Annotated in this window: 64 protein-coding genes (1 of these 64 only partly in view); 42 read left to right on the top strand and 22 right to left on the bottom strand. The window is 32.3% G+C overall.

The genetic code is table 11. The features are described 5' to 3' along the window. The 12 genes from C7448_RS07180 to C7448_RS07125 all read left to right on the top strand — a co-directional run. Positions 1-72 carry the final stretch of an N-acetylmuramoyl-L-alanine amidase family protein gene (locus C7448_RS07180; protein WP_115900696.1) on the top strand. It extends 1,101 nt beyond the left edge of the window, so only the last 72 of its 1,173 coding nucleotides appear in the window; its start codon lies off the left edge, out of view; its stop codon occupies positions 70-72. Between the two features lie 65 nt (positions 73-137). Continuing rightward, positions 138-1,100, top strand: coding sequence for an MlaD family protein (locus tag C7448_RS07175; RefSeq protein ID WP_115900695.1), 963 nt, complete (start codon positions 138-140; stop codon positions 1,098-1,100). An 85-nt stretch (positions 1,101-1,185) separates the two neighbouring features. Next, complete coding sequence (locus C7448_RS07170; protein WP_115900694.1) at positions 1,186-2,505, top strand: 4Fe-4S dicluster domain-containing protein; 1,320 nt, start codon at positions 1,186-1,188, stop codon at positions 2,503-2,505. 71 nt (positions 2,506-2,576) lie between these two features. Next, complete coding sequence (locus C7448_RS07165; RefSeq protein ID WP_115900693.1) at positions 2,577-3,356, top strand: (Fe-S)-binding protein; 780 nt, start codon at positions 2,577-2,579, stop codon at positions 3,354-3,356. A 107-nt stretch (positions 3,357-3,463) separates the two neighbouring features. Beyond that, positions 3,464-3,910 (top strand): hypothetical protein, encoded by a 447-nt coding sequence (locus tag C7448_RS07160; RefSeq protein WP_115900692.1) that lies wholly within the window; start codon positions 3,464-3,466, stop codon positions 3,908-3,910. 150 nt (positions 3,911-4,060) lie between these two features. Continuing rightward, positions 4,061-4,465, top strand: coding sequence for a hypothetical protein (locus C7448_RS07155; RefSeq protein ID WP_115900691.1), 405 nt, complete (start codon positions 4,061-4,063; stop codon positions 4,463-4,465). Between the two features lie 49 nt (positions 4,466-4,514). Next, a complete protein-coding gene (gene menA, locus C7448_RS07150; protein WP_245939446.1) occupies positions 4,515-5,468 on the top strand; it encodes a 1,4-dihydroxy-2-naphthoate octaprenyltransferase in 954 nt (317 codons plus the stop codon). A 25-nt stretch (positions 5,469-5,493) separates the two neighbouring features. Next, positions 5,494-6,171, top strand: coding sequence for a metal-dependent hydrolase (locus C7448_RS07145; RefSeq protein WP_115900690.1), 678 nt, complete (start codon positions 5,494-5,496; stop codon positions 6,169-6,171). 27 nt (positions 6,172-6,198) lie between these two features. Beyond that, positions 6,199-6,717 carry an SRPBCC family protein gene (locus tag C7448_RS07140; RefSeq protein WP_115900689.1) on the top strand — a complete coding sequence of 173 codons (519 nt, stop codon included), beginning with the start codon at positions 6,199-6,201 and terminating at the stop codon, positions 6,715-6,717. Between the two features lie 11 nt (positions 6,718-6,728). Beyond that, on the top strand, positions 6,729-7,766 hold the full coding sequence (locus C7448_RS07135; RefSeq protein ID WP_115900688.1) for an o-succinylbenzoate synthase: 1,038 nt from the start codon (positions 6,729-6,731) through the stop codon (positions 7,764-7,766). 2 nt (positions 7,767-7,768) lie between these two features. Continuing rightward, positions 7,769-8,689: a CPBP family intramembrane glutamic endopeptidase gene (locus tag C7448_RS07130; protein ID WP_115900687.1), complete on the top strand. Its 921-nt coding sequence runs from the start codon at positions 7,769-7,771 to the stop codon at positions 8,687-8,689. 16 nt (positions 8,690-8,705) lie between these two features. Continuing rightward, positions 8,706-9,758, top strand: coding sequence for an AMP-binding protein (locus C7448_RS07125; RefSeq protein WP_115900686.1), 1,053 nt, complete (start codon positions 8,706-8,708; stop codon positions 9,756-9,758). Between the two features lie 4 nt (positions 9,759-9,762). Here C7448_RS07125 and C7448_RS07120 read toward each other — a convergent pair whose 3' ends face one another. The 6 genes from C7448_RS07120 to C7448_RS07095 all read right to left on the bottom strand — a co-directional run bounded on the left by C7448_RS07120 (position 9,763) and on the right by C7448_RS07095 (position 16,921). After that, on the bottom strand, positions 9,763-10,365 hold the full coding sequence (locus C7448_RS07120) for a zinc-ribbon domain-containing protein (RefSeq protein WP_115900685.1): 603 nt from the start codon (positions 10,363-10,365) through the stop codon (positions 9,763-9,765). Positions 10,366-10,452: 87 nt separating this feature from the next. Further along, positions 10,453-10,941 (bottom strand): hypothetical protein, encoded by a 489-nt coding sequence (locus tag C7448_RS07115; RefSeq protein ID WP_170137012.1) that lies wholly within the window; start codon positions 10,939-10,941, stop codon positions 10,453-10,455. An 11-nt stretch (positions 10,942-10,952) separates the two neighbouring features. Then, positions 10,953-11,675, bottom strand: a complete 723-nt coding sequence (locus C7448_RS07110) for a YebC/PmpR family DNA-binding transcriptional regulator (protein WP_115900683.1) — start codon at positions 11,673-11,675, stop codon at positions 10,953-10,955. Between the two features lie 57 nt (positions 11,676-11,732). Next, positions 11,733-13,724 carry a DUF3352 domain-containing protein gene (locus tag C7448_RS07105; RefSeq protein WP_115900682.1) on the bottom strand — a complete coding sequence of 664 codons (1,992 nt, stop codon included), beginning with the start codon at positions 13,722-13,724 and terminating at the stop codon, positions 11,733-11,735. 16 nt (positions 13,725-13,740) lie between these two features. Next, positions 13,741-15,384, bottom strand: a complete 1,644-nt coding sequence (locus tag C7448_RS07100) for an acyl-CoA carboxylase subunit beta (RefSeq protein ID WP_115900681.1) — start codon at positions 15,382-15,384, stop codon at positions 13,741-13,743. Between the two features lie 58 nt (positions 15,385-15,442). After that, positions 15,443-16,921 (bottom strand): helix-turn-helix domain-containing protein, encoded by a 1,479-nt coding sequence (locus C7448_RS07095; RefSeq protein WP_115900680.1) that lies wholly within the window; start codon positions 16,919-16,921, stop codon positions 15,443-15,445. Between the two features lie 156 nt (positions 16,922-17,077). On the opposite strand from C7448_RS07095, the gene aceB reads away from it, so the two are divergent. The 3 genes from aceB to C7448_RS07080 all read left to right on the top strand — a co-directional run bounded on the left by aceB (position 17,078) and on the right by C7448_RS07080 (position 22,123). Continuing rightward, positions 17,078-18,673 carry a malate synthase A gene (aceB, locus tag C7448_RS07090; RefSeq protein WP_115900679.1) on the top strand — a complete coding sequence of 532 codons (1,596 nt, stop codon included), beginning with the start codon at positions 17,078-17,080 and terminating at the stop codon, positions 18,671-18,673. Positions 18,674-18,754: 81 nt separating this feature from the next. Next, entirely contained in the window at positions 18,755-20,386 is a 1,632-nt protein-coding gene (locus C7448_RS07085) for an isocitrate lyase (protein ID WP_115900678.1), read from the top strand. Positions 20,387-20,827: 441 nt separating this feature from the next. Beyond that, positions 20,828-22,123, top strand: a complete 1,296-nt coding sequence (locus C7448_RS07080; RefSeq protein ID WP_115900677.1) for a phosphatidylserine decarboxylase — start codon at positions 20,828-20,830, stop codon at positions 22,121-22,123. A 100-nt stretch (positions 22,124-22,223) separates the two neighbouring features. Here C7448_RS07080 and C7448_RS07075 read toward each other — a convergent pair whose 3' ends face one another. Beyond that, positions 22,224-22,601, bottom strand: a complete 378-nt coding sequence (locus C7448_RS07075) for a cupin domain-containing protein (protein ID WP_115900972.1) — start codon at positions 22,599-22,601, stop codon at positions 22,224-22,226. 11 nt (positions 22,602-22,612) lie between these two features. Next, the gene (locus tag C7448_RS16115) at positions 22,613-23,572 is read right to left on the bottom strand and encodes a bifunctional helix-turn-helix transcriptional regulator/GNAT family N-acetyltransferase (protein ID WP_115900676.1); all 960 of its coding nucleotides are present in this window, start codon (positions 23,570-23,572) and stop codon (positions 22,613-22,615) included. Positions 23,573-23,731: 159 nt separating this feature from the next. Between C7448_RS16115 and C7448_RS07065 the strand changes: the two genes are divergently transcribed. The 13 genes from C7448_RS07065 (at position 23,732) to ettA (ending at position 32,276) form a co-directional block, all read left to right on the top strand. Continuing rightward, positions 23,732-24,091 (top strand): DoxX family protein, encoded by a 360-nt coding sequence (locus tag C7448_RS07065; protein WP_115900675.1) that lies wholly within the window; start codon positions 23,732-23,734, stop codon positions 24,089-24,091. Beyond that, positions 24,081-24,491, top strand: a complete 411-nt coding sequence (locus tag C7448_RS07060) for an OsmC family protein (protein WP_115900674.1) — start codon at positions 24,081-24,083, stop codon at positions 24,489-24,491. Before C7448_RS07065 ends, C7448_RS07060 begins: the two co-directional genes overlap by 11 nt. Continuing rightward, the gene (locus C7448_RS07055) at positions 24,492-25,022 is read left to right on the top strand and encodes an NADPH-dependent FMN reductase (protein ID WP_115900673.1); all 531 of its coding nucleotides are present in this window, start codon (positions 24,492-24,494) and stop codon (positions 25,020-25,022) included. It begins immediately after the preceding gene. 18 nt (positions 25,023-25,040) lie between these two features. After that, positions 25,041-25,472, top strand: a complete 432-nt coding sequence (locus C7448_RS07050; protein WP_115900672.1) for a (4Fe-4S)-binding protein — start codon at positions 25,041-25,043, stop codon at positions 25,470-25,472. A gap of 2 nt (positions 25,473-25,474) precedes the next feature. Beyond that, positions 25,475-25,756 carry a GNAT family N-acetyltransferase gene (locus C7448_RS07045; RefSeq protein WP_115900671.1) on the top strand — a complete coding sequence of 94 codons (282 nt, stop codon included), beginning with the start codon at positions 25,475-25,477 and terminating at the stop codon, positions 25,754-25,756. 96 nt (positions 25,757-25,852) lie between these two features. After that, entirely contained in the window at positions 25,853-26,101 is a 249-nt protein-coding gene (locus tag C7448_RS07040; protein ID WP_115900670.1) for a glutaredoxin family protein, read from the top strand. Between the two features lie 59 nt (positions 26,102-26,160). After that, positions 26,161-26,598, top strand: coding sequence for a MarR family winged helix-turn-helix transcriptional regulator (locus C7448_RS07035; protein WP_115900669.1), 438 nt, complete (start codon positions 26,161-26,163; stop codon positions 26,596-26,598). Between the two features lie 82 nt (positions 26,599-26,680). Continuing rightward, the gene (locus C7448_RS07030) at positions 26,681-26,983 is read left to right on the top strand and encodes a phosphoribosylpyrophosphate synthetase (protein WP_115900668.1); all 303 of its coding nucleotides are present in this window, start codon (positions 26,681-26,683) and stop codon (positions 26,981-26,983) included. 127 nt (positions 26,984-27,110) lie between these two features. Continuing rightward, positions 27,111-27,584 carry a hypothetical protein gene (locus C7448_RS07025; protein ID WP_115900667.1) on the top strand — a complete coding sequence of 158 codons (474 nt, stop codon included), beginning with the start codon at positions 27,111-27,113 and terminating at the stop codon, positions 27,582-27,584. 131 nt (positions 27,585-27,715) lie between these two features. Further along, positions 27,716-29,740 carry an NADPH-dependent 2,4-dienoyl-CoA reductase gene (locus C7448_RS07020; RefSeq protein WP_115900666.1) on the top strand — a complete coding sequence of 675 codons (2,025 nt, stop codon included), beginning with the start codon at positions 27,716-27,718 and terminating at the stop codon, positions 29,738-29,740. Between the two features lie 142 nt (positions 29,741-29,882). Then, the gene (locus C7448_RS07015; RefSeq protein WP_099216284.1) at positions 29,883-30,059 is read left to right on the top strand and encodes a CAL67264 family membrane protein; all 177 of its coding nucleotides are present in this window, start codon (positions 29,883-29,885) and stop codon (positions 30,057-30,059) included. Positions 30,060-30,137: 78 nt separating this feature from the next. Then, on the top strand, positions 30,138-30,536 hold the full coding sequence (locus C7448_RS07010; protein ID WP_115900664.1) for a four helix bundle protein: 399 nt from the start codon (positions 30,138-30,140) through the stop codon (positions 30,534-30,536). Between the two features lie 48 nt (positions 30,537-30,584). Further along, entirely contained in the window at positions 30,585-32,276 is a 1,692-nt protein-coding gene (gene ettA / locus C7448_RS07005) for an energy-dependent translational throttle protein EttA (RefSeq protein ID WP_115900663.1), read from the top strand. Between the two features lie 481 nt (positions 32,277-32,757). Here ettA and C7448_RS07000 read toward each other — a convergent pair whose 3' ends face one another. The 5 genes from C7448_RS07000 to argS all read right to left on the bottom strand — a co-directional run bounded on the left by C7448_RS07000 (position 32,758) and on the right by argS (position 37,672). Further along, complete coding sequence (locus tag C7448_RS07000) at positions 32,758-32,946, bottom strand: hypothetical protein (RefSeq protein WP_147300508.1); 189 nt, start codon at positions 32,944-32,946, stop codon at positions 32,758-32,760. A gap of 117 nt (positions 32,947-33,063) precedes the next feature. Continuing rightward, positions 33,064-33,807, bottom strand: coding sequence for an alpha/beta fold hydrolase (locus C7448_RS06995; RefSeq protein ID WP_211321894.1), 744 nt, complete (start codon positions 33,805-33,807; stop codon positions 33,064-33,066). Positions 33,808-33,961: 154 nt separating this feature from the next. Then, entirely contained in the window at positions 33,962-34,414 is a 453-nt protein-coding gene (locus C7448_RS06990; RefSeq protein WP_115900660.1) for a hypothetical protein, read from the bottom strand. Between the two features lie 63 nt (positions 34,415-34,477). Continuing rightward, complete coding sequence (gene lpdA / locus C7448_RS06985) at positions 34,478-35,866, bottom strand: dihydrolipoyl dehydrogenase (protein ID WP_115900659.1); 1,389 nt, start codon at positions 35,864-35,866, stop codon at positions 34,478-34,480. A 33-nt stretch (positions 35,867-35,899) separates the two neighbouring features. Beyond that, the gene (argS, locus tag C7448_RS06980) at positions 35,900-37,672 is read right to left on the bottom strand and encodes an arginine--tRNA ligase (RefSeq protein ID WP_115900658.1); all 1,773 of its coding nucleotides are present in this window, start codon (positions 37,670-37,672) and stop codon (positions 35,900-35,902) included. A 121-nt stretch (positions 37,673-37,793) separates the two neighbouring features. Here argS and C7448_RS06975 point away from each other — a divergent pair, with 121 nt between their 5' ends. After that, on the top strand, positions 37,794-38,309 hold the full coding sequence (locus C7448_RS06975) for a YkgJ family cysteine cluster protein (RefSeq protein ID WP_115900657.1): 516 nt from the start codon (positions 37,794-37,796) through the stop codon (positions 38,307-38,309). A 44-nt stretch (positions 38,310-38,353) separates the two neighbouring features. Further along, complete coding sequence (locus C7448_RS06970; RefSeq protein WP_115900656.1) at positions 38,354-39,184, top strand: sterol desaturase family protein; 831 nt, start codon at positions 38,354-38,356, stop codon at positions 39,182-39,184. Between the two features lie 49 nt (positions 39,185-39,233). Here C7448_RS06970 and C7448_RS06965 read toward each other — a convergent pair whose 3' ends face one another. Continuing rightward, on the bottom strand, positions 39,234-39,464 hold the full coding sequence (locus C7448_RS06965) for a hypothetical protein (protein WP_115900655.1): 231 nt from the start codon (positions 39,462-39,464) through the stop codon (positions 39,234-39,236). A gap of 267 nt (positions 39,465-39,731) precedes the next feature. Between C7448_RS06965 and C7448_RS06960 the strand changes: the two genes are divergently transcribed. Both C7448_RS06960 and C7448_RS06955 read left to right on the top strand, forming a co-directional pair. Continuing rightward, positions 39,732-40,262 (top strand): hypothetical protein, encoded by a 531-nt coding sequence (locus C7448_RS06960; protein WP_115900654.1) that lies wholly within the window; start codon positions 39,732-39,734, stop codon positions 40,260-40,262. Between the two features lie 65 nt (positions 40,263-40,327). Beyond that, entirely contained in the window at positions 40,328-41,107 is a 780-nt protein-coding gene (locus C7448_RS06955) for a hypothetical protein (protein WP_115900653.1), read from the top strand. A gap of 72 nt (positions 41,108-41,179) precedes the next feature. Here the strand turns inward: C7448_RS06955 and C7448_RS06950 are convergent, their stop codons facing one another. Further along, entirely contained in the window at positions 41,180-41,770 is a 591-nt protein-coding gene (locus tag C7448_RS06950) for an adenylosuccinate lyase (protein ID WP_115900652.1), read from the bottom strand. A 45-nt stretch (positions 41,771-41,815) separates the two neighbouring features. On the opposite strand from C7448_RS06950, the gene C7448_RS06945 reads away from it, so the two are divergent. The 4 genes from C7448_RS06945 to C7448_RS06930 all read left to right on the top strand — a co-directional run bounded on the left by C7448_RS06945 (position 41,816) and on the right by C7448_RS06930 (position 45,510). Next, positions 41,816-42,523 carry a toxin-antitoxin system YwqK family antitoxin gene (locus tag C7448_RS06945; RefSeq protein ID WP_245939445.1) on the top strand — a complete coding sequence of 236 codons (708 nt, stop codon included), beginning with the start codon at positions 41,816-41,818 and terminating at the stop codon, positions 42,521-42,523. A gap of 88 nt (positions 42,524-42,611) precedes the next feature. Next, the gene (gene mnmA / locus C7448_RS06940) at positions 42,612-43,862 is read left to right on the top strand and encodes a tRNA 2-thiouridine(34) synthase MnmA (protein ID WP_262510983.1); all 1,251 of its coding nucleotides are present in this window, start codon (positions 42,612-42,614) and stop codon (positions 43,860-43,862) included. An 88-nt stretch (positions 43,863-43,950) separates the two neighbouring features. Further along, positions 43,951-44,889, top strand: a complete 939-nt coding sequence (locus C7448_RS06935; protein ID WP_115900649.1) for an NAD(P)H-dependent flavin oxidoreductase — start codon at positions 43,951-43,953, stop codon at positions 44,887-44,889. A gap of 378 nt (positions 44,890-45,267) precedes the next feature. After that, positions 45,268-45,510 carry a hypothetical protein gene (locus C7448_RS06930; protein ID WP_115900648.1) on the top strand — a complete coding sequence of 81 codons (243 nt, stop codon included), beginning with the start codon at positions 45,268-45,270 and terminating at the stop codon, positions 45,508-45,510. Positions 45,511-45,645: 135 nt separating this feature from the next. On the opposite strand, the gene C7448_RS06925 is transcribed toward C7448_RS06930, so the two are convergent. Further along, positions 45,646-47,211, bottom strand: a complete 1,566-nt coding sequence (locus C7448_RS06925) for a hypothetical protein (protein ID WP_115900647.1) — start codon at positions 47,209-47,211, stop codon at positions 45,646-45,648. 132 nt (positions 47,212-47,343) lie between these two features. Between C7448_RS06925 and C7448_RS06920 the strand changes: the two genes are divergently transcribed. From C7448_RS06920 to C7448_RS06900, 5 genes are all read left to right on the top strand, one after another. Then, positions 47,344-48,519 (top strand): 2-isopropylmalate synthase, encoded by a 1,176-nt coding sequence (locus C7448_RS06920; RefSeq protein ID WP_115900646.1) that lies wholly within the window; start codon positions 47,344-47,346, stop codon positions 48,517-48,519. Continuing rightward, complete coding sequence (leuC, locus tag C7448_RS06915) at positions 48,519-49,901, top strand: 3-isopropylmalate dehydratase large subunit (protein WP_115900645.1); 1,383 nt, start codon at positions 48,519-48,521, stop codon at positions 49,899-49,901. The genes C7448_RS06920 and leuC overlap by 1 nt, the downstream gene beginning before the upstream one ends. Then, positions 49,901-50,482 carry a 3-isopropylmalate dehydratase small subunit gene (gene leuD / locus C7448_RS06910; protein ID WP_115900644.1) on the top strand — a complete coding sequence of 194 codons (582 nt, stop codon included), beginning with the start codon at positions 49,901-49,903 and terminating at the stop codon, positions 50,480-50,482. The genes leuC and leuD overlap by 1 nt, the downstream gene beginning before the upstream one ends. Positions 50,483-50,493: 11 nt before the next feature. Further along, positions 50,494-51,609 carry a 3-isopropylmalate dehydrogenase gene (gene leuB, locus C7448_RS06905; RefSeq protein ID WP_115900643.1) on the top strand — a complete coding sequence of 372 codons (1,116 nt, stop codon included), beginning with the start codon at positions 50,494-50,496 and terminating at the stop codon, positions 51,607-51,609. A gap of 242 nt (positions 51,610-51,851) precedes the next feature. Further along, positions 51,852-52,724 (top strand): M57 family metalloprotease, encoded by an 873-nt coding sequence (locus tag C7448_RS06900; protein WP_115900642.1) that lies wholly within the window; start codon positions 51,852-51,854, stop codon positions 52,722-52,724. A gap of 64 nt (positions 52,725-52,788) precedes the next feature. Here the strand turns inward: C7448_RS06900 and C7448_RS06895 are convergent, their stop codons facing one another. The 4 genes from C7448_RS06895 to C7448_RS06880 all read right to left on the bottom strand — a co-directional run bounded on the left by C7448_RS06895 (position 52,789) and on the right by C7448_RS06880 (position 54,792). Beyond that, the gene (locus C7448_RS06895) at positions 52,789-53,157 is read right to left on the bottom strand and encodes a nuclear transport factor 2 family protein (protein WP_115900641.1); all 369 of its coding nucleotides are present in this window, start codon (positions 53,155-53,157) and stop codon (positions 52,789-52,791) included. Between the two features lie 11 nt (positions 53,158-53,168). After that, positions 53,169-53,912, bottom strand: coding sequence for an SDR family NAD(P)-dependent oxidoreductase (locus tag C7448_RS06890; RefSeq protein WP_115900640.1), 744 nt, complete (start codon positions 53,910-53,912; stop codon positions 53,169-53,171). Further along, a complete protein-coding gene (locus C7448_RS06885) occupies positions 53,902-54,111 on the bottom strand; it encodes a tautomerase family protein (RefSeq protein ID WP_115900639.1) in 210 nt (69 codons plus the stop codon). Before C7448_RS06885 ends, C7448_RS06890 begins: the two co-directional genes overlap by 11 nt. 117 nt (positions 54,112-54,228) lie before the next feature. After that, positions 54,229-54,792 carry a Crp/Fnr family transcriptional regulator gene (locus C7448_RS06880; protein WP_115900638.1) on the bottom strand — a complete coding sequence of 188 codons (564 nt, stop codon included), beginning with the start codon at positions 54,790-54,792 and terminating at the stop codon, positions 54,229-54,231. Between the two features lie 221 nt (positions 54,793-55,013). Here C7448_RS06880 and C7448_RS06875 point away from each other — a divergent pair, with 221 nt between their 5' ends. Next, the gene (locus tag C7448_RS06875) at positions 55,014-55,715 is read left to right on the top strand and encodes a DNA-binding domain-containing protein (RefSeq protein WP_170137011.1); all 702 of its coding nucleotides are present in this window, start codon (positions 55,014-55,016) and stop codon (positions 55,713-55,715) included. A gap of 219 nt (positions 55,716-55,934) precedes the next feature. On the opposite strand, the gene C7448_RS06870 is transcribed toward C7448_RS06875, so the two are convergent. Continuing rightward, complete coding sequence (locus C7448_RS06870; RefSeq protein ID WP_115900636.1) at positions 55,935-56,942, bottom strand: formimidoylglutamase; 1,008 nt, start codon at positions 56,940-56,942, stop codon at positions 55,935-55,937. Positions 56,943-56,983: 41 nt separating this feature from the next. After that, the gene (locus C7448_RS06865) at positions 56,984-57,286 is read right to left on the bottom strand and encodes a GIY-YIG nuclease family protein (protein WP_115900635.1); all 303 of its coding nucleotides are present in this window, start codon (positions 57,284-57,286) and stop codon (positions 56,984-56,986) included. Positions 57,287-57,501 lie beyond the last annotated feature (215 nt).

The following is a 57,501-nucleotide window of genomic DNA, read 5'->3' as shown; positions in this document are numbered from 1 at the left end:
AAAGATGCTTGGGTGGTAGCTTTTAAAAATGGAAAAAGAATTTCAATTAAAGAAGCATTGAAAAACCGTTAATTTAGAGGTATTCTATATTTATACTCGCAAAATTATTATTATTTTCGCTCGTATAAATATATTTTATGTCTAAAGAACTAAAAACAGGAATTGTTGCTGTAGTTATTATTGCACTGTTTATTTGGGGGTATAACTTCTTAAAAGGACAAGATTTGTTCAGTGCTAATGCAAGACACTTTTTTGTAGAGTACAATAATATTAATGGTCTTAACGAGGCAAGTTCGGTAACTATTAATGGATTAAAGGTTGGTAAGGTAGATGAAATTCGCTTTAATGGAAACCCAGATAAAAAGGGGAACTTAATTGTGAAGATTTCATTAGATACTGACTTTAATTTTTCCAAAAACAGTATTGCTAAAATTTATTCAGCAAGTTTAATGGGGGGGCAAAGTTTAGCAATTGTTCCTAAATATGACGGAGAAATAGCCAAATCAGGAGACTTTTTAAAAGGAGAAGTTGAATCAGATATATTTTCATCAGTAGGTGAAAAATTGAATCCTATTCAGGCAAAACTAGAGAATGTTCTGGTTGGAGCAGACTCTTTATTAATAGGTTTTAATCAAGTATTAGATGAAAAATCTCGTAAAAGTTTAAATAGAAGTATTTTAGGGTTAGAGGGTACTATATATGATGTGCGTAAGACATTAGCCTCAGTAAATACATTGTTGGTAGATAATAAAGAAAACTTAAATACGACCTTTGCAAACACAAAAAAAATTACAGACAATTTTTCAAAAGTATCTGAAGATTTAGCAACAACTAATTTAGGAGAGTCGGTTAAAAAACTTGAAGCAACTTTGGTAAATGTTAATGGTTTACTAGCGAACATGAAATCAGGAAAAGGAACTTTAGGAAAGTTAATGACTGATGAAAAGATGTACACTAATTTAACAAATGCATCAAAAGAATTAGAAGAATTGTTAAGAGAAATGAAATTGAACCCAAAACGATTTGTACATTTTTCGTTATTCGGTAAAAAACCAAAACCATACAACGAGGAAAATAATCAAAGTAACAGCAGTAACTAAACAAAACAACGACTAAAATATTCTATAATCTCTTAAAAACTGAAGAAGTAATAGGTATAAATAGAGTAAAAAATAATTAAAGACAATGGAGAATTACTTGCCAAACCTCTTTTTTGCAATTATTTTAATTGCAGGTATAGGGTATTTTGTAATGAATGTTCGTAAGCTAATACGAAACATCAAATTAGGAAAAGACGTAGATAGAACAGATAGAAAACCTGAGCGATGGAAAAATATGGCAAAAATAGCTTTAGGGCAATATAAAATGGTACGCCGTCCAGTTTCAGGTATTTTACATATTGTTGTGTATGTTGGGTTCATCTTAATCAATATCGAAATGTTAGAAATTGTTATTGATGGATTATTAGGTACCCACCGTGTTTTTCAACCAATTATAGGAGATACTTTATACGGATTCTTAATTGGTAATTTCGAAGTGTTAGCGTTGCTAGTGTTTGTGGCAGTAACAATTTTTTGGTTCCGTAGAAATATTGAAAAAGTAAAACGTTTTTGGAACAAAGAAATGGAAGGCTGGCCTAAAAATGATGGTAATATCATTTTATATTTTGAAATGGTATTAATGACCTTATTCTTAGTAATGAATGCAACAGATGTTCCTTTTCAAGAAGCAGGAGTAGGAAATGTAGTATCACAGTTTATAGCGCCTTGGTTCGACGGATATTCGCCAGAAGCATTACATACTATCGAAAAAACAGCTTGGTGGTTACATATTGTAGGAATTTTGATTTTCTTAAATTATTTATACTATTCTAAGCACTTGCATATCTTGTTAGCTTTTCCAAATACGTTTTTTGCAAGCTTAAAACCAAAAGGACAGTTTAACAACCTTGAAGCAGTAACAAAAGAAGTAAAAATGATGATGGACCCAGATGCTGATCCGTATGCAATGCCTGAAGAAGGAGAGGACGAAGGAGAACCAGAGAAATTTGGAGCATCGGATGTAACCGATTTAAATTGGGTACAGTTGATGAATGCTTATACGTGTACTGAGTGTGGGCGTTGTACATCATCTTGTCCTGCAAACTTAACAGGAAAAGAATTGTCTCCACGTGCTATCATGATGAAAACACGTGATCGTTTAGAAGAAGTAGGAAAAAATATTGATGCCAATGGAGGAGAGTTTAAAGATGATGGTAAGCAGTTGTTAAACGATTATATTACTCCAGAAGAATTATGGGCATGTACAAGTTGTAATGCTTGTGTACAAGAATGTCCTATTGGTATCGATCCATTATCCATTATTATGGATATGCGTCGTTATTTAGTAATGGAAGAATCAGCAGCTCCGCAAGAGTTAAATATGATGATGACCAATATTGAAAATAACGGAGCACCTTGGCAGTATAGTCAAATGGATAGATTAAACTGGAAAGACGAAGAATAATTTTTTAATGACTAATTATGAACTACGAATAAGTAATAAATCGTAAGTTATAATTCAAAAAATCACAATTTATGGTAGTACCAACAATGGCAGAAATGATGGCTCAAGGAAAACAACCAGAAGTGTTGTTTTGGGTAGGAGCTGCAGGGAGTTACGATGATAGAGCAAAAAAAATAACAAGAGCCTTCGTAAAAATATTACAACAAGCAGGAGTTGATTTTGCAGTATTAGGTATAGAAGAAAGCTCAACAGGAGATGCAGCTAAGCGAGCAGGAAATGAATTTTTATTTCAAATGCAAGCTGTTACTAACATTGAAGTTTTAAATGCTTACGAAGTAAAAACGATTGTTACGTGTGATCCGCATTCATTCAATACACTTAAAAATGAATATTCAGAATTAGGAGGGAAGTATAAAGTGTATCACCATACACAATATATAAGCAAGTTAATCAAAGAAGGGCGTTTAATCATCGAAGATGAAAACTTAAATGGAAAACGTTTAACATATCACGATCCATGTTATTTAGGTCGCGCAAATGATGTATATGAAAGTCCACGTGAATTAATTCGTCGTTTAGGGGTTAAGATGACTGAGATGAAACGTCATAAATCAACGGCATTATGTTGTGGTGCTGGAGGAGCACAAATGTTTAAAGAACCAGAAAAAGGAGATAAAGATATCAATGTGTTACGTACAGAAGATGCACTAGAAACGAATCCACAAATTATAGCTACTGGATGCCCTTACTGTAATACAATGATGACTGATGGTGTAAAATTCAAAGAAAAAGAATCGCAAATACAAGTAAAAGATATTGCAGAGTTAATTGCGGAAGCTAATAACCTATAAGTTAAATAAAATATTTAGTGGTAAGAAAGCGTGTTACATTTTGTAATACGCTTTTTTTTGGCATAAAAATTGAAAAAAGATAAAGTCTAACTCAAAAAATAATTATGATGAAAAAACTACTTTATTTAGTTGTGGCAACTTTAGTATTAAACTCTTGTACAAAAAATACAGAACCTTGGGAAAAAGAACCATTAAATCTCGATGTAAGGTTTGTAGTAGCAACTGAAGAACAACACAACTCCATTTTAATAAAAGAAATAAATGATGGTTCTATTGGAGAAATAAGTTTTTATAGTAAAAGTGAAGGAAATGCTAATTTACCTTATGATAAAACTATAAATCAGGAGGTGAGCTATTATACAAAGGCTACTTTTTCTTATCAGGATAGAACAGTTTTAGAATCAATAGCAGAATATGAATCTTTTGTAGCATATGATGTTACCTTAAAAATGTTTGTAGAGGGGGAGTTAAAAGTAGAGACTACTAAAGCAATAGCTAAACCAGATGATACCGCAAGTATTTCATTTGATTTTAAAGAATACTTTGAAGACTAATACTTTCCTTTAATTCTATCTCTAAATTTTTCTTAAAAAGAATAGATTTGTTACCTATAAATATAAAGTTTTCTTAAAAGTGTATTACGAGAGTAGTACACTTTTTTCTTTGTAGTAAGTTTGTGAAAAATAATTCAAAAAAATAAAAGAATGAGATACCTTTTTACCTTTTTATGCTTAGTTTTATTAACGTCATGTGATGATACTGATTTCTCTCTTGACGGAAATGGAGCGGTTTCAACAATAACATTTAATATTACAAGTACGAGTAATGATAATAATGGAAGAATTAAAACTGTTTTTCTAGAATCAGGTTTCTTTAAGTATGATAACACTACAACAACTAATGTTTTTCCTTACAAGAAATCTTATACAGATGAAATCAACTTTGCAGCTAACTTAGCTTTTGAATACGAAGATAAAGCTACAGATAATTTTAGTGTTTATACAATAACAATGGAAATACTCAGAGATAACGTTTTGGTGGATAAAAAAGAATATTTTATAGATAAACCTGGAACAAAAGTAGGTTTTGATGCTGTAGTAAATAAGTAAACTACTCATATACTTTAAGAAAAAAGGAAAGCTGAGCTTTCCTTTTTTTATGTCTAAAAAACTTATCTTTGGAAATCATATTATTTCAATGAAAAACTATATAAAAGCAGCACGTTTACGCACCTTACCGTTGTCCGTCTCAGGCATTATTGTTGGAGCATTTTTAGGATTTAATAGCGTATTGTATGCAGACAGTACGATAAGCTTATTAGAATCTCCGATTTTTTGGTTAGCAATACTCACAACAATCGGTTTTCAGGTATTATCTAATTTTGCGAATGATTATGGAGATGGTATAAAGGGAACTGACGATAATAGAGATGGAGAAGCACGCATGGTGTCGTCTGGAGTTATTACCCCAAGGCAAATGAAAAATGCGATGTTAGTAACAGGAATCATTACATTGGTTATTGCACTGCTATTGATTTATGTTTCTTTTGGAAAAGATGATTTTTTATACTCGGTAATTTTCTTCGGATTAGGAATAGCCTCTATTGTTGCTGCTATAAAATATACCGTAGGGAAATCAGCCTATGGTTATAGCGGGTTTGGAGATGTTTTTGTTTTTGTTTTCTTCGGATTATTAGCAGTAGCAGGAACCTACTTTTTATACACTAAACAACTAAACTTTATTGTTTTCTTGCCAGCAATCACTGTTGGACTATTAAGTACTGCAGTATTAAATTTAAACAATATGCGAGATAGAGAAAACGATGCTAAATCAGGAAAAAACACACTAGTTGTAAAAATGGGAGCAGAGTCTGCAAAACTGTATCATTACTTTCTAATTGTAGTGTCTTTTATATTTGCACTATTGTATACGGTAATCAAGTTTCAATCACCATATCAATTCTTGTTTGTCATAGCCTATATTCCTCTAGTAAAACACCTATTTTTTGTGTATAAAAATAAAGAAGAAGCATTGTTAGATGCTGAACTTAAAAAAGTAGCGCTGAGCACCTTTTTATTTTCAATTTTATTTGGACTAGGTCAAATTTTGTAATTTTACTAACAAAAAAAATCAGTTTATGAAAATCACTTTTTATGGTCATGCATGTTTTGGAATTGAAATTAACGGAACACACGTACTAATTGACCCTTTTATTACAGGAAACCCTTTAGCTTCAAATATAGACGTAGATCAAGTAAAAGCAGATTATATTTTACTTACGCATGCACATCAAGATCATGTATTAGATGTAGAGCGTATTGCAGAAAGAACTGGAGCTATAATTGTTTCAAATTATGAGATTGTAACTTATTATGAAGTAAAAAAACTTAAAGGACACTCAGTAAATCATGGAGGTACTTATACTAATGATACCTTTTCAGCCAAATATGTAAACGCAATTCATACCTCTTCGTTTGCAGATGGAAGCTATGGAGGGCAACCTGGTGGGTTCGTAATTACCGCAGGAGAAAAATCATTATACATATCAGGAGATACAGCGGTAACAATGGATATGCAATTAATACCGATGTCAACCAATTTAACAGCCTCTATATTTCCAATAGGAGATAATTTTACAATGGGAGTTGATGATGCTATCATAGCTAGCGATTTAGTAATTTGTGATAAAGTAATAGGATGTCACTTTAATACCTTTCCACCAATAGAAATAAATACAGAAGAGGCTAAAGAAAAATTTAATCAAGCAAAAAAAGAATTGATGATTTTAGAAATTGGACAAACAATAACTATTTAAGTAAACTTTTTATTCAGTAATATATACATGAAAACAATCAAGATAATTTTAGGAGTCATAACTGTTTTAATTCTTGCGTTTTTTTTAACAGGGTTAGTGGTGCAAGAAGTTGTATATACCACAAAGGTAGAAGTCAATAAACCAATAGACAAAGTTTTTGCTGATTTTCAAAACGTTGAATTGATGCAACAATGGATGCCGGAAGTAAAATCGATAGAAACCTTAGAAGAAAAACCTAATAAAATAGGAAGTACCTATAAAATAGTAGTTGAAAACCAAGGCAAATTAGTCACCATGACTGAAAAAATATTGGAGTATAAAGAAAACGAACAAATTACATTTCATTTTGATGCTGAAAACATGTTAAAAACAGATGATTATGTATTTATTTCAAAAGGAAACGCTACTAAAATATTACAAACATCTACTTGTACTAGTGAGTCGTATATAATGAGTTGTTTATTTCCATACTTTAAAGGAGCACTAAAAAAAATGAGTCAACAATATTTAGAAAACTTTAAAAAAGCTTCCGAAGCTCACAACTAATACATTTACAATTGATAAAAGCTAACTACCACAAATACTTACTGAATTTTAAACAAGCTAGCGGAACTTCTCGTGGAGTTTTAAGAACTAAAGAAACCTGGTTTTTAATTTTAGAAAAAGAAGGGAAAAAAGGTTTTGGAGAGTGTGGTTTATTTCGCGGATTAAGTGTTGATGATAGACCTGACTATGAAGAAAAACTACAATGGGCATGTAACAATATTAATGTAGACTTAGAAAAATTGTTAACTGAACTCATTGAGTTTCCGTCGATACAATTCGGGTTGGAACAAGCATTCTTGTCCTTAGAAAGCAAAACACCATTTGAGTTATTTCCATCAGAATTAACTGAAGGAAAACAGCAGATTTCAATCAATGGATTAATTTGGATGGGAGATAAAGCCTTTATGCAAGAGCAAATAAAAAATAAGTTGCAGCAAGGTTTCACAACAATTAAAATGAAGATTGGAGCGATTGATTTTGATACGGAAATACAATTGTTGCAATCTATCCGAAAAGAATTTTCAGCCAAAGAAATAGAATTACGAGTAGACGCTAACGGAGCATTTTTACCTGAAAACGCTTTAGAAAAACTACAAAGGTTATCTGAGTTAGAATTACACTCTATAGAACAACCTATAAAACAAGGGCAGTGGCAAGAAATGGCTAGTTTATGTAAAAAAACGCCATTACCAATAGCTTTAGATGAAGAATTGATAGGTGTTTTTTCTTCCGAAGAAAAAGAAAAATGCATTGCTACTATCCAACCACAATACATCATTTTAAAACCAAGTTTGGTAGGAGGTTTTCAAGGAAGTAGCGAATGGATTAAGATAGCGTCTAATCACAAAGCAGGTAATTGGATAACCAGTGCTTTAGAAAGTAATATTGGGTTAAATGCAATAGCACAATGGACGTACACATTGAAAAATCCATTACCTCAAGGTTTAGGAACAGGAAGTTTGTTTACCAATAACTTTGAAAGTCCGTTAGAAGTTGCAAACGGAAGTTTAGGGTATAACACGAAGAAAAACTGGCACTTTAATATTTAACAATGAATTTTATACAACAAGCATATAAAGGAGAAAATAGCTGGTGGAGATGGTTGCTAACAATTTTGGTAGTAATGTCACCATTTATACTAAACTTTTCCATTTATTTTTTACTGCCAGAAGTATATAGTGAGTTAATGGAACAAACTGTTAACTTTCAAGGAGATAAAAATATTTTTTTACTTGAAAACCTAATACCATTCGCAGTATTAATGGTATTATTGTTAATATTTGTAAAGTTCTTACACCAACGATCAATTACTTCATTAATAACGAGTAGAAAAAAAGTAGATTTGAACCGTTTTTTTTATGGGTTTATCACCTGGTTTTTGGTTACTGTTTTTTTTCTTTTTATAGGTTACTTATTAGCACCAGAAGATTTTGTGTGGAATTTTAAACCTGTTCCATTTTTTATTTTACTGGTGATTTGTATTATTTTAATTCCAATTCAAACATCTTTAGAAGAATTACTGTTTAGAGGTTATTTAATGCAAGGGTTTGGGGTTTTAAGTAAGACAAGATGGTTGCCTTTAATTATAACTTCTGTTTTGTTTGGTTTAATGCATATTTTAAACCCAGAAGTATCCAAATTAGGCTACGGAATTATGGGCTTTTATATCGGAACAGGTTTCTTATTCGGAATCATTACATTGTTAGATGAAGGGACAGAATTAGCTTTAGGGATACATGCGGCTAATAATTTTGCAGCCGCAGTTTTGGTAGCTTCAAACTGGGCAGTTTTTCAAACAGATGCTTTGTTTATTGATTATTCAGAACCTAATTTAGTGTTTCAAATGATAATTCCAGTATTTTTAATTTACCCACTATATATTATAATATTACAAAAAAAATATGGTTGGAGAAACTGGAAAGAAAAACTATTTGGTAACATAGAAAAACCAGAAATAACTAAAGAATCATAAAACTATTCTGAACAAAGTGAAGAACCTAGCCTTTCATAATAGTTTTCAGTTGAACGGAGTATCTTTTTCTTCGAAAGATGAATTATTAACTTTTTCGAAGACTATAAACGATTCCATATATCAATTTTTATCGGATTGGTTTAGTGCTGATGATTTTGTCGTAGTGCAAACATCAGGCTCTACAGGGAAGCCAAAACCAATTTCGTTAAAAAAAGAGTTTATGATAAACTCAGCTAAAGCTACAGGAACTTTTTTTGACTTAGAAGAAAATACTACAGCTTTATTGTGCTTGTCAACTGATTATATTGCAGGAAAAATGATGTTAGTACGGGCACTTACCTTAGGGTGGAATATTGATGTAGTCGCTCCAACTTCTAAAGTTGAAATCAAGAAAGAATATGATTTTTCTGCGATGGTACCTTTACAATTACGAAGTTCTTTGGGAGAAATACCTAAAATAAAGAAACTCATAGTAGGTGGCGGTGTTGTGGAAAACGATTTAATTGAAGCAATTCAAAATTTATCCACTGAAGTTCTCACGACTTACGGAATGACAGAAACAATAACACATATTGCTGTTAAAAAGCTAAATAATGTCATTTCGAACGATAGAGAGAAATCTCACTATAAAACATTACCAAACGTAAAACTGTCCCAAGATAATCGTAATTGTTTGGTTATTGATGCCTTAAAAGTTTCTTCAGAAAAAATAATTACAAACGATGTTGTTCGTTTAATATCAGAAACTGAATTTGAATGGTTAGGACGTTATGATAATGTAATTAATTCTGGGGGAGTTAAGCTTCATCCAGAAAAAATAGAAGAAAAACTCTCTAAAATAATCATTAACCGTTTCTTTGTAATCGGTATTCCAGATAAAAGGTTAGGGGAGAAGCTAATTTTAGTAATTGAAGGAGAGGAAAAGAATGTCACTTTAAAAGAAGTAAGAAAGCTTAAAGAACTCTCTAAGTATGAAGTTCCAAAAGAAGTTTATTTTGTGGATGAGTTCATAGAAACCGAAACAAAAAAAATCCAACGTAAAAAGACATTGGATTTAGTGAATTTATAGTTTTTTATCTATCAACATCTAAAAACTTCTTGTCATCAAAAGCTTTTTTATAATCAGTTAAACTCATACTGAATCGTTCAGCAGTATAGTTTTTTTCTTTGTCTATTTTATAAAGTTTACTTTTTCTACTTATTTCCATAGAATTAGCCACAAAGAAAATAGAATCGGTAGTGACGTTTGTTACTTTTACGGTAGAATAAGCGTTGTCTGATGATTTATATTCAATTATGTCATTTATTTGAGGAGCATTGATATAGGTAACAACATCTTTACCGTGTTGTTGTACAGAATAGATTCCGAAGAGAATTATTGCTCCCATTAATAAAGAACCTATCCAATGTGTAAATGGAGTTTTTGCATTTCGTTTTACATTGTCGTGAGCTAACTTTAATTGTTCGCTCATGTTTTTACGTTCGTAAGTAGCTTTACAATGATTACATTCAGAGACACCTTTTTTACCTATAGGAAAAATAGGAATCCAATAAATGTAAAAGTATTTACCAAAAATACTAATGGTGTGAGTGTTTTGCTGTTCGCAGTGATTACATTTTACACCACTAATTTTTTCGCTGTGTAAATGTGCTCCTTTAGTTCCGTAGAAAATCATAATAGTGAGAAGTTTGGTTGTGATAAATATATAAAAAAATCCAACGATTTTTATCGTTGGATTTTTATTGGGTATAAAAGATATTATTTATTTAAAATTTTCTAAGATTATGTCCCCTACTTTACTTTGTGTATTATTTGATATTTTAATTATATCTAACTTGCACATATCACTGTCGTTTATATTTTTGGAACCGTTTGCAATTTCTTTAATATTATCTCTTTGAGTTATTATAATTTTTTCAAATTCATCAATCTCAGCTTGATCAAGGTCTCCATTCACATGCAATTTATAATGTTCGGTCATAAGCTTATTTAATAGTAAGGCTATTTCATCGTCTTTTTCTTTTCCACTTAATAGTTTACTATTTTTATTTATAAGATAGGCTTCTTCTTCAAATTGTCTCAACTTGTCGATGAAATTATTGATATTTTCTCGATGCTTATAAGTAAATTCTTTACCTAATTTCATACTCTCTCCATTATAGAATCTTTTCATTGCATAATAGATTCCTATATAAAATAAAGAAGCAGTAACAACTGTTTTGAGTATGTCTATTAGAAGGGGGGTGTCCATCATGGATCAATCTATTCTTCCATTGAATGATAAACATTATTCACGTCATCATCTTCTTCAAGTCTTTCTAAAAGTTTGTTTACTTCTTCCTTTTGCTCATCAGAAATAGCTGTAGTAGTTGTTGGAATGCGTTCAAACTCAGAAGAAAGAATTTCTATATTGTTTTCTTCTAAATATTTTTGAATAGCACCAAATTGTTCAAAAGGAGCATAAAGCATTACCGAACTATCCTCTTCGTCGGCAAATACTTCTTCTACTTCAAAGTCAATCATTTCCATTTCAAATTCTTCTAAGTCCATTCCTAATGAATCTTCTTTAACTTTAAAGTTAACCACATGGTCAAACATAAAAGAAACTGAACCAGAAGTTCCCAAATTTCCGTTACACTTGTTAAAAGCAGCACGTACATTAGCAACAGTACGGTTATTATTGTCAGTAGCAGTTTCTACTAAAACAGCAATTCCATGTGGGGCATATCCTTCAAATAATACTTCTTTATAGTTTTCAGTATTCTTATCAGATGCTTTTTTAATAGCACGCTCAACATTGTCTTTTGGCATGTTGGCAGCCTTCGCATTTTGAATTATTACACGTAAGCGAGAATTGGTTTCGGGGTTGGGACCTCCTTCTTTAACTGCCATTACAATATCTTTACCAATACGGGTAAAGGTTTTAGCCATGGCTGACCAACGTTTCATCTTTCTTGCTTTCCTAAATTCGAATGCTCTTCCCATGTGTATGCTGTTTTAATTTTGCTTGGCAAATGTAACTAATGCTATAAAAAATTGCAATTAAAAATGTTTTTTGAAAATTACATCACCTTTTTGTTCATTGTAAGCTTTCCAAGTGCCTTTTTGCTTATCATTTTTATAATGTCCTTTAACTTTTATATTTCCGTTTTCATAATAGGACTTATAAGAGCCATCTTTTAAACCATCCTCTAAATCAACTTCAAATTTTAATTGTCCGTTTTTATAAAACTCTTTGTATGACTTAGCACTTAAATCTGAAGGGTGTATTGGCGGAAGCTTAAAAAATGTTGTTGAATTTTGAGTACGTGTAGAATCTTTATAAGGAGCTAACTCTAATAGTAGTTTCTCTCTTAATTTTTTGTCTTTTTTAGTGTTTATATCAATGTTTTTAGGATCTTCATAAACAAGAGAAATATTGCTTTCAAACAACTCATCAGAAGCAATTAGTTGCATGCCAATTTGAGAAAAACAAGTGATATATGGTTTATTCTTTTGGAGTTCACGTCGAGTTTTGTTATCAACCAAACTTAAAAGGTCTTTGTAGGAGTTAGGTGTGTTTACGTAAGCAAATACACTAGATTTCTTTTCAAAATGATAATTAAAATCATCGAATTTTTCTGAACTTTCAAGTGTATACCCTATTAAATGATTATTAATAATTTCTTTAATAGTGTTTGGACTGGTACTAAAAACTACAAAATCATCAATAATTGTAAAGTAAGGTTTGTCCATTTTAGAAAACATGTTTCCTGCTAACATTTTAAAGAATCCTTTAAGGTCAAAAAAGTTAATAGGGTAGCCTCTATAATTGATTTGTTTGTACTTTAAAGGAGTATTTTCTTTAATTTTAGAAAGAATGAACTGAAGGTTTTCTTTAGCATCATCAATATCATCAGCTTTAATAATAGCAGCGATATCTTTTTTGTTTTTTGAGAGCTCAGTATTAAAATGAATCAAAGCTATTTCACTTCCAATCCAACTATAAATATGTTTAGACACTTTAATATCTAGTTTATCCTCAATCATTGTTAGTTGATCAGAATACATTTTAAAATCAGCAGGATTTTCTTGTTGAAGTTTCTCTAAATTACGATTAAAAGTTTTGAAGTCATCAAAAGCAAAACTAAGATATAAAGAAGTGTTTTTTGGAGCTATTTTAGCAACGCTACGTTTACCAACTCCAGACTTTTGTAATACTTTTAGGTAGGTTTGTGAGTTACTGTCAACATTTGTAAAGCCTGTAGCTTGAACTATAACGCCTTCTATAATTGAAATGTCTAACCCCGAGTAAAAAAATGTTTCTTTATTTAAGAAATCTAAATTGCTAGAACTGGTAAAACAATTTAAATAGTCTTTTAGGTATTTATGTTGTAAATAAATATTGAAAAAACCATCAGTATCTGTTTTCTTTTTTATTTCTAAAAAGTTAAGATCACGTCCAATAACAGGATTTAAGTATTGGTCTATTGACTTTTCAACTAGAAGATGAGTATAGGAAGCTATAACCTGATTTTTAATAAAGGAAAGATGTAGCGTTTCTCTTGTTTTCTTATTATACAGTTCTATAACTTCATGCTCTTTATATACACGTTTAGTTACTTTATAATCTTCACCTGCTAAATTGCTTATAGCTCTTTTTAGAAAAATAAGTTTGGAAAACTTTTGTAAATCAGCAATGTATAACAAACCATATTTTTTAGGGCTGAATACATGTACAGAAATAACCAGATTACGTTCTCCAATAAAATCGAAAATTTCCTTTTTTGCTTTAAAAGTTTCATCTAAACTATTTATACCTTCAGATAGTTTATTGATTTGTTGATTTGTTTGAAGATGCGTCCAAATTTCACTTGAGCTTATTTCATCCCAAGTGTCAATAGGTCTCTCAGTATCAACTATAAAAACAGCATCATCAGGAACTAAGTAAATAGACTTGATATTATCATTCTCAGATAAGGTGAAAATATAAACTTGATAGATAACAAAGCCAATAACAAGGGCAATAATGCCCCAAAACACTCTTTTTTTCATGCTACTTCCTGTGCTTTTAAACCTGTAAAACTCCCAAATTGAATTTCTTTTCAATAGGTGCGTGGTCAGCAGCTTCAATTCCCATAGAAATCCAAGTTCTAGTATCTAGTGGGTTGATAACTGCATCTGTCCAGATTCTTGCCGCAGCATAATATGGAGATATTTGATTATCGTATCTCGATTTTATTTTATCGAATAATTCCGCTTCTTTTTCAGGAGTAATTTTTTCGCCTTTTTTCTTTAAAGCAGCTGTTTCAATTTGTAACAATACTTTTGCAGCAGAAGCTCCACTCATTACCGCTAATTCAGCACTTGGCCATGCGAAAATAAGACGTGGATCATAGGCTTTACCACACATAGCATAGTTTCCTGCTCCATAAGAGTTACCTATAACTACCGTAAATTTAGGAACTACAGAGTTACTTACGGCATTCACCATTTTAGCTCCGTCTTTAATAATACCGCTGTGTTCAGATTTGCTTCCTACCATAAATCCAGTAACATCTTGTAAGAAAACTAACGGTATTTTCTTTTGGTTACAATTGGCAATAAATCGTGTAGATTTATCGGCTGAATCGTTATAAATCACCCCACCAAACTGCATTTCGCTAGGTTTTGTTTTAACGCCTTTTGATTTTACAATTTTACGCTGGTTGGCGACAATACCAACAGCCCATCCATCAATACGAGCATAACCGGTAATAATTGTTTGACCATAACCAGCCTTATATTCTTCAAATTCAGAATTATCTACTAAACGTTTAATGATTTCCATCATGTCGTATTGCTCATTACGAGCTTTTGGTAGAATTCCGAAGATATCGTCTTCATTTTCTTTTGGAGGAAAAGCCTCTTTTCGGTTAAATCCAGCTTTGTCATAATCTCCAATCTTGTCCATTAAATTTTTAATAGTGTCTAAAGCATCTTTATCATCTTTCGCTTTGTAATCGGTAACACCAGAGACCTCACAGTGCGTAGTTGCTCCACCCAACGTTTCGTTATCAATAGTTTCACCAATAGCTGCTTTTACTAAATAACTACCCGCTAAGAAAATACTTCCTGTTTTATCTACGATAAGCGCTTCATCACTCATAATTGGTAAGTAAGCACCACCAGCAACACAACTTCCCATAACGGCAGCAATTTGAGTAATTCCCATGCTACTCATTACAGCATTATTTCTAAAAATTCTTCCGAAGTGTTCTTTATCAGGAAAAATCTCATCTTGCATTGGTAAGTATACACCAGCAGAGTCTACTAAGTAAATAATTGGCAATTTATTTTCAATAGCTATTTCTTGAGCTCTTAAGTTTTTCTTTCCTGTAATAGGGAACCAAGCACCCGCTTTTACCGTAGCGTCATTAGCAACAACAATACATTGCTTACCACTAACATATCCCATTTTTACAACCACACCACCTGAAGGACATCCTCCGTGCTCTTGATACATATCTTCACCTGCAAAAGCAGCGATTTCAATAGAGTTAGATTTGTTGTCTAATAAATAATCAATACGTTCACGAGCGGTTAATTTTCCTTTCTCATGATGTTTGTCAATACGTTTTTGTCCGCCACCTAATTTAACTTTGGCAAAGCGTCTACGTAAATCTGATACTAAAAGTTTATTGTGGTCTTCGTTTTTGTTGAAGTTAAGATCCATGGTAAGTTATTTGTTTGCGTGTGCTAAAATAAGAAAAAGGACGTATAAAACAAGGTGTTTACCTATACGATTGAATGATGTTTTCAACAGTTTTTTCTATTTCTTTGTTTCTAGATTGTTTTAGTAAAATATACGGTTCAGCTACACGTTCATTACAGTTTTGTACAGCACAAGTTTCACAGGTAATACCAACTGTTTTTTTAGTGAAAGTATCTTCATTAAAAAAATGAAGCTTGCGTTTTAAATGTGGAGAAAGCAACATGCCTATACTCACACTGCGATTAATCTTATCCTTAAAAGGATCAGCAGTAGCTGCAGATAATACTAAATATTCCTTTTGAGAGTTTTCGTACGATGATATTTGAATTCCGTAAGCCGAATTTTTTTCTTCTGAAACTTCTAAATCTTGTATTGTTTTAATGGCAATCCACCTTCTACAATAATGCTCATTGTTGCGATTAGCATGTGGAGATTGTTGTTGTGTAATATGTAGTTCTTTGGATAGTCTATGTATAGGAGAGCCTTCTTTATGTGTAAAACGTAAAAAGAAAAGATTTTTAATGTTAAAGTGTTTTGGTAAGATGTTAGTTAAACGTTGGTAGAATGTCTCATCAGAACAATTATAGCTTCTAATAATTTTATGCAACTGTAAAGGTTGCCAGGTTTTTAAAGAAAAAAGCTGTGTTAGTTTTTGAATTAAATCACCTTTCGGGATAATTAAAGCACCAGCAAAATAAGAAGCAATAAAATTGTTTAATACTTCATCAAAGCTTTCAAACTTTATCCATGGAAAAGTGTATAATCTGTTTTCTATTTGTAGATAATTGTAGGCTATCTCTTTAGCAAAAATGAATGTTTTCTGAGCTTCGTTTATATCATTATATATTAGTAGCGTCTTGTTTTTTGGAATGTAGATGTTTCTCAGTTCAGATAACTTTTGATGTTTTGATAACTCTTCACTGTCTATGGTGTAACCATATTCTTCAATTAAAATCTCCTCTAAGTCTTTTGAAGTAATAGGAGCATTTGGATTTATTTGATATGCTTTGATGAAATCGGTAACCTTTGTTTCAATGTCTTCAAAATAGTTGTTGTGAGCTTCTTGGTATGAACGCAATGCAGCAAGAAAAAAACTTTCTCTTGTTAAATTATAGTTTTGAGATATTTTAATAATAGTACTAATAAACGCATTCACCTTAGCAGGGGCATTAGCAATAATATCAATTAGGTTGTTTTCTTTAATACCAAATAAGTCAAGCGGAATCTCTTTCAAAATTTTAGACTGTAAAATTTCACCGATAGGAGCTAGGTTTTTATCTAACTTTAAGGATACCAGATGATCGTAAGGCACTTCTAACTTCTCAGAAAGAATAACAATTTTATCGGTTTTAGGATATTTTTTTCCTTTCTCAATTTCGTTTAAATACGATTTTGATAAACCTGTTAGTTTGGCTAATCCAAAGAGTGATAGGTCTTTATCTGTGCGTATTTGCTTCAATTTTAATCCGAAAACTAATCTGATATATTCTTCTTCCAAGATGTTTTTATTAAAAGATTCGTAATTCAAAGGTATAAAAATTAGCGAATTAATAAAAATTAGTAAATTTAATATATTTAGCGAACGTTCGCTTTTTTGTTCGAGTTCTTTTTTTTAATATTGAACTGTCAATCAATAAGAAAAAAATAAAATAGTATGAATCAAGATGTTTTAGCAAAAGAAATTCAATGTGTAGGTTTTGATCAAACCAAGTATAAAAGTGTTCTAACTAATGAAGCCAAAGTATTTTTAATACAGCTTCAAGAAAAGTTTAATAGCCAAAGACTTCAATTGTTAGCTGAAAGAGAAATCGAACAAGCGTATTTTGACGCAGGTAATAATCCAACCTTCCCTTTAGAAACTAAAGAAATTAGAGAGGGTGATTGGGTGTGTGCTACGTTGCCAGAAGACTTGTTGGATAGAAGAGTAGAAATCACAGGACCTGTTGAACGTAAAATGATTATCAATGCGTTAAATTCTGGTGCAAAAACGTTTATGGCAGATTTTGAAGATAGCAATTCACCTACCATTCAAAACATTTTAGATGGTCAAGTAAATTTACGAGACGCAGTAACTAAAACAATTTCATTTTACAACGCTGCAAAAGATAAAACTTATGAGTTAAAAGACAAGGTAGCTACTTTGTTAGTAAGACCAAGAGGGTTACACTTAAACGAAAAACATTTGTTGATTGATGGCGTAGAAATGTCTGGTTCTTTGGTTGATTTTGGTCTGTACTTTTTTCATAATATCAAAACCTTACAAGAGAAGGGGAGTGCAACTTATTTTTACTTGCCTAAACTAGAGCATTATAAAGAAGCACGTTGGTGGAATGATGTTTTTGTATTTGCTCAAGAGTACTTAGGGGTGCCACAAAAAACAATTAAAGCGACAGTGTTGATTGAAACAATTACTGCAAGTTTTCAGTTAGATGAAATTATTTATGAGTTAAAAGATCACATGGCGGGATTAAACTGTGGTCGTTGGGATTATATTTTCTCATACATTAAAAAGTTTAGAAACCATACCAATTTTATAGTACCAAATCGCTCACAAGTAACCATGAGCAGTCCGTTTATGAAAGCCTATTCGTTACGAGTTATTCAGTCGTGTCATAAACGAGGTGTACATGCTATGGGAGGAATGGCAGCACAAATTCCAGTAAAGAACAACGATGAGCTAAATAAAGAAGCCTTTGCAAAAGTGAAGAACGATAAAGAGCAAGAAGTAAAAAATGGACATGACGGAACTTGGGTTGCACACCCAGGATTAGTAGAGGTTGCGATGGATGTTTTTAATGAAGCAATGCCAAATGCTAACCAGATAGATAAAAAGTTAGAAGACTTATTTATTTCTGAAGAAAATTTAGTTGAATTACCGGAAGGTACTATTACTGAAAAAGGAATACGAGACAACATAAATGTTGGAATTTTATATGTAGAATCTTGGTTAATGGGGCAAGGAGCTGCTGCTTTGTATAATTTGATGGAAGATGCAGCAACTGCTGAAATCTCTAGAACGCAAGTATGGCAATGGTTGCATAAAAGTGTAATGTTAGAAGACGGTAGAACATTTACTGGAGGAATGTATGAGCAATTTAAAAAAGAAGAGATTACAAAAATAAAAAGTTATGTAGGTGAGGACAGATATAACAAAGGAAAATTTGACTTAGCTATTCAATTATTTGATGAGTTGATTTTAAGCAAAGAATTTGTAGAGTTCTTAACGTTACCAGCGTATAAATATCTATAGAAGAAAAGCCCTCAAAAATGCGGCAACATTCAAGAGGGCGAGTTATCAATAAAAATTAATAACCTTATCAATTACAAAATTATGAAAAATTTAGCACACGCTAATTATAGTTCTGCTTTACAAACTGTGAAAAAGTTAAAAGAAAAGTACGGAACGACATGGAACTCAATTTCTCCAGAAAATGCTGCTAGAATGGTAGCGCAAAACCGTTTTAAAACAGGTTTAGATATTGCTAGGTATACCGCTACTATTATGCGTAAAGATATGGCAGCTTATGATGCAGACTCATCTAATTATACACAGTCTTTAGGATGTTGGCACGGGTTTGTGGCGCAACAAAAAATGATTGCGGTTAAAAAACATCATAAGACAACAAGTAAACGCTATTTGTATCTTTCAGGGTGGATGGTAGCTGCGTTACGTTCAGAGTTTGGACCATTACCAGATCAATCAATGCATGAAAAAACAGCAGTACCATCATTGATTGAAGAAATTTATGACTTTCTACGTCAGGCAGACGCTATTGAATTAAACGATTTATTCCGAAGGTTAGAAAACGGAGAAGATGTACAGAGTGAAATTGATAATTTCGAGACACATATAGTGCCAATTATTGCAGATATTGATGCAGGTTTTGGAAATGAAGAAGCAACGTATTTATTAGCGAAAAAGATGATTCAAGCAGGTGCTTGCGCCATTCAGATAGAAAATCAAGTTTCAGATGCGAAACAATGCGGACATCAAGATGGAAAAGTAACTGTACCACATGAAGATTTTATAGCAAAATTAAATGCAATCCGATATGCTTTCTTAGAGTTGGGTGTTGAAGACGGAGTTATTGTTGCAAGAACCGATTCAGAAGGAGCAGGATTAACTCAAAAATTACCGGTGAGTCAAGAATCAGGAGATTTAGCCTCTCAATATTTAGCATTTGTAGAAGCAGAAGAAATTACGATTGATGAAGCAAGAGAAGATGATGTGTTATTAAAACGCGATGGAAAGCTAGTACGTCCTGTACGTTTAGCAAACGGGTTGTATAAGTTTAGAGAAGGAACGAATATAGACAGGGTTGTGTTAGATTGCATAACAAGCTTACAAAACGGAGCAGATTTATTATGGATTGAAACACCTACACCTCATGTAGGACAAATAGCAAACATGGTAAATAGAGTGAGAGTAGTAGTACCAAATGCAAAATTAGTATACAACAACTCACCATCATTTAATTGGACGTTAAACTTCCGTAACCAAGTATACGACGAAATGGTTGCTGAAGGCGAAAACATGACAGGATACGACAGAAATAATTTAATGAATGCAGTTTATGATGGTACAGAATTGTGTCACAGAGCAGATGATAAAATCCGTACTTTCCAAATAGATGGAGCAAGAGAAGCGGGAATTTTTCATCACCTAATTACGCTACCAACGTATCACACAACAGCATTACATATGAACGACTTAACTCAAGGTTACTTTGGAGAAGAAGGGATGTTAGCATATGTAAAAGGTGTACAACGACAAGAAATTAGAAAAGGTGTATCGTGTGTAAAACACCAACGAATGGCAGGTTCTGATTTAGGAGATGATCACAAAACATTTTTTGGAGGAGAGATGGCATTAAAAGCGGGAGGAGGAAAAAATACGTCTAATCAATTTGAAGTTAAAAATGAAAATAAAGTAGAACTACAAAGAGCGCCTGTAGTTGCTTAATTTTTTAAGTAATGCAGTTGTTTTTAACTGTATAAAAATTTTAAATTTTCTTCTTTTTTAGTTACATAGTTTTATGTTGTTTTGAAGTAGAACTCCACTTGTACAAGTGGAGTTTTTTTAATGGAAATAATTACTTTAAATACCATCTATATTGTTATAAGACATAATTAACCTATTTTTTATTACTAGAATTACTGCTTTTGTGTTTGAAAATCATATGCTTATGGGTTTTTCTCTGAGATTAATGGATAAATTTTTCAAATTTGAATAATCTGATAGTATGATTAATGATGGTTGCTTTATCAGAGTTTTTAGGAATGTCAAATATCTGTAAAGTAATGACAAGATATTTAATTAGCTATAATCAATTTTTATTTGGACAGGTGGTATCCGAAAAACCTCTAATAAAAGAGTAGGAATTATTAAAAAACTTAACTAATTATGGAAACAGGTACAACTATTGAAACCCATAAAGCAGTTGTTGAACAGCTAAAAAGTATTTTAGATGGTAATCCAGCAATGGCAAAAAGTCTTGGAGATTCATTAAAAAAAGCGGTAGAATTATCAAAAAATGGAAGCCCAGATAAAACCATACCGCCTTTAAATAAAGATCTTTACAAAGCAATTGATAAAGAGTTTAAAGGAAAAGGATGGCCAGAAACCGTCGCTGCATATTATGACTACTTAGACATTTATGTACAGATGGTTCCCAATGAAAGTAGAGATCCAGAATATCCTAATGCTTGGACAAGTGATGGAACTAAAAACGGATACAATCAAAAAGTATACGATTTACTTTGTCAATCCTATTGGTTAATTGATCAAACAGATTCAGAAGGAAAAACGATGCAAAGTTATCCTGAGTTTGCTAATTGGTTAGTGAGTTTTGCAAATGCTTGGGGAACTTTCTTAGATACGGAAGCTTCTTTAACAGACGAAACTTTACAATCGTTTAAAGATGATAAAAATGATCAAGGTGAAAGTGTTTATAATTTTCCTTTGTATTCTGATAATGAAAGTAGTTGGAAAACGTTCAATCAATTTTTTTATAGAGAATTTAATCATGCGGATCCTAAAACGGGAATTTCTCCTTTACGTCCTATAGCGGATCCAAATAATAATACGACTATTGTTTCTCCTGCAGATTGTACTTTTAAAGCATATTATCCAATTGATAAAAAAGGGAATGTAGATAAAATTACGTTGAAAGGAACACATACTATTGGTAGCGTAGATGAGTTGTTGGAGTTTAGTAAGTATGGAGAAAGTTTTTATGGAGGTACATTTATTCATTATTTCTTAAGTCCTTTTGATTATCATCGTTTCCATACACCAGTTAGTGGAAAAATTTTAGAAATTCTTCCTGTGGAAGGAAAAGTGTATTTGAATGTTGAAACAGCAGCTGATGGGCAGTTTGATGCTCCTGATGGTGGAGAAAACGGATATGAGTTTTCACAAGCTAGAGGATTAGTAATTATGGATGCGGGTACTGAAGTAGGAAAGGTTGCTATTTTACCAATAGGAATGTGTCAGGTTTCTGGTGTAGATATGTATACAGAACTACAAGGGCAAACAGTAGTAAAAGGCCAAGAGTTTGGTAAATTTAGATTTGGAGGTTCAGATATTATTATGTTATTTGAAAAACCACCTCATGAGCTGTATATGTTCCAAAGAGATCCTTCGCTAGTGCCTATTCACTTTCAATACGGACAAACTTCAGTTTATTGGAATAAGTAATATCTATTAAAGGAGAGGTAGTTGTTTTTTAAGGAACTACCTCTTTTTTTAAATGTTATAATTTTAATAAAGATTAATGTATGTTTTTTATGATGATACGTTAATACTTTTGATTATCAATTGACTTTGTGATAGGAGTTATTATCTCGCCAGTATGTTTGGTAGATTTTGTTTCAATAAGCATAATTAAACAATCTTCAGAAGAGCTAACTCTGTGATTGATACCTTTAGGAACTACGTATAAATCTCCTGTTTTCATTGTAAAATTAGGTTGATTTTCAATTTCCATTAAAAGGTTTCCATTAATAATATAAAAAAGCTCATCCTCATTTTCGTGATTATGCCACGGAATATCTTCTCCTTTAATTTTAGCGAGTTTGACATATTCATTGTTAACTTCAGAAACTATTTTAGGAGAAAAGTAATCTTTTAACTTTTCAGCTTCTTTTTGAATATTAATTGTTTGAGTTGTATCCATATCACACATTATTAAGACTTTGTTTTTAGTTCCATTTTAATATTACAGCGCTCATAAGGACAGCCTTCTTCTACAGGAATTTCTAAAAAACTGAATTTTCTATAAATGTAAATAGCATTTTCAAGTTTAGTATTAGAGTATAGTACTAATTTGTTAAAGAGGTTGTTTTTAGCAAACTCAATGCAATGCTGCATCAGCTGTTGTCCTATTTTATAACCTCTGTGTTTCGGAGAAACAGCCATTTTTGTCAATTCATAAACATTAGGTTCTTCCATGGGCATCAAAGCAACAGTACCTACAACTTCATTATTCAATTTTGCAAAGAAAATATGTCCGCCTTTGTTAATAATATATGTATGAGGATTACTCAAAACTTCCTTATCATAAGGTTCTACGTAGAAAAATGTTTGTAACCATTCAATATTCAAATCATAAAAAGAAGTGCTATACTCTTCTTTAAATGTGGTAATTGCTACTGTGTTTTTTGTTGTATTCATTTTTATGTGTTCTATAATAGCTTTGCTGAAGGACTTTTCATTAAACTTAGTCTCTAACTTATTTATAAGTTCAGTTAGTGAATCAGATTTTATACTTGTATACTCTTTTAAAATATGTTCAATACCATTCCAAATAGGAGTGATACTCTCTATGAGTTGCTTTCCTTTGTTAGAAACAAAAACAATTTTTTTCCGCTTATCCAATTTGTCTTCTTTAAGGATGATAAGTCCTTTTTTATGAAGCTTATTAATAGCTTGAGTTGTGGCAGGCTGCGATGTTTTTAAGTTATTGGTAATCTCAGTATTGGTAACACCATCTTTATTTTTAATAATTTTAAAAGTTGGAAATAAATAAGGATCAAAATCAATATTAAATTCATTATATACCAATTGTGTTTCACGCATCATGTAATCACTAGTTCTTTTTAACCTTGAACCTAAACCAATTTCTCCTAAACCTTTTAATACATCCATAATTAAAATATAAGTGCTTATATAAATGCAAATATATATATATGTTTTTTTGTTTTAGAGCAACTCACGTTATTTTAAATAAATCCCTAGATAATATATACCATGGAAAATAATAAAATATTTTTCATATATTTGTACAGAAATTTAACAACAAGTAAAATGAAAAAAAACAAAATTATTTTTTATGTAGCTACAGGATTATTAACATTATTAATGTTTTTTTCTGCAGGAATGTATTTTTTTAATCATGCTGAGGTAGCTAAAATGTTTACAGCTTTTGGGTATCCAACATATATTATTTATCCGTATGCAATAGCTAAATTATTAGGGGTAATAGCCTTGTGGTTTTTAAGAGGGAAGTTTTTAAATGAATGGGCATATGCAGGTTTTTTCTTTGCTTTTATTCTTGCTTTTTTTGCTCATCTTATGATTGGAGATGGAGAACAAACAGGGGCTGCAATTGCACTAGTACTATTAATAGTTTCGTATATTTATAGTAAAAAATATAATGAGCAATAACCCAACAGCAACTGTTACTTTAACTGATAGAAATTACTTAGCAGAAGCAAAAATGAGGAATCATTTTACAGTTATCGACGAACCTTTAGATAAAGGAGGAGACGATAACGGACCCACCCCAGTAGAATATTTACTCACTGCAATTGGGGGGTGTGTTTCTATCACTTTACGTATGTATGCAGAAAGAAAAGGCTGGGAATTAGGAAAAATAACAGTAAATGTTAGTCAAAAGGAACAGTTAACTTCTGAAGGAATTAAAAAATCATTAGTAGAAGAAATTTCTTTTGAAAAAGAAGTTACTGATGAGCAACGTACTAAATTATTAGAAATAGCAGGCAAATGTCCCGTAGCTAAAATGGTGAAAGGAGCAACAGAAATTGATACAAAAATAACAACATAAATGAAAAAAATAATCGCTTTCGCGGGTAGTAACAGTAAAAAATCAATAAATAAAGAATTAGTAATATATGCATCAGGTTTACAACAAGAGGCTGAAGTTTCGATATTAGATTTAAATAATTATCCATTACCTATGTATGGAGTCGATGAAGAAATGGAGAATGGTATTCCAGAAAATGCAGCAAAGTTTCTAGAAAAAATTAAAGAGGCAGACGGTATAGTTATATCGTTAGCAGAACATAATGGAAATTTTACTGTAGCATTTAAAAATATAATAGATTGGATGTCGCGTATAGAGCAAAAAGTATGGCACAATAAACCTCTGTTATTATTATCAACCTCTCCAGGGGCTAGAGGAGGAGCATCGGCTATGGAAATTGCTAAAAATGGATTTCCGCATATAGGAGCAAATGTTATAGCTAATTTTTCTTTACCAAAATTTTATGATAACTTTAAAAACGGAAGTGTTGTAAATGAAGAGTTTAATCAAAAAATAAAAGAAGCAGTTACAACTTTCCTTAAAGCAGTATAAACATAAAATATATATAGTATGTCAGAAGCAAAGGAGATTGTGAAAAAATATAGTAATGATGATGTAACTGTAGTTTGGAAGCCAAATAAATGTATTCACTCAAAAAAATGTTGGAAAGGCTTGTTACAAGTATTCAATCCGCAAAATAGACCATGGATTAACATGGATGGAGCAACTACAAAAAGAATAAAAATGCAAGTAGAAGAATGCCCATCAGGAGCTTTATCATACATTTCAAAAAAGGAAGGTAGTCAAGCTGCAGCTCACACAGAAACTAAAGTAGAAGCATTAGAAAACGGACCTTTATTAATCTACGGAACTCTGCATGTTACGAATCCAGATGGAAGAACAGAAAAGAAAAATAAAACAACTGCTTTTTGCAGGTGCGGAGCTTCTCATAATAAACCGTATTGTGACGGTACACATGTAAAAGTTGAATTTAAAGGATAATTATGAAAATACAGCAAGAAGATAATGGCAAGAAAGGAGAGTTCTTTATTGAAGTTGATGGAAATAGAGATGGTTTAATGACATATACTTGGGCAGGTGAAGATAAATTAATTATTGACCATACTGAAGTTGGAGATAGTTTACGAGGAAAAGGAGTAGGCTATAAGTTAGTAGCAGCTTCTGTAGAGTTTGCTAGAATTCAAAACATTAAAATCCTTCCATTATGCCCATTTGCTAAATCAGTTTTTGATAAAAAGTCAGAATATTCAGATGTTTTAGCGTAATAAAAATTCCTTTTCAGTATTTGTAAATAATTTATATTCCTTGGTATATAAATGTTGTTTTTGTATTTTTGTATTCTAAAAAATAAGAAAGTTAAAATGAAGATAGTTTTATACGGTAGAAAAGGACATGCACATACGGTTGCATATAAAAACTTTCTAAAATCTGCAGAAGTACCGTTTGAGTACAAAGATGTTTCTATAAATGAAGAAGCAAAAGAACACAGCAAAGAACTGTATGAAGGGCAAGTAAAGTATCCAACTTTATTTGTTGATGATGAAGTGTATTTAACACCTTCATCAGATACGTTTAATAAGTTGATGCAAGACTTAAAGTTAAAAGGGTAACCTTATTTTAATTAAATAATAAAAAAGGCTAGTAGCTAACAGCTAATAACCAAAAAAAAATGGGAGATATTTCAAAAGACATCAATTCAAAATTTCCAAATGATAAAGTGAAAGCGTTTATCAATATTAAGTATACTGCTAATTGGATAAGTAGTAAAGAAAATGAGTTTTTTAAACAATACAGTATTTCACCACAACAATTTAATATTCTTCGTATTTTAAGAGGAGCTAAAGAAGCTATAAAAGTTCAAACAATAAAAGACAGAATGATTGAACGAGCTCCTAATGCTACAAGACTAATGGATAAACTGTACGAGAAAAACTTAATAGACCGTGTACGATGTGAACATGATAGAAGAGTAGTTTATATAAGTATTACCCAGCAAGGAAAAGAGCTATTAAAAGCAATAGATGATAATTTACATTTAGGTTTTATTGATAATTTAACAGAAGAAGAAGCCACTCAACTTAGTGATTTACTAGATAAAATAAGGTAATTTATTTTACATTTATATGTGAAATTAATAGGAAGTCTAGTTTAAATATTGTACCTTTTAAGAAAGTGAAACGATAAAAATTATGTATACATACGATACACTTTCGGAAGCATTAAATGGTTTAAAGAAAAGAGGATTTACTCTTGATTTTAATTTGAGAGAAAAAGAAATAGAGAGTAAAAATACTCAAGAAATTTTCTCTCCAGATTTCTTTGAAGTAGTTGAGATATATCGATTTGAAGGAATGAGTAGCGCAGGAGACAATTCTGTTGTGTATGCAATTCAAACAAACACAGGTGTTAAAGGAGTTTTAGTTGATGCTTATGGAGTGTATGCTAACTCTCTTTCTCCAGAAATGATTCAAAAATTGAAAATAGTACGATAATAAAAAAGAGCTACTCTCCTCATCAAATTAAGGTGTTTTCCTTATATAATAAATAACCTTTTACCTATAAGTTTCTAAATAGGGTTAAGATATATTTGGGTTGATTAATTAACCCAAACTAAATTTTATGAAGACTTTAAAAAACCTAATGTTTGTAAGTATCTTTTTTATGGTATTTACATCATGTCAAAATGAAGAAACTGTACTGCCAGGTGAAACTCAAACAGAAGCAGTAGATGCTAAGGCTGCAAAATCCGCAGATGATCTTAAATTAGATTATCATGAAGATTACGGAGTAGTCAAAGCGGATGAATACCCAATGAATCCAGAAGGAGTTAAAGAACCTACTTTAGACTTATTTTTAGAGAAAGGAAATCTTAAAAAAGAAGAATTAAAAAGCTATCGTATTGTAAAAGATGAATTTTCTGGTATAGGTTTGGCTGAACATAGAATGGACGATGGTAATGTAATACAAGTACCACATGAATTTCAAAGGCAACCAGTTTATAGATTTGAGGCTGAATTAAACGATGGAACAAAAGTTAGAATTATAATAATTATAATATGTTCAAATGGTTTAATTATAATCATTTGGTGGTAATAAAATAACTGAACAGTTTTAAAAAGACCTTATACTTAGTGTAGGGTCTTTTTTTTATGTGGTAAACATATTATAAAAATATGTATCTTGCAATTTATTATGCACGCATAGTACTTTATAAAAACACGACAATGAAATACAAACATATTTTTGAGCCCTTAGACCTAGGTTTTACCACTTTAAAAAATCGAGTTTTAATGGGGTCAATGCATACTGGTTTAGAAGAAGAGAAAAATGGAATTGAGCGTATTGCTACATATTATGCAGAACGTGCAAGAGGAGGTGTAGGTTTGATTGTTACTGGAGGAATTTCTCCTAATATTCAAGGATGGACAGCCCCTTTTTCTGCTCGTATGAGTACAAAAAAACACGCACGTGAACATAAAGTAATCACAGAAGCAGTTCATAAAGAAGGAGGTAAAATTTGTATGCAAATTTTACACTCAGGTCGTTATGGATATCATCCATTCAATGTAGCACCTTCAAAAATTAAATCACCAATAACCCCTTTTAAACCTTTTGCTTTAAAGCAATCGGGAATACGAAGAACCGTAAAAGACTTTGTAAATTGTGCTAAATTATCTCAAGAAGCAGGATATGATGGAGTTGAAATAATGGGATCTGAAGGATATTTAATCAATCAGTTTATAGTAACAAGAACAAATAAACGAACTGATGATTACGGAGGGAAATATGAAAACAGAATCCGTTTAGCAGTAGAGTTAGTTCGTAAAATTAGAGAAGCTGTTGGTGAGAATTTTATTATAATCTATCGTTTATCAATGTTAGATTTGGTAGAACAAGGAAGTTCTTGGGAAGAAGTTGTGCAATTAGGAAAAGAAATAGAAAAAGCAGGAGCAACTATTATAAATACAGGAATTGGTTGGCATGAAGCACGAATCCCTACCATTGCAACCTCAGTTCCTAGAGCAGCGTTTACTTGGGTAACTAAAAAAATGAAGGCAGAATTATCTATTCCTTTAGTTACTTCTAACCGAATTAACATGCCAGATACTGCTGAAAAAGTATTAGCAGAAGGACATGCAGATATGATTTCTATGGCGCGTCCATTTTTAGCAGATCCAGAATGGGTAAACAAAGCAAAAGAAGAAATAATAGACGAGATAAACACTTGTATAGCTTGTAATCAGGCTTGTTTAGATCATGCTTTTCAAAAGAAAGTGGCGAGCTGTTTGGTAAATCCAAGAGCATGCCATGAAACAGAACTGAACTATAATCCAACTTCAAAAAAGAAGAAAATAGCAGTTGTAGGTGCAGGACCAGCAGGTTTAGCTGCTTCAACTGTAGCAGCTCAAAGAGGCCATAACGTAACCTTATTTGATGCTGATAAAGAAACTGGAGGGCAGTTTAATATTGCAAAGCAAATTCCAGGAAAAGAAGAGTTTTACGAAACCATTCGTTATTTTAACAAGCAGTTAGAATTACACAAAGTAGCTGTAAAACTAAATACAAAAGTTTCTGCAGAAGACTTATACAATGAAAATTTTGATGAGGTTATTTTAGCTACAGGAATTACCCCAAGAACCCCGAGAATAAAAGGAATAGAACACGAAAAAGTATTGAGTTATATTGACGTTGTAAAATTAAAGAAACCTGTAGGTAAGCGTGTTGCTGTTATCGGAGCAGGAGGAATTGGTTTTGACGTTTCAGAATACTTGGCTCACGAAGGAGAGAGTACTTCTCTAAATGTGGATGCTTGGTTAGCAGAATGGGGAATCGATAAAACTTTAGAAGCCCGTGCAGGAATAGAGGGAATTGCACCAGAATTTGATCCATCTCCAAGAGAAATCTTTATGTTTAAGCGAAGTAAAGGAAAATTTGGAGGAAACTTGGGGAAAACTACAGGATGGATACATCGTGCAGTACTAAAGAAGAAAAAAGTACAATTTATAGGAGAAGTACAATATACAAAAATAGATGATGAAGGTTTGCACTATGTTCAAAATGAAGAACAAAAAGTATTACCGGTTGATAATGTAATTATTTGTGCAGGTCAAGTTCCATTTAAAAAATTATTAGAACCGTTAGAAGCTAAAGGAATGAAAGTTCACGTAATTGGAGGAGCAGATGTTGCAGCAGAGTTAGATGCAAAAAGAGCGATAAACCAAGGAAGTAGGTTAGCTGCTGAACTCTAGTTTTATATAAATTTAAAATCACTAAAAAAGTCTTGCTATAGCAAGACTTTTTTTATATGTATTAAGATTAAGAGCATGAATAAGTCTAAATAATTACCGATATTTGTAGCTCACATTTTTTTGAAAAAAGTAAATTATGGCAATGAACAAAAACACTGTCCTAGGTTGGGCAACGCTTATAATGGTATTAATGGGGATTTTACTTATATGTTTAGCAGTATTTAAGTACGATGAAATAGCCGGATATGGTTTTGGTGCTGTTGGTTTAGGTTTTTTTGCTAATGCATGGGTGTTTAACGCCTTAAAAGGAAGAGTTTAAAAATAAGTTTATGGTTTGTAGTTTATTTGTTGATAAGTTCTAATCAAACTTCAAATCATGAAATTATAAAACCAAATTATGGGAAAGATTGAAAAGTTTGAAGATTTAGAGGTTTGGCAAAGAGGAAGGTTGATTTGTCAATATGTTGAAGAACTCTTTCTAAAATCTAACTTATCAAAGAATTATAGCTTAAAAGATCAAATGGAAAGGAGTTCTGGGTCAATAATGGATAATATTGCAGAAGGTTTTGATAGAGATGGAAATAGTGAGTTTCATAATTTTTTAAGTTATGCAAAAGGTTCGGCAGGAGAACTAAAGTCACAATCCTATAGAGCTTTTGATAAAAAATTAATTACGAAAGAACAATTTGAAAAATTATCTGAAATGTGTGAAGTTGAAAAGAACAAAATAGGAGCTTTTATGTATTATCTTAGGAATTCAGGTATCAAAGGACAAAAATTTAACAGAAAATCGTAACCCCAAAAACTATAAACTTCAAACAACAAACTATAAACAATAAAACAAATGAGCGACGATAAAAAAGTCATTTTTTCAATGAATAAGGTCTCTAAGACCTACCAAAGCACAGGAAAACAAGTTTTAAAAGATATTTATTTAAGTTTCTTTTACGGAGCTAAAATTGGTATTTTAGGTTTAAACGGTTCGGGTAAATCTACCTTGTTAAAAATTATAGCTGGGGTAGAAAAAAACTACCAAGGTGATGTTACTTTTTCTCCAGGATATAAAGTAGGCTACTTAGAGCAAGAACCTAAGCTAGATGAGAATAAGACAGTGATGGAAGTTGTAAAAGAAGGAGTTGCAGAAACAGTTGCCATCCTTGACGAATACAACAAAATCAATGATATGTTTGGTTTAGAAGAAGTGTATTCTGATCCTGACAAGATGGAAAAGTTGATGAATCAACAGGCTGAGTTACAAGATAAAATTGACGCTTCTAACGCATGGGAACTTGATACAAAGTTAGAAATAGCCATGGATGCGTTACGTACACCAGATGGAGATAAGAAAATTGGAGTATTATCAGGGGGAGAGCGTCGTCGTGTAGCTTTATGTCGTTTGTTATTACAAGAACCAGAAATTTTATTATTAGATGAGCCTACCAACCACTTAGATGCAGAATCTGTACACTGGTTAGAGCATCATTTAGCACAATATAAAGGAACTGTAATTGCTGTAACGCACGACCGTTATTTCTTAGATAACGTTGCAGGATGGATTTTAGAGTTAGATAGAGGAGAAGGTATTCCATGGAAAGGAAATTATTCATCTTGGTTAGACCAAAAATCACAACGTTTAGCGCAAGAAAGCAAAACAGCATCTAAGCGTCAAAAAACATTAGAGCGAGAGCTAGAGTGGGTTCGTCAGGGAGCAAAAGGTCGTCAAACAAAGCAAAAAGCACGTTTGAAGAACTATGAAAAGTTAATGAGCCAAGACCAAAAGCAAACAGAAGAAAAATTAGAAATTTACATTCCGAATGGTCCACGTTTAGGAACGAATGTAATCGAAGCTACTGGGGTCTCTAAGGCTTATGGAGATAAGTTATTATATGAAAACTTAGAATTTAACCTTCCACAGGCGGGAATTGTAGGGATTATTGGTCCGAACGGAGCTGGTAAAACCACTATTTTCAGAATGATTATGGGAGAAGAAACTCCAGATGCAGGAAACTTTAAGGTAGGTGAAACTGCAAAAATTGCCTATGTTGATCAATCACACTCAAATATAGATCCTGAAAAATCTATTTGGGAAAACTTCTCAGAAGGTCAAGATTTAGTGATGATGGGAGGTAAGCAAGTAAACTCTCGAGCTTATTTAAGTCGTTTTAATTTCTCAGGAAGTGAGCAAAATAAAAAGGTAAATACTTTATCGGGAGGAGAACGTAATCGTTTGCATTTAGCGATGACGTTAAAGGAAGAAGGTAACGTGCTATTATTGGATGAGCCTACGAATGATTTAGATGTGAATACTTTACGAGCTTTAGAAGAAGGTTTAGAAAACTTTGCTGGATGTGCTGTGGTAATTTCGCATGATAGATGGTTTTTAGATCGTGTTTGTACGCATATTTTGGCTTTTGAAGGAGATAGTCAAGTATATTTCTTTGAAGGTTCTTTCTCTGATTATGAAGAAAACAAGAAAAAACGTTTGGGAGGTGATTTAATGCCAAAACGTATTAAATACAAGAAGTTAATTAGATAAATTAGATATCTATATTTTATAAAAATAAAACTCGAAGTTAGCAGCTTCGAGTTTTTTCTTTTTCTATAACAATTGTCCCCTCAATGCAAAACTGTTTAGTAGATAGTTTTTCATAGTATAGTAGATTATGTTAAAGTTTTCTTAAATACAATTATCATGCCGAAATTATAAACTTGTTTTGTCTTTATTGATTAATCCGTGGTTTTAAATAATTTTTACTGTTAATGAGTAGGTTTGTTGTGTGTTTTTCTTAAAATAAACCTTTTAAAGGTAGTAGAAAGTAACTTCTATTTATTAATAACTTTGTATCAAACAACACCTTTGTATGAGAAAAAGTATTCAATTGATTGTTCTACTTTAGGACGACACGCTCAACTACATTAAAGAAAAATATTATTTGAATTAGGTAGCTCATCAGTTCAAATATAAAAAAGCCTCACCAATATGTGGTGAGGTTTATAAGTATTTATATTTTATAAGTTTAGTAGCATCTTTCAAAGTAACCATCAACACAGCAATATGGAACATCAGTAATACAGTGTACTGGAGAAGGATATTGATTGTTACAGGCTAAACCTTCTCTAGGGCATATACTAGTAATTCCACCAGTAATAGATTTTTGTTCAGAAGCTTTTAAGACAGACCCCATGTTTGAAATATTTTTTAACATAATCATAAATTTTAAAGTTGATATAAATTTATGTAATAGGTCTCAACTAAACTTTAAAAAAGCCGTAATAAAAGTAAGGTAATTACATACTTTTAGAAGAAAAGAACTACCAGTTGATTATTTAAGAAAAGCTTTTGAAAGTCTTAAAAACTCTGTCTTATTATCACCATCATGTGCATAATGGCCTGTGTTAGGAACTACCCATAATTGAGAATCATTAAGTGTTTGGTGAAGCTGTACTACGGAGTCTAAAGATATTTGTTCGGCCTTATCTCCTAAAACAAGTAATGTCTTAGCTTTAATCCTTTTTAGTTCTTCATCTGTTAGTTTTATTTTATAATTAGCAAGCTGATTTAAAATACCTTTAATTTGTTCTTCTCCACCAGCGTGATAGTCTCTAATCCATTGGAATTTTTCAATATTATTATAATTAAAAGTATTAAGCATAGAAGGGAAATTTTGACTATCCCAGTTTCCATTAGCTCCTATAATAACCATAGCTTCTACAAGTTCAGGACTCATACTACTTAATTCAAGAAGTACATCTCCACCAAAACTCAAACCAATTCCTTTAATTTTATCAATACTAAGCTTTTTTATAAGAGACAAAATATCTTCGGATGCAGCTCTTACAGAAAACTGTTTTTCAAATTTACTCGATTTTCCATGTCCTCTTAGGTCTATTAAGTATACTTCAAAATCATTATAGTATTCTTTAATATATTTTTGCCAAGCAATAGAGGATTGTGTAAAACCATGTAGTAAGAGAAGAGGTTGACCTTTACCATAAACTTCATAATAAATTTCAAGACCATTTATATTTACTCTTTCATGTTTTTTTGGAGTAATTGTATTTTTCATATTTATTTGTTTACTCATTGTTCTAATGAGTGCTATTATTGGAAAGCGAATATATTAGTTTTTAGAATTTAAGAATAACTATTTACTCTTTCTGAAGTAAACAGGACATTTTATTGTTGTTTTATTGAAAAGGTACTGTATCAATAAATATTTTTTAACTATGAAAAGCAGCATTATGAACTAGCTTTCCACCGCAACTCTTACATTGGCCTGAATTATCTGAACCAACAGTACAACCGTTAGAGCAAGTATAATGATATTGTCCAGCTGCATTTGGCCCAGAAGTGGGTGGCGTTGCAGGTGTTGATATTGGTGCATTCGAAGTTTTGTTTGGAGTATTGTGGAATCCTTGGTTGTGAGCAAGTGGAGTTTGACAAACAGGGCAGGTAGTTCCTTTAATATTTGAAGTTCCTCCTTTACACTTTTTAGGGCATATGTAATGTGCACCCCCTATAACACCAGTAGAAACATTATTAGTATTTGGAAGTTTAGGAGTTGGACGTTCACTAAAAGGAACTGTTAGCGGATTTACAGGTGCTTTCTTTTCTTCTGTTTTACAAGAATAAAAACAGCATAATAATACGAAGATTGCGAATATTTTTTTCATATTCAAATATAAAAAAACCTCGTCAAAAAAGACGAGGTTTTAACTATATAAAGTTTGTGAATCTTATAAGTGAATCACTTCGTCATAAGCATCGGCAACAGCTTCCATAACCGCTTCACTCATCGTTGGGTGAGGGTGGATAGCTTTTAATACTTCATGACCAGTTGTTTCTAATTTACGTCCTAAAACAGCTTCAGCAATCATATCAGTAACACCAGCACCAATCATGTGGCATCCTAGCCATTCACCATATTTAGCATCGAAAATTACTTTTACAAATCCGTCAGGAGTACCTGCAGCTTTTGCTTTACCTGATGCAGAGAAAGGAAATTTTCCAATTTTTAATTCATAACCTTTTTCTTTAGCTTGCTCTTCGGTTAAACCAACAGAAGCAATTTCTGGAGTAGCATAGGTACAACCAGGAATGTTTCCATAGTCAATAGCTTCAGTGTGTAAACCAGCTAATTTTTCAACACAGGTAATTCCTTCTGCAGAAGCAACGTGTGCTAATGCTGGACCAGGTGTAACATCACCAATAGCATAATAACCTGGAATGTTCGTTTGATACCAATCGTTTACTAAGATTTTATCTCTATCAGTAATAATACCCACATCTTCTAAACCGATGTTTTCAATATTAGTTTTAATTCCAACTGCTGATAATACGATATCTGCTTCTAAAATTTCTTCTCCTTTTTTAGTTTTCACGGTAGCTTTTACTCCGTCACCAGAAGTATCAACAGCTTCTACAGAAGAACTTGTCATTACTTTAATTCCAGCTTTTTTGAAAGAACGTTCCATTTGCTTAGAAACATCTTTATCTTCTACAGGAACAATCGTTGGCATAAACTCAACTACAGTTACATCAGTCCCCATTGAGTTATAGAAGTGTGCAAATTCAACTCCGATAGCACCAGAACCTACAACAATCATAGATTTTGGTTGTTTAGGTAAGCTCATTGCTTCACGATAACCGATTACTTTCTTACCATCTTGTGGCAGGCTTGGTAATTCACGAGAGCGAGCACCTGTAGCGATAATAATATTGTCTGCTGAATATTCAGTTACGTTACCATTTGTATCAGTTACATCAACTTTTTTTCCAGCTTTGACCTTACCAAATCCGTCGATGATATCAATTTTATTTTTCTTCATTAAGAATTGAACACCTTTGCTCATTCCTTCAGCAACACCACGACTACGCTTAATAACTGCTTCAAAATCTTTATCGATTGCTTCTGCCTTTAAACCGTACTCATCAACATGTTTTAAGTAGTCATATACTTGAGCAGATTTTAATAATGCTTTGGTAGGGATACATCCCCAGTTTAAGCAAATTCCACCTAAGTTTTCCTTTTCAACTACAGCGGTTTTAAACCCTAATTGAGAAGCTCTAATAGCTGTTACATAACCTCCGGGACCACTTCCGATTATTAGTACGTCGTATTTCATGTTGTTTACTTTTTACTTGTTGTTTGTTAATTATTACATTCTTTCAGGAACCTGAATTCCTAATAAATTGAATGCTGATTTTATCGTGTCAGCTACTTTTTTAGACAACTGAACTCTAAATACTTTTTTATCTTGATTTTCTTCTCCTAAAATTGATACGTTTTGATAGAATGAATTGAATTCTTTTACCAAATCATATGTGTAATTAGCGATTACTGCAGGTGAGTAATTATTTGCTGCTTGCTGAATTACTTCAGGATACAATTCTAATTGCTTAATTAATTCTTTTTCTTTCTCGTGTAATTCTACAGAGACAGGAGCAGAGTAATCAAAGTCAGATTTACGTAAGATAGATTGAATCCTTGCAAAGGTATATTGTATGAACGGACCTGTATTTCCTTGGAAATCTACCGATGCTTGTGGATCAAACAAGATTCTCTTTTTGGGGTCTACCTTTAAAATAAAGTACTTCAAAGCTCCTAATCCTATAATTTTATACAATTCCTCTTTCTCTTCGTTTGAATACCCTTCTAACTTCCCTAATTCTTGAGAAATTTCACGAGCAGTGTTCGTCATTTCATGCATTAAATCGTCGGCGTCAACTACGGTTCCTTCACGAGACTTCATTTTCCCTGAAGGTAAATCTACCATTCCGTAACTTAAATGGAATAATTGTTTAGCCCAAGAGTATCCTAATTTTTGTAAGATTAAGAACAATACTTTAAAGTGGTAATCCTGTTCGTTACCTACGGTATACACCATTCCGTTTACATCAGGAAAATCTTTAGAACGTTGAATGGCAGTTCCAATATCTTGCGTCATGTATACTGAAGTTCCATCCGAACGTAACACTAGTTTTTCGTCTAGTCCTTCGTCAGTTAAATCACACCAAACAGAACCATCTTCTTTTTTGAAGAAAACTCTATTTTTAAGACCTTCTTCAATAATATCTTTTCCTAATAAATAAGTATTGCTTTCGTAGTATAATTTGTCAAAGTTAACACCGATGTTTTCATAAGTTACGTCGAAACCTTTGTATACCCATCCATTCATCATTTCCCAAAGGGCAACAACGTCTTTATCTCCTGCTTCCCATTTACGTAGCATTTCTTGTGCTTCTAAAAATAATGGAGCTTGTTTTTTAGCATCGTCCTCAGAAACTCCTTCAGCAACTAACTCAGAAATTTCTTTTTTATACTCTTGGTCGAATTTTACATAGTAACTTCCAACCAGTTTATCACCTTTTAATCCTGTAGTTTTAGGAGTTTCACCGTTTCCATACTTTTCCCAAGCCAACATCGACTTACAAATATGGATACCACGATCATTAATAATTTGTGTTTTGTAAACTTTATGTCCTGCTGCTTTTAAAATTTCAGCAACCGAATATCCTAATAGCACATTACGAACGTGCCCTAAGTGTAAAGGCTTGTTTGTGTTTGGAGAAGAATACTCTACCATACGAGCATCTGTTTCATCTTCTTTTACAAAACCGTAGGTCGCATCAGCTGCAATTTCATTAAAAAAGTTCACGTAAAAAGAGTCATCAACTACCAAGTTTAAAAAACCTTTTACAACATTGTAGTTAGTAATTTCGTTGATGTTCTCAACTAAATACTTACCTAAATCTTCACCAATTTGAACAGGATTTCCTTTTTTGTATCGTAGTAATGGGAAGACAACAACAGTAATGTCTCCTTCAAAATCTTTACGGGTTGCTTGAAATTCTACACTTGGAATTTCTACATCATACAAGGCTAAAAATCCTTCTTTTACTTTCGTTTCTATTAACGATTGAATATTCATTGGTTCTTTTTAATTGTCGCACAAAATTAGTGTTTTTAATTTTTTCTTCCCACGATTTACCATAGGATTTTTTAAGACACAATAATGTTAGACTTCAAAGGTGCTTTCGTACCTTTGCGCTATGGATAAAGACCTTGAGAACTTACCAAAATTAGCAAAAGACGCTTTACAAGAAAATAAGAAGTATTTTCAACGATTAAAGAGAAGAACACCCAAACGTTTGGATTTATTGATGCAGGAGTTGCATGAAGAAGAATTTGGACGTACGGATTGTTTAGAATGTGCAAATTGTTGTAAAACGACTTCACCGATATTTACCGAAAAGGATGTAGAGCGTATTGCGAAGCATCTAAAAATGAAAGTGATTGATTTTACAAATCAATACTTACAAAGAGACGAAGATAATTTTATGGTACTACAATCGGCACCATGTACTTTTTTAGATGAGCGAGATAATACTTGTTTTATTTATGATGTTCGCCCGAAAGCTTGTTCTGAGTATCCACATACCAATCGAAAAAAGTTTATTCAAATAGCGGATTTAACTATTAAAAACACAGAGGTTTGTCCTGCTACGTATAGAATAGTAGAGGAACTAAAAAAACGTTTACCACAATCGGGAAGTTCTAAAAAATAAGTTATTATGGATATTTTTTCTATTTTTAGGAAAAATATATCATAGTGGAAACTCTTATACATTATTTTGAAACCATTCCTTCTAGTCACAGAAGTATTATTTTAGTAGGCGGAATAACCTTTTTTTGGTTATTGGAGGGCGCTGTGCCTTTATTTGGTTTTAAGTACAATAAATGGAAACATGCATGGCCTAACTTGTTTTTTACAGGTACTACCATAATTATCAATTTTGCACTGGCTTTTCTTTTACTAAAAACTGCAGATTGGGTACAAGCGAATGATTTTGGATTGATTAATTGGCTTCCTAAAATGCCATTATGGTTGTACGTGTTATTAGGAGTTTTGTGTTTAGATTTCTTTGGAGCATATCTGGCACACTTAGTAGAACACAAAGTAAAACCTTTATGGATGGTGCATTTAGTGCACCATTCTGATCATAAGGTAGATACAACTACTGCAAACAGGCATCATCCAATAGAAAGTGTAATCCGTTTTACATTTACATTACTAGGTGTTTTTTTGGTAGGAACACCAATAGGTATAATTATGCTATATCAATCTATGTCGTTAGTGTTTACACAACTAACACATGCTAACATTAAAATGCCTAAGAAATTAGACAAAGTATTAAGTTACGTTATTGTTTCACCTGACATGCATAAAGTACACCACCATAATATATTACCTTATACCGATTCTAACTACGGGAATATTTTTTCTATTTGGGATCGATTATTAGGAACGTACATGGAGCTGGACAGAGAAAAAATAGTGTATGGAGTAGATACGTTTCCGGATGAAGAAAAAAACTCAAGTTTAAAGGAGCTACTTAAGCAGCCTTTTCAAGGATACCGTAAACCAACTAATTTAGGGTAATTATAAAAGAATAAAAAAGAAACGAGCCTAGGCTCGTTTCTTTTTTATTCTATCCTGCTTTTATAGGTGTTCCTTGAGAATCTATTACGTTTGGTGTACAAACAATACCATCGCCTGATACATCAATACTTGATTGATAATTGTCGCTTGTTCCAACTGCAGAATCCCAACATAAGTATGGATAAATTTCATTGTTTTCGTTTGTACCTCCTTTAATTTCTTTTTGATTTAAAGTGTTCAACTCTAAAACACCACTTAGCTTTAAAATCTTTTTTAACATAATTTTTATTTTGATTTATAAGTTGGTAAAACTATACATGAAAGGCAAGAGAAAATTTAGGTTTTAGACTGTATTTAATAAAGGAATAAACACTTTATTTATATAGGAAATAAATTAATGTACTTAGCAACACTAGGAAAGATAGATTAAAAGTAGTTTTACCTAAAGGGTGATTTTCCTGTGATGTAAATAATTGTTATCCTGATTGTTATGTTTTGTTTTTCGTGTATATTTGAGTCTGTAATTAACCCCGAAAACTATTATTTTATGAAACGACTACAAAACTTTGTACTTGTAGGTATCGCTTTTATGATGCTACAAGCATGTCAAAAAGAAGACACTACAAATGAATTATTAAACGACAAAAACTTAGAGGTAAAACAAGCTCGTATGCACAACCCACCATGGGTATATGTAATGGATTGGCGCTTTAGTAGAGGAACTTGTACTACAGGTCCAGGAGTATGTTTTAAAAACGATTATGGAGATATACTTGTATATGGAAATGCAAGTTCAGGCTCATCAGAAGAAGTAAAAGAAACTTTTTCAAAACTTATGGAAGGAAATAATGATGAAGATAATGGAGTGATAGCATTTAGAAATGAAGGCGAGTCAGTACGATTAGTGTTTTCAAGAAGTTTAGAAGAAGAAGGTTTCATTATTTCAGAAGATGTAACTCTAAGAGAAGAAGTTGCAACAAAGTTAGACAAAACGAATATTACTTTACAAGCAGGTAAATACGTTGTAGATTATTCACGTTTTAAGAACGGAGAGGTTTTAATACCTGTAAAAAATTAAAAAACTAACTAATCAAACTAATAAACTCTTAGCAAAAGACTAAGAGTTTCAAAAAATAAGAAAAAATGAAAAAACAAAATTTTTTATGGATAGCAGTGATGTGCTTTACATTGCTTTTTAGCTGCCAAAGCGAAAGTATAATTGAAAATGAATCGAAAAATGAAGAAGCAAAATTAGCTAAAGAAAATGTAGTAACTATTAATCACACTTATGATTATTACGGCAAACAATTTAAGGTGTCTTATGTATATAATGAAGAAAGCGGAGAGGTAGTTAATGCTGAAGGAGATGTGAATCTTGCTCAAGAAATCTTTGGAGATGAAGAAAGAGCTCCAAAATCATTATTTTTTGATAACCCAAAAGAAGGAAGTACTGATATTCAAGTTAAGGTTTTTGATAATGGAGAAGACTTACAAGAATATGGAGCGAAAGTAGCTGAAAATTTCCCTGGAGATCAAGTAGGTACTGAAGGTAGAGCTGCTAAATGTGATAGCTATGATGTGTATGGGTCAGGAAGATTTTATTTCTACAAACACGCTTATTATAACACATATATGAGCGGAATGAGTAGAATGAATCGCTATTATTATAGAGATCATTGGGTAGGAAGTGGCTATAACGATCAGTTATCTTCTTTAATTGTAACAAAACCTTCATATAGAAAAGCTGTAGTATACTTATATCAACATTCTTGTTATGGAGGAAAAGTAATAGGATTCTATCAAGGAACAGGATACACAGGTTTTGGAATAGCTAACCTTAAATGGTATACTATGTCAGGCTGGTGGTTCTGGAGAAAATCTTGGAACGATCAGGTTTCATCTACTAAAGGATGGGCATGGTAATAAAATAAACTACAACTATTTCGTTGTTTGTAAAATAATAAAAGAACCTCAGAAGATTTTTCTTCTGAGGTTTTATAATTGTTTTTGGTTTTTCTGTTTCTCTATTAGCTCCAATATTTTTTTACCTCTAGCTTTACAACCTTTACTTTCATGAATTATTTTAGTACGAATTAGATGTTCTAACTCAGGGAGAACCCAGTTTTTTTGTAAACCAAATAAGTACAAAGTACTCATAGTATAAGCTTTTACAGCTATTTTTTGATCAGTAATCAACCAATCGAATCCAGTTTCAATAATCAAATCGATATCAGTTTCGGTTAATTGTTTTTTTATTTTATTGGTCGTTTTTGAGGTAAAAGCTGTTGCTAAATGCTCACAAATTTTAGCACAAGGTCTTACAGCACTATCAAAATGTACTCTCGAAATATTTTTTGTAAAAATAGCTAAGAAAGGTGTAATATGTTCAATTCCATTATGTGTACAAATCCATTCCAATACCCAAGCAGCTTTAATAGATAGTTTATTATCAATATCAAAAGTAATATCGACTAAATATTTTACTAATTCAGGTTGTGTCAATACAATATTTGCAGCGTTATTTCTGTTTACTCTAGCAGGGTTATCAACATTTTCTAACACAGAAATTAAAAATTCAATACTCATATTGGTATGGTTTATGTAAATTTGAAATGTAAAAGAAATTATAGCATGATAAATATAAAAAGGATATTTTCAACAGGACTTTTATTATCAGTCTTTTTTACAATGGCTGCACAAACACAAAAAATTAATCAGTTTGATGCAAATGGTAAAAGAGATGGAGTATGGAAAAAGTATTATAACAATAATAAAAATAAAATAAGATACTCAGGCGAATTTAAAAATGGAAAAGAGGTAGGAACATTTAATTTTTACGAGCCTAACTCTTACGGAGTGCCTTCTATGACTAAAGAGTTTTCTGTAAAGTCAGATAGTGCTTTTGTGCAATTCTTTACTCCAAAAGGAAAAGTAAAAACAAAAGGATGGATGATTGGAAAAAAACGAGTAGGAAAGTGGACGTATTATTTTTCTGATGGAAAACTTTTTTCAGAAGAAGAATATGTTGATGGTAAATTAGACGGTGTGCTAAAAAACTACTATAGAAATGGTAAATTAACCGAAGAGAGTATTTATAAAGATGGTAAGAAAAATGGACTTTCTAAGGTTTTTACTGAAGAAGGAGTGATGATTGAAGAATTATATTATGTTGATGGTAAATTAGAAGGAGAAGGAAAATACTACGATTTAAAAGGGGATTTGAAAGAAAAAGGGATGTATAAAAATGGTAAAAGAGACGGTAAATGGCAATTTTACATGGATGGAGAAGTTGTTACCGATAAGAGAAAAAAAGAAGCGTTTTCAATTCCTAAAAATTAAACTCTAGATATAGAGAATTTAAATAAGATTCTAAAATAAGGTAATAAACTAAGCCATATCAGGGTCCATCAATTTTAGTAATGAAGTCATCAATTATTTCCATCATAAAAATGTTTATTATTTCGTAAATTTGCGGCTTCAAAAGTATAAAATGGAAAGAGTAGTAGTAGGACTTTCAGGAGGAGTAGATAGTAGTGTAACTGCTTATTTATTAAAAGAGCAAGGTTACGAAGTTATTGGCTTATTTATGAAAAATTGGCACGACGATTCCGTAACCATTTCTAATGAATGTCCGTGGTTAGAAGATAGCAATGATGCCATGATTGTTGCAGAAAAATTAGGAATCCCTTTTCAAACAGTTGATTTAAGCGAACAATACAAAGAACGTATTGTTGATTATATGTTTAACGAATACGAAAAAGGTCGTACACCTAATCCAGATGTATTATGTAATCGAGAAATTAAGTTTGATGTGTTTATGGACATAGCATTAAGTTTAGGAGCCGATTATGTAGCTACAGGACATTATTGTAGAAAAGCAGAAGAAATTATTGATGGAAAACCTGTATACAAGTTATTAGCAGGAAAAGATACCAATAAAGATCAGTCATACTTTTTATGTCAATTATCACAAGAACAATTGTCTAAAGCATTGTTCCCTATTGGAGAATTGACAAAACCAGAAGTTCGTGAAATAGCAAAAGAAGCAGATTTAATTACAGCTGATAAAAAAGATAGTCAAGGACTATGTTTTATTGGAAAAGTAAGACTTCCCGACTTTTTACAACAAAAACTACAACCTAAAGAAGGAGATATTGTTCGAATTCCAGATGAATTTGAGCAGTACAATCGTCCAGTTCCAGAATTTGAGAATAAAGAAGCAGAGTTAGAATATTTTTCAACGAAATTCTCTTACAATAACGAGGATGGAAAAGTAGTAGGAAAACATCAAGGGGCACATTATTTTACAAAAGGTCAACGTAAAGGTTTAGCAGTTGGAGGAACCAAAGAACCACTATTTGTAATTGAAACAGATGTAGATACCAACGTTATTTATACAGGGGAAGGAAAAAATCACCAAGGATTGTATCGAAGTGTGTTATTTGTGTCAAATGAAGAACTACACTGGGTACGTGAAGATGTAGCTTTACAAACTGGTGAATCTATGGAGGTAGAAGCACGTATTCGTTACCGACAACCATTAGAAAAAGCTACTTTATATAAAGTTGATAACGGAATTTATGTAGAGTTTGAAAATTCACAATCAGCTATTCAAGAAGGGCAGTTTGTTGCTTGGTATAGAAATGAAGAACTATTAGGTTCTGGTGTAATTTCGTAACTTTTTCACACATAAAAACATAAACATATAACCTCGATTTTTTCGAGGTTTTTTTGTGCTTCATACTTAATGATTGTACATTTACGCTATGCAAGACAGAATTACCAAATTATTTAATATACAATATCCAATTGTTCAAGGAGGAATGATTTGGGTTTCAGGATGGAAGCTAGCTTCAGCAGTGTCAAATGCAGGTGGATTAGGATTAATTGGAGCAGGATCTATGTATCCAGAAGTACTTCGTGAACACATTCAAAAATGTAAAAAAGCAACGGATAAGCCTTTTGGGGTAAATGTGCCAATGTTATATCCTGATATTGAAAAAATCATGGATATTATTGTTGAAGAAGGTGTGAAAATTGTGTTTACTTCCGCAGGGAATCCAAAAACCTGGACCTCTTTTTTAAAGGAAAAAGGAATTACAGTAGTTCATGTGGTGAGTTCAGTAAAATTTGCCTTAAAAGCAGAAGCGGCTGGAGTAGATGCTGTGGTATGCGAAGGTTTTGAAGCAGGAGGTCATAACGGACGTGAAGAAACCACTACGTTTACGTTAATTCCTATGGTAAAGGAACAAGTTAAAATACCTGTCATAGCTGCAGGAGGAGTAGGCTCAGGTAGAGGAATGTTAGCAGCAATGGTGTTAGGAGCAGATGGAGTGCAAATAGGAAGTCGTTTTGCTGCGACTATAGAATCTTCAGCGCATGATAACTTCAAAAAAACAATTGTAGCCGTAAAGGATGGGGGGACACAACTAACGTTAAAGGAACTAGCTCCTGTACGTTTGGTAAAAAACAAATTCTTTCAAGAAGTTCAAGAATTATATCAACAAAACCCAACCATAGAACAATTAAAAGAATTGTTAGGGCGTGCACGAGCTAAAAGAGGTATGTTTGAAGGAAACTTGGACGATGGAGAACTAGAAATAGGTCAAGTAGCAGGGCTTATTCATGAAATTAAACCAGCAAAAGAAGTGTTAGAAGCAATTATAGAAGAGTATCAGCAAGTGAAAAAAGAGCAATTGTTTTAGGTAGTATTTTTTATTAGAAAAGTATAGTGGAAGGAGAGATTATCGATTTTATTAAGCTTAAGTTAGGTTATATTATATTGTTATAGATATATCCGAATCGTTTGATTTAATAGGGACAGATGGCTTAGATACAGAAACTTTTTTTTATGATTTTTAAAGGCATTTTAATGTTAATATGACAAGCTTCGAATTTGATAGATATTTTTCTGGTGAGGAACCATTTCATAAACTATTAAGAAATAAGTTTAAATTTTGGGGAAAGCAAAAACATTTTTCAATAAAACATTTGATAGAGGTTGTTGAGTGTAAGGAATGGTTTGATTCTGTCTAAGAATTAAGAATAGTTAGAATAATTACAGAAACTCTCAAAAACACAATATGAATAAAAGCCTAAGGTTTATTTTAACAATGCTTATTACAGGTGCTATAACTAGTTTTGTGTTTAATTTTAAAAATTTAGGGACAAATGAACGTGTTTTTAATAAGTGTAAAAGAGAGAAGTTTAAAGCCATCTTAATTGAAAAGCAAAAAACTAATCGAGTATATACTTTAAAATTAAAAAAGAAAGATGGTTCTTTTTTTGAGCCCAGATGTGGAGTTTCTGAAGAGTTATTTTTTTAGATATCTGTAGGTGATTCACTTGTAAAGAATGGAGAAGGTAATGAATGTTTTATTAAAACAAAAGAAAACGAAAGAATTAAGTTAAACTACATTAATAAGCAATAACATTTTATAAAAATAAATCTAATATCATCATCAACACTTTTTAGAACAAACAATTTTCTCTTTAATAATTTGAGCAACAGGTTTATTTTCAATCTTGCTTTCAAGCCACGAAAGGATGTCTAAATATAAAAAAGCTCTTTTTTCATAAGGGTGATTCTCATAAACCTTAAGGCGACTGTGTACTTTTTTTAACTCCTTTTTTATTTGATGAGGAAACACATCTCCCAAGGCTTTTATAGAAGAAATAAACTCTTTCTGGACCTCTTGTAAATTTTCCATTTTAAGTAAAAAACGATAGGTGTCTTTAAATTGTCGCTCCAAATCATAATCCAATCCACACTCGTAATGAGCAATTAAAGAAAGCACTCTAGCAAAACACTGTAAGTCGTTAGCGACTTGAATATTTTTAGGTTTAATTATTTTATTTAAATACAAAATACACTCTTTGTTTTTACCCATACCAAAGTATAAACAAGCAATTTTATAGTAAAATACGACGATATGATGATTATCAAGACGATCCTTATAACTATTAATCTTATCATTAATAATAGCCACTAAATATTCACCCTCAGAAAAACTACCCTCTAAGAAGTGTAAGTGCAATTTGTTAGCATAATAATATAGAAAAGTTAAGATTTCAGTATTGTTATTTTGCGGAATACTTTTCTCTTTAATTTCCTCTTCAAAAGCAGAAAGCTCTTCTTTAAACTTATCATAATGCTTTATAAAAAATAAGCTCTCTAATAAGTAGTTCTTTCCTTTTAAATAAAAAACAGGATGTAAAGAAATATTCTTAGTATCATGCTTAAATAAATCTACCCATTTATTAGCATATTTATAACTCTGTAAAAAATCTTGCGTTAAAAAGCTGTGCCACAAATGTGCTTTGTATAACCATAACTTTTCTCTAAACCCCAAGTTTTCATATGTATATTCAGGAAGTTTTGAATAAAAATAAGTATTCACTCGTTGTAATTCCTCATCATTTTTTACATAACCATTTTTCAATAAAGTTCCGTATAGTTGTATCGACAAGTTTGATAATTTACTGGCGATAACATTTTGCATGCTAAGTCCTTTCGCTTGGATAGTTAACTCGTCAGAACGTGTATCAATACTTCGGGTTATGTATTGACTTTCAATAACCTTTTCTAGCTCAACAATTTCATAGGCAACATTTTTTTCTTCATTTTCAACTGCCATGTTTTTAGCCTTATCAAGCAGTTTTAAACTCTGTTTGTATAGCCCTTTTTGATATAAAACCGTAGCAAAATCTAACTGCTCACGTATTTGAATTCTAATATTTTTATGAGCAGGATTCATACGAAGACTAGTTAGTATTTGCTTGTATAAATGTGCTTTTAAGTTAGATAATTGTTGTTTGCTGACCACACCGCTATCTATAATAGCCTTTTCGTTATAACTTTTCTGTTTTTCAAGCAATTTAAAAAGTGCAAAAAATTTAGCGTCTACATTACCCCCTAAACGACCAACATATAAATTAAACTGACGCTTTTCTGACTTCGATAAAGACTTTATCAAAACAAACAACGCGTCATTTTGTTGATTGGAGAATGTAATTTGTTTACGCATAACTTTTTGTTTTTCAGTGTGTTGTTTTTGTTTTTTGTTGTTTTGATATCGTAACTAACCCGTTAAAAAAGAGCTTGATAGAAAAGCCAATATATACATTTGGTTTTTATTTTGACAATCATATTTAGATTTATGCAAAGCGATAAAATTCAAATTTTCGATACCACATTACGAGACGGAGAGCAAGTCCCAGGATGTAAATTAGATACCCAACAAAAGCTAGTTATTGCCGAAAGACTCGACTTCTTAGGAGTTGATGTAATTGAGGCAGGTTTTCCTGTATCGAGTCCAGGAGACTTTACATCAGTACAAGAAATAGCCAAATTGGTTAAAAATGCTGCTGTTTGTGGATTAACAAGAGCCATAAAAAAAGATATTGAAATAGCTGCAGATGCTTTAAAATTTGCTAATAAGCCTAGAATACATACAGGTATTGGTACTAGTGATTCACATATTCAGTATAAATTCAATGCTTCGAAAAAAGAAGTAATTAGACGAGCAAAAGAGGCAGTTTTATATGCTAAAAATTTTGTAGACGATGTAGAGTTTTATGCAGAAGACGCCGGTAGAACTGACAATGCTTTTTTAGCTAAAGTTTGTGAAGAAGTTATAAAATCAGGAGCAACAGTGTTGAATATTCCTGATACTACAGGATATTGTTTGCCTGAAGAATATGGAACAAAAATAAAATACCTGAAAGACAACGTAAAAGGCATTGAAAATGTAATTATTTCTTGCCATTGCCATAACGATTTAGGCTTAGCTACAGCAAACTCTATTGCAGGAGCTGTTAATGGCGCGCGTCAAATAGAGTGTACTGTCAACGGAATAGGAGAGCGTGCAGGAAATACAGCTTTAGAGGAAGTGGTAATGATTTTAAAGCAGCATCCATACTTAAACCTTCAAACAGATATTAACACCAAGTTACTGTATGATACAAGTATGATGGTTCGTGAACGTATGGGAATGCCTGTGCAACCTAACAAGGCTATTGTAGGGGCAAACGCTTTTGCGCATAGCTCAGGAATTCATCAAGATGGAGTAATTAAGAACCGTGAAACCTATGAAATTATCAATCCAGCAGATGTAGGTGTAATCGAAAGTGCTATTGTATTAACTGCAAGAAGCGGAAGAGCAGCTTTGGCGTATCGTGCAAAAAAGATAGGGTACGAGTTAACTAAAATTCAGTTAGATACAGCTTATAAAACGTTCTTACAGTTTGCTGATAGACAAAAAGAAGTAATCGATGAAGACATTCATCAGATTATGAAACAAGTTAATAAAATTTCAAAAATAGCCATAGCTTAATGGGAAAGACATTATTTGATAAAGTATGGGATGCGCATGTAGTAGATACTGTTAAAGACGGACCACAAATTTTATATATAGACAAACACCTAATTCACGAAGTAACCAGTCCGCAAGCATTTAATGAGTTAAAAGAACGTAATATTCCAATTGCTCGACCTGATAAAACAGTTGCAACTGCCGATCATAATACGCCAACCGTAAATCAACATTTACCAATAAAGGATGAATTATCAAGAAATCAATTAGAGCAGTTAACAAAAAACTGTAAGGAAAACAATATCACTTTATACGGATTAGGACATCGATATAACGGAATTGTACACGTAATGGCTCCTGAGTTAGGGATAACACAACCAGGGATGACCATGGTTTGTGGAGATAGCCATACGTCAACACATGGTGCTTTTGGTACTATTGCCTTTGGTATCGGTACAAGTCAAGTAGCCCAAGTATTTGCAAGTCAATGCCTGTTGTTAGAAAAACCTAAAAGTTTGCGTGTAACTGTAAACGGTAAGTTGAAAAAAGGAGTATTGCCTAAAGATGTAATCTTGTATATCATAGCACAATTAGGGACAAATTCAGGTACAGGATATTTTTGTGAATATGCAGGAAATGTATTTGAAGAAATGTCTATGGAAGGACGAATGACCGTATGTAATATGAGTATCGAAATGGGAGCAAGAGGAGGTATGATTGCTCCTGATGAAACCACTTTTGAATATGTAAAAGGACGTGAGTTTGCACCAAAAGGAGACGAGTTTGATAACAAAGTAGCTTATTGGAAAACATTAAAGACTGATAAAAGTGGAAAATTTGATAAAGAATACACTTTTAAGGCAGAAGACATAGAACCAATGCTTACTTATGGAACCAACCCAGGAATGGGTATAAAAATTTCAGAGAACATTCCCCAATTTAATGATGCTTCCTTTGAAAAGTCGTTACAGTATATGAACTTTAAAAAAGGAACATCATTAATTAATACACCCGTTAACTATGTATTTATAGGAAGTTGTACAAACTCTAGGATAGAAGATTTTAGAGTAGCAGCAAACTATATAAAAGGAAAGCAAAAAGCAGCGAATGTAAATGCGTGGTTGGTACCAGGTTCACAGCAAGTAGCAAAACAGATAAAACGAGAAGGTTTACAAGAAGTTTTTGAAGCTGCGGGATTTCAATTAAGACAACCAGGTTGTTCAGCATGTTTAGCAATGAATGACGATAAAATACCAGAAGGAGAATACTGTGTGTCAACCTCAAATAGAAACTTTGAAGGGCGTCAAGGGCAAGGAGCGAGAACCATTTTAGCAAGTCCATTAATGGCAGCAGCTACGGCAGTAGAAGGGAAAATTACTGACTTTACAAAACAATTAAACTAATGGAGAAATTTGTTAAACTAATAGACACCGCAGTACCGTTACCAACAGAGAATATAGATACAGATCAAATTATACCTGCTCGTTTTTTAAAGTCAACCAATAAAGAAGGATTTGGAGACAATGTTTTTAGAGATTGGCGCTACAAAAAAAATGGTAGTTTAAATAAAGACTTTGTGCTAAACAATACAAATTATGCAGGAAGTATTTTAATAGCAGGAAATAACTTTGGTTGTGGTTCAAGTAGAGAACATGCTGCATGGGCATTAGCAGGTTATGGCTTTAAAGTAGTAATCAGTAGTTTTTTTGCGGATATATTTAAAGGAAACGCCCTCAATAACGGAATATTACCAGTACAAGTTCCCAAAGAATATTTAACAAATTTGTTGAAGAAAGTAACAGAATTACCTGATACAACCATTATAGTCGATTTAGAAAATCAAAAACTTAAAACACCAGTTGGTAATGTAGATTTTGAAATCAATCCATACAAAAAGCTATGTATGATAAATGGTTATGACGATATAGATTTTCTAATTAGTAAAAAAGATACAATAACAGCTTTCGAAGCAACAATGATATAAAAAGTAAAAAGATGAAGTATAATATTACAATAATACCAGGAGATGGAATTGGACCTGAGGTAACAGAACAGGCAAAAAAAGTGCTTAAAGCTGTTGGTAATGTATTTGACCATACATTTTTATTTACAGAAACATTAATGGGTGCTTGTGCTATTGATAAAACAGGAAACCCGTTACCAGAAGAAACTATTGAGCTATGTAAAAAGAGTGATGCTATTTTATTTGGAGCCATTGGAGATCCAAAATATGATAATGATCCTACAGCAAAAGTACGTCCAGAGCAAGGGTTGTTAAGTTTACGAAAAGAGTTAGGGCTGTTCTGTAATGTACGCCCAGTAAAAGCATATGATACCTTAATTCACAATTCACCATTAAAGAAAGATAGAATTGAAGGAACAGATATTGTTATTTATAGAGAATTGACTGGAGGAATTTATTTTGGGATTAAAGAGTTAAGTGATGACGGAAAGCATGCTTTTGATGGTTGCTCTTATACAGTTGAAGAAATTGATCGAATGGCACATTTAGCTTTTCAAGCAGCTCAAAAAAGACGAAAAAAACTAACATTGGTAGATAAAGCTAATGTATTAGAAACGTCAAGGTTATGGCGCAAAGCAGTAACAGCATTGGCAACACAATATCCAGATGTTGAACTAGATTTCTTATTTGTAGATAATGCTGCAATGCAATTAATTTTAAACCCAAAACAGTTTGATGTAATACTAACAGAAAATCTTTTTGGAGACATTCTTTCAGACGAAGCAAGTGTTATAGGAGGTTCTATAGGTTTGTTAGCCTCAGCTTCAGTAGGAAAAGAAAATGCGTTGTTTGAGCCTATTCATGGATCTTTTCCACAAGCAAAAGGGAAAGATATTGCAAATCCACTAGCATCAATACTATCATCAGCGTTATTATTAAAACACTTAGGGCTACATGCTGAAGCAGATACAATAGAGAGTGCTGTTCAAAAATCATTAGAATTAGGAATAACTACAGAAGATATCAATTCAGAAAACCCGTTTTCCACTAGTAAAGTAGGAGATTTTATAGCAGATTATATCTATAATCAAGAAGATAGTGATATGAACTTCCAAAATATACATATGGGGCAAAGTACTATTATATAAGTAGTAAAAGCTATAAATAATTAAGCAAACTTCCTTTAACTATCATGGTTAAAGGAAGTTTTGTTTGTAAGTCGTTGTTAACTTGTTTGTTAGTTGTTTAAAATCACCCTTTATTGTTAAATATTTAATACTTTATGATTTTTATGTTTAAATATTCTTTTTTTTAACATTTTTTTAAGTTTTGTTTTAAGTATTTAAATCTAAAGTGTAGATTTACAGCGAATTATAAAACCCTTCATATCATGAAAAAAACAAAGTTAGTCCTAATTATGGGCTTGTCAGTAGGTGTATTTTTCACCTCATGTTCAAGTGAAAACGAACAAATTAAAGAGTCAGATGCTATACTGCAATATAGCGATAATCCAGGGCTCAAACCTGTACCTCAAGAGGTTGTTGATGCTGCAGCTAAATTGGAGTTAAATGTAGATCATATTCGTTATGATAATTTTTACTTTCCTGACGGAACTTCAGAAGTGCGATTATTTTTAGAAGAAGATGTAGTAATGACAGAACAAGAGCTATTCACTTTAGCAAAAGCTAAGGACAAAAATCAATCTGGACGTCAATACTCAACCAATAATCTAGTATCTCAAGGTAGAAATATTTCTATTATTGGCTATACAGGTGGTGGTGGATACGGTCTTTCTAGTAAAGAGCAAACAGCACTTCAATGGGCAGTAGATAATTACAATAATCTAAGTGGAGTGTCTATTAGTTTTACATTAAGTTTTGGTACCAACTATGATACTAAAGATATGGTAGTATACCGTAATCCAAGTTCTTCTGGTTCTGGTGGTAGTGCTGGTTTTCCAAGTGGAGGTTTACCTTATAAGTGGGTGCAAATCTACGGATTATCAGGATACTCAACGAATGTAAACGAGCATGTTATTACACATGAAATAGGACATTCAGTAGGGTTTAGACATACTGATTGGTTTAGCCGTCAAAGTTGTGGACAAAATAGTAATGAAGGTTCTGCTGGTGTTGGTGCTAACCATGTATCAGGTACCCCAACAGGATACGATTCAACATCAGTTATGTTAGCTTGCTTTAGTTCTAATGAAGATGGAGAGTTTAATGGTAACGATATTACAGCATTACAAAACATGTACTAAGAAATAACTAACCTTAATACATTATTTTATAAACCACCGGTTTTTAATCGGTGGTTTTTTATCTTTATACTACATGCGTAAAAATCTTAGCTACAATTTTCCAATCATTCCTTATTTTAGTTATAGATAGGTAGTCGTAGTAATTGTAACCCAACATAGGTACATGTAACTTTACCATGGCAATTTTCCCCATAATATCAACTCCTACGATTTTCATGTTAAAAGTCTCTTTTAAATCATTTGGACTTTGTCTATTAGCAACACCATCAATATAATCTTCAGAACTTTTAAAATAATCTGCCCCTTTAATATCTCCATAAATAGGAGTATTGTTATGAAAGCATGCTTTAAGTTTTTCAGTATCTCCATAAAAAATAACCTCAAAGTAGTTCGTTACTAAAAGTTCTATCTCTTTTATATTTTCTTTATACATCTTTTTATTTTTTAAATAGCATGACCAACGGTGTGTCCACCTGCCACATTCATAGTTTCTCCTGTAACAAAATTTGAAAAAGCTAAATAGTAAGCAGCTTCAGCAATATCAGTTACCTCACCAATACGGTTTAACAAGTGTAACCCAGCTAAACTATCAGCATCTTCAATGCCTATTTTATTTTGTAACGGACTTCTAATAATACCTGGAGCAATAGTATTTACTTTAATATTATCATTTCCAAATTCAGCAGCGAGTTGTCTGGTTAAGGCGTGAATTGCGCCTTTGCTCATTAAAGGAGCAGTAGCAGGGAAACCAGCAATAGCATGATCTACCAAAACGGTTCCTATATTTATAATAGCTCCATTTTTTTGTTTTATCATACTAGGAATAACAGCCTGAGAAGCAAAGTAAGTTCCTTTTAAATTTACATTCCAATACAACTCTAAATCACTTTCTTCAACCTCTAAAAAAGGCTTAGGAGCAAAGATTCCAGCATTGTTAATTAACACATCTATAGCGTTAAACTTTTCCAAAGCCAAGGCTACTAATCGCTTACTTGTTTCCTGTTTACTAATGTCTCCAACAAGAAATGCTGCGTTTGAAGGACTTCCTACTTCTTTATAAGCATTTCGTAAATTTTCTTCGTTAGAAGCATTCATTACCACATTGCATCCTTTTTCTATAAAAAGTTTAGCAATTTCTTTACCAATACCCGTTGAAGCTCCTGTAATAATTACGGTTTTATTTTTCATGAGTCTTATTTTTAGTTCCTAAGTATTGTTTACCATCATGTCCCCAATTACCCATAGGAACTTCTTCAATAACGATATGGGTAGTTGCAGGGTTTTTCTGAAGCACATCAACTAAAAGTTGTGTAGTTCCTTCAATAAGTTGACGTTTTTGTTCTTGAGTTACTTGTTCGTCAGTAATCTTAATATTTACAAAAGGCATAATAATATGTTTTAAAATTATGCTACAAAGTTGCGATGCAAGCACAACTCTACACAGGAGCTATGTCACATATTTAAAGTGATGTATGTCACATACAAATAATAAGAAATACTAAAACTAAGAATTAAGTCTGCTAAGAGTTTCTCTAGAAACCCCTAAATAAGCAGCAATCATTTTTTTAGGAACGCGTTGAAAAAGGGTAGGGTATTGTTCTAAAAGTTGGTCGTATCGTTCTTTTGCAGAATTTTGTAAGAGCGATACAATTCTTTTTTGAAGAGCTATTCTGCCCATTTTACTTTTTTTAGCCCAAAAACGTTCTATTTTGTGCATAGTTGCAGTTAACTTATCACGGTTTTCATAAGTGATATACAATAGCTCACAATCTTCTATACAGTTAATGGCTGTTTTTGCAGGCAGTTGTTTTACGAACGACTCATAGTCGGTAATCCACCAGTTTTCCATAGCGAACTGAAGAATATGTTCTTTACCGCTATCCTCAATAAAATAACTTTTTACACAACCTTTAACCACCCAGTATTCTTTGTTGGCAGTTTCGCCTTCTTGTAGTAGGTATTGATGTTTACGCTTAGTAACAGGTTGAAAAAAACTTAGGATATAAGCAAATTCCTCATCAGTTAGAGGTATAATCTCTTCAATATGCTGTCGTAAAGGATGTGTCATTAAGGCTATACTTTTTTTTCTGTATGCAAATATACTTGTAAAGTAAGTAGTATTTAGAAAATGTTTTTGTGCATCGTCATTACAGAAATGACGCAAACTAATAGCAAACCGTCATTCCGAACAGTAGTGAGGAATCTTATTAAAAGGAGTAACTCTTATTGTAAGTGTTACTACCCAAAAAGGATTCAAAAGGAAAAGTAAATAATTTAAAAATCAATATGATGAAGTACTATTTAATTGAAAACAAGTTAACCGATGAAATTAACTACTCAGCACGCGTATTAACAGAGCGTACTATTAATCAAGATGAATTGATTGATAAAATGTTGAGCAAACGTAACCTAGTGAGTAAAACCGATATTGTGGCGGTGCTTAACTCTTACTATGAAGAAATTATCGAGTCGATAGAAGACGGTGATAACATTAACCTACCTTTACTAAATATTGGGTACTCTATTTCTGGGGTTTTTGATACCGAGGAAGATGGTTTTAATCCTGAAACTCATAAGCTACACGTAAATCTTAATAGCGGAAAGTTAATCAACGAAATTAAAGACGATATTCCGCTACAAAAAGTAACTGCTCCTATTACCAACACGGTTATTAATAATTTAAAAGATATTACCTCTGCAACTACGAATACCACCTTATCTGCCAACGGATTGTTTGAGCTGAATGGTTTGCGTTTAAAGGTTGCGGGTGACTTACCTGAGGTTGGTTTGTATTTTGTTGCCGAAGACGGTACCGAAACCAAAGTGTCTTATTTAGCTCAAAACAGCTATAAGAAGATTATTGGTCAAGCTCCTGCCCTTGCTGCGGGTAACTATCGTGTTAGAATTAAAACGCAGGCTACTTCTAGTGCTGATCGATTTTTAAAGGATATTATGATAGCTGAGTCTACATATACTCTTACTGTATCGTAACACTATACAGTAGTATCGAGTGACTTCATACAGTAGTGTATGAAGGTTAATACAAAATCTAATACCATAAAAAGTACGAGCATATGCTCGTACTTTTTTTATATTTCTTACCTAGTTATAAGTATCGTAGCCAGAGAGAAAAGCCGTAAAACTCAGTGTAACTAAACCTTGAAGTTTTTAATTGAGTTTTGTTGTATCTCGGTTCGCAATAACGTGTAATTAATTACTCTTAGCCTTAATAAAATCAGAAATTAAGTAGCTAATGTATTTTCCTACTTGCCCGTTAGCTATTTCATCTTTAACAACTGCTGGGGCTCCCTCACAAATGTGTAAATAGGAAGCATTTTGTAGCTTTCCAAAATAATGTGTAAATCTACGTGCTTGCTGTGGTGTAAATCCGCTAGGTGTCATGGCACTACTAGGAAAGTGTTGCACACAATCCAAATCGATTTCGATACCAAAAGGAGTATTTTCTATAAAATTTTCAGCACGTTGTAATTCGCCTTTAAAAGAAGTAGTGTGATACACTTCTAACTCTTCAAACGTATTATACTCTAAGTTTAAACTATCATGAATCATTTCAAACACATATTGAGGCGTGTAGTTTTCATGCAACCCGAACATAAAGTAATTTTGAATAAAGCCTTCTTGTAAGGCGTACGAAAATCCGTTACCACTATGACGCTCTTCCAAACGACGTAAATCGGTATGCGCATCTAAATTAATCACATTTACAGGTTGCTCCTTTCCTTCAGAAAGCCCTTTAATATTTCCGTAAGCATTGTTGTGTCCACCACCGATGATAATAGGTGTTTTTCCGCTTTTAACAATGATTTTGATAAGCTTAGAAAGCTCTTTATCTATTGCTTTTACTAATAAATCACCTTTTTCTCTGTCAGAAACATCAAAACTATATACATCGTCCAAACAATCTAAATAGCCTAACACTAGGATGTCTTTTCCATCAATAAATTGGTTTTTTTGCGTGTTTAAAAACGATTTTAAAGCAGGAACAAAAGCAGTGTGCGCACCACCATTTCCGCCATTCATACGAACACCAATATCTTCTGGAACCCCTAAAATAACAAAAGAAGCAGAGGAGTTTTTAAGTTCTGATTGTAGGTCTTTTTTAGAGTCGATAACCGCAACGCACTCGCCTAATTTTGTTTCGCCTTCACGTGGCGCAACAAACTCTTGTATGTCTTTTTCGTTGAATATTGTTAGCATATTGTTGTATTGTCATTCCTGCGTAGGCAGGAATCTTTTTGTTAGTTATACCAGTTTTTAGCTAAATCATCCCAATTAGGATTCTCTTTAATTACTAAGTTTATTTTCCATGCTCTTTTCCATTTTTTCATGTTTTTCTCTCTTTTTATAGCTTCTTTAATAAATTGGTATTCTTCAAAGTAAATTAATTTATCCAGATTGTATTTAGAAGAAAAACCTTTTACAAGTTTGTTTTTATGTTCAAATATTCTTCTTTCAAGATTGTTAGTAACACCAATATATAAAACCCCATCTTTTTTATTAGTGATGATATAAATATAATATTGATGATTTGTTTTGTGCATCTTAAATATCCTCTAAGAGATTCCTGCCTATGCAGGAATGACAAACTTTGTTAAAACGTCATTTCGAACTGAAGTGCAACGAAAGAAGAAACCTAACGGTTTCCCGCCATCACTCGGAATTGTAAAGGTTAACTAATTCGTTGACAATTTTGGTTAAAAATATTAGGAGGCACACCATTTAAACTTTGGTGTGGTCTTTCTTGATTATAATAATA

Origin of the sequence: Tenacibaculum gallaicum (assembly GCF_003387615.1) — a bacterium.
In the GTDB taxonomy this organism is placed as follows: Bacteria; Bacteroidota; Bacteroidia; order Flavobacteriales; family Flavobacteriaceae; genus Polaribacter; species Polaribacter gallaicus.
This window is presented reverse-complemented; position numbering and strand designations above follow the sequence as displayed.

Coding starts and splice junctions, on each gene's coding strand:
- C7448_RS07175 (WP_115900695.1), top strand. CDS start 138: ATGTCTAAAGAACTAAAAACAGGAATTGTTGCTGTAGTTATTATTGCA.
- C7448_RS07170 (WP_115900694.1), top strand. CDS start 1,186: ATGGAGAATTACTTGCCAAACCTCTTTTTTGCAATTATTTTAATTGCA.
- C7448_RS07165 (WP_115900693.1), top strand. CDS start 2,577: ATGGTAGTACCAACAATGGCAGAAATGATGGCTCAAGGAAAACAACCA.
- C7448_RS07160 (WP_115900692.1), top strand. CDS start 3,464: ATGAAAAAACTACTTTATTTAGTTGTGGCAACTTTAGTATTAAACTCT.
- C7448_RS07155 (WP_115900691.1), top strand. CDS start 4,061: ATGAGATACCTTTTTACCTTTTTATGCTTAGTTTTATTAACGTCATGT.
- menA (WP_245939446.1), top strand. CDS start 4,515: ATGTCTAAAAAACTTATCTTTGGAAATCATATTATTTCAATGAAAAAC.
- C7448_RS07145 (WP_115900690.1), top strand. CDS start 5,494: ATGAAAATCACTTTTTATGGTCATGCATGTTTTGGAATTGAAATTAAC.
- C7448_RS07140 (WP_115900689.1), top strand. CDS start 6,199: ATGAAAACAATCAAGATAATTTTAGGAGTCATAACTGTTTTAATTCTT.
- C7448_RS07130 (WP_115900687.1), top strand. CDS start 7,769: ATGAATTTTATACAACAAGCATATAAAGGAGAAAATAGCTGGTGGAGA.
- C7448_RS07120 (WP_115900685.1), bottom strand. CDS start 10,365: ATGATTTTCTACGGAACTAAAGGAGCACATTTACACAGCGAAAAAATT.
- C7448_RS07115 (WP_170137012.1), bottom strand. CDS start 10,941: ATGGACACCCCCCTTCTAATAGACATACTCAAAACAGTTGTTACTGCT.
- C7448_RS07110 (WP_115900683.1), bottom strand. CDS start 11,675: ATGGGAAGAGCATTCGAATTTAGGAAAGCAAGAAAGATGAAACGTTGG.
- C7448_RS07105 (WP_115900682.1), bottom strand. CDS start 13,724: ATGAAAAAAAGAGTGTTTTGGGGCATTATTGCCCTTGTTATTGGCTTT.
- C7448_RS07100 (WP_115900681.1), bottom strand. CDS start 15,384: ATGGATCTTAACTTCAACAAAAACGAAGACCACAATAAACTTTTAGTA.
- aceB (WP_115900679.1), top strand. CDS start 17,078: ATGAATCAAGATGTTTTAGCAAAAGAAATTCAATGTGTAGGTTTTGAT.
- C7448_RS07085 (WP_115900678.1), top strand. CDS start 18,755: ATGAAAAATTTAGCACACGCTAATTATAGTTCTGCTTTACAAACTGTG.
- C7448_RS07080 (WP_115900677.1), top strand. CDS start 20,828: ATGGAAACAGGTACAACTATTGAAACCCATAAAGCAGTTGTTGAACAG.
- C7448_RS07075 (WP_115900972.1), bottom strand. CDS start 22,601: ATGGATACAACTCAAACAATTAATATTCAAAAAGAAGCTGAAAAGTTA.
- C7448_RS16115 (WP_115900676.1), bottom strand. CDS start 23,572: ATGGATGTATTAAAAGGTTTAGGAGAAATTGGTTTAGGTTCAAGGTTA.
- C7448_RS07065 (WP_115900675.1), top strand. CDS start 23,732: ATGAAAAAAAACAAAATTATTTTTTATGTAGCTACAGGATTATTAACA.
- C7448_RS07060 (WP_115900674.1), top strand. CDS start 24,081: ATGAGCAATAACCCAACAGCAACTGTTACTTTAACTGATAGAAATTAC.
- C7448_RS07055 (WP_115900673.1), top strand. CDS start 24,492: ATGAAAAAAATAATCGCTTTCGCGGGTAGTAACAGTAAAAAATCAATA.
- C7448_RS07050 (WP_115900672.1), top strand. CDS start 25,041: ATGTCAGAAGCAAAGGAGATTGTGAAAAAATATAGTAATGATGATGTA.
- C7448_RS07045 (WP_115900671.1), top strand. CDS start 25,475: ATGAAAATACAGCAAGAAGATAATGGCAAGAAAGGAGAGTTCTTTATT.
- C7448_RS07040 (WP_115900670.1), top strand. CDS start 25,853: ATGAAGATAGTTTTATACGGTAGAAAAGGACATGCACATACGGTTGCA.
- C7448_RS07035 (WP_115900669.1), top strand. CDS start 26,161: ATGGGAGATATTTCAAAAGACATCAATTCAAAATTTCCAAATGATAAA.
- C7448_RS07030 (WP_115900668.1), top strand. CDS start 26,681: ATGTATACATACGATACACTTTCGGAAGCATTAAATGGTTTAAAGAAA.
- C7448_RS07025 (WP_115900667.1), top strand. CDS start 27,111: ATGAAGACTTTAAAAAACCTAATGTTTGTAAGTATCTTTTTTATGGTA.
- C7448_RS07020 (WP_115900666.1), top strand. CDS start 27,716: ATGAAATACAAACATATTTTTGAGCCCTTAGACCTAGGTTTTACCACT.
- C7448_RS07015 (WP_099216284.1), top strand. CDS start 29,883: ATGAACAAAAACACTGTCCTAGGTTGGGCAACGCTTATAATGGTATTA.
- C7448_RS07010 (WP_115900664.1), top strand. CDS start 30,138: ATGGGAAAGATTGAAAAGTTTGAAGATTTAGAGGTTTGGCAAAGAGGA.
- ettA (WP_115900663.1), top strand. CDS start 30,585: ATGAGCGACGATAAAAAAGTCATTTTTTCAATGAATAAGGTCTCTAAG.
- C7448_RS07000 (WP_147300508.1), bottom strand. CDS start 32,946: ATGTTAAAAAATATTTCAAACATGGGGTCTGTCTTAAAAGCTTCTGAA.
- C7448_RS06995 (WP_211321894.1), bottom strand. CDS start 33,807: ATGAAAAATACAATTACTCCAAAAAAACATGAAAGAGTAAATATAAAT.
- C7448_RS06990 (WP_115900660.1), bottom strand. CDS start 34,414: ATGAAAAAAATATTCGCAATCTTCGTATTATTATGCTGTTTTTATTCT.
- lpdA (WP_115900659.1), bottom strand. CDS start 35,866: ATGAAATACGACGTACTAATAATCGGAAGTGGTCCCGGAGGTTATGTA.
- argS (WP_115900658.1), bottom strand. CDS start 37,672: ATGAATATTCAATCGTTAATAGAAACGAAAGTAAAAGAAGGATTTTTA.
- C7448_RS06975 (WP_115900657.1), top strand. CDS start 37,794: ATGGATAAAGACCTTGAGAACTTACCAAAATTAGCAAAAGACGCTTTA.
- C7448_RS06965 (WP_115900655.1), bottom strand. CDS start 39,464: ATGTTAAAAAAGATTTTAAAGCTAAGTGGTGTTTTAGAGTTGAACACT.
- C7448_RS06960 (WP_115900654.1), top strand. CDS start 39,732: ATGAAACGACTACAAAACTTTGTACTTGTAGGTATCGCTTTTATGATG.
- C7448_RS06955 (WP_115900653.1), top strand. CDS start 40,328: ATGAAAAAACAAAATTTTTTATGGATAGCAGTGATGTGCTTTACATTG.
- C7448_RS06950 (WP_115900652.1), bottom strand. CDS start 41,770: ATGAGTATTGAATTTTTAATTTCTGTGTTAGAAAATGTTGATAACCCT.
- C7448_RS06945 (WP_245939445.1), top strand. CDS start 41,816: ATGATAAATATAAAAAGGATATTTTCAACAGGACTTTTATTATCAGTC.
- C7448_RS06935 (WP_115900649.1), top strand. CDS start 43,951: ATGCAAGACAGAATTACCAAATTATTTAATATACAATATCCAATTGTT.
- C7448_RS06930 (WP_115900648.1), top strand. CDS start 45,268: ATGAATAAAAGCCTAAGGTTTATTTTAACAATGCTTATTACAGGTGCT.
- C7448_RS06925 (WP_115900647.1), bottom strand. CDS start 47,211: ATGCGTAAACAAATTACATTCTCCAATCAACAAAATGACGCGTTGTTT.
- C7448_RS06920 (WP_115900646.1), top strand. CDS start 47,344: ATGCAAAGCGATAAAATTCAAATTTTCGATACCACATTACGAGACGGA.
- leuC (WP_115900645.1), top strand. CDS start 48,519: ATGGGAAAGACATTATTTGATAAAGTATGGGATGCGCATGTAGTAGAT.
- leuD (WP_115900644.1), top strand. CDS start 49,901: ATGGAGAAATTTGTTAAACTAATAGACACCGCAGTACCGTTACCAACA.
- leuB (WP_115900643.1), top strand. CDS start 50,494: ATGAAGTATAATATTACAATAATACCAGGAGATGGAATTGGACCTGAG.
- C7448_RS06900 (WP_115900642.1), top strand. CDS start 51,852: ATGAAAAAAACAAAGTTAGTCCTAATTATGGGCTTGTCAGTAGGTGTA.
- C7448_RS06895 (WP_115900641.1), bottom strand. CDS start 53,157: ATGTATAAAGAAAATATAAAAGAGATAGAACTTTTAGTAACGAACTAC.
- C7448_RS06890 (WP_115900640.1), bottom strand. CDS start 53,912: ATGAAAAATAAAACCGTAATTATTACAGGAGCTTCAACGGGTATTGGT.
- C7448_RS06885 (WP_115900639.1), bottom strand. CDS start 54,111: ATGCCTTTTGTAAATATTAAGATTACTGACGAACAAGTAACTCAAGAA.
- C7448_RS06880 (WP_115900638.1), bottom strand. CDS start 54,792: ATGACACATCCTTTACGACAGCATATTGAAGAGATTATACCTCTAACT.
- C7448_RS06875 (WP_170137011.1), top strand. CDS start 55,014: ATGAAGTACTATTTAATTGAAAACAAGTTAACCGATGAAATTAACTAC.
- C7448_RS06870 (WP_115900636.1), bottom strand. CDS start 56,942: ATGCTAACAATATTCAACGAAAAAGACATACAAGAGTTTGTTGCGCCA.
- C7448_RS06865 (WP_115900635.1), bottom strand. CDS start 57,286: ATGCACAAAACAAATCATCAATATTATATTTATATCATCACTAATAAA.